This is a genomic window from Marimonas arenosa, from assembly GCF_030848945.1.
In the GTDB taxonomy this organism is placed as follows: domain Bacteria; phylum Pseudomonadota; class Alphaproteobacteria; order Rhodobacterales; family Rhodobacteraceae; genus Marimonas; species Marimonas arenosa.
This window is the reverse complement of the sequence record NZ_JANHAX010000007.1, coordinates 113,512-170,454: the sequence shown is the minus strand read 5'-3', so window position 1 is coordinate 170,454 and position 56,943 is coordinate 113,512. Positions and strand designations below refer to the sequence as shown.

Sequence of the window (56,943 nt, the reverse complement as noted above, 5' to 3'; positions counted from 1 at the left end):
CGGCGCCGATCTGACCGGGGTGATGCGGCTCGATCGGGTTGAAGGGGCAGGACGGATCCCAGCGGAAATCCATCTGCCGGGCAGCCGGATCGAATACGGTCCAGACATCGAAGGGCAGCGGGATGATCCAGCCCAGCGCCATCACGTCAGCCACCGGCAGGCAGGCGCGCACGGTGAGGCCGGGCAGGCCGTGAGCGTCGGGCATCCCCATCTCGCGCGGCAGGTCGCGATACCATTCCGGCAGGAAGCGGGCCGCGGGTTGTGGCTCTGGGATATGGCCGTGAAGCTCGGGCGGGCAGAGAAACTCGATCTGGGCCATTCGGTCTCCGGCGGTCAGGCGTTGCGGCCGGCGGCGCGGCCCGAAAAGATGCAGCCGCCCAGGAAGGTGCCCTCGAGCGCATTGTAGCCATGGTAGCCGCCCCCGCCGAAGCCTGCCACCTCACCGGCGGCATAGAGCCCGTCGAACACCGTGCCGTCGGGGCGCAGAACGCGGGATTGCAGGTCGGTATGCAAACCGCCGAGGCTTTTTCGGGTGAGGATCGACAGCCGTACGGCGATGAGCGGGCCCTTGGTGGGATCGAGCAGGCGATGTGGTTTGGCGGTGCGCACCAGCCGGTCGCCGCGATAGGCGCGAGCGCCATGGATAGCGGTGATCTGAGCGTCCTTGGAAAAGGGATTGGCGATCTGGGCGTCGCGGGCCTCGATCTGGGTCCGGATCCTGGCGGGGTCCAGAGGCGCCTTTGGCGTTAGTGCGTTCATGCCGGCGAGAAGTGTGTCTAGGTCATCGGCGACGACGAAATCCTCACCATATTGCTTGAACGCCTCGACCGCTTTCGTCGCCCCTTTCGAGAAGGTGCGTTCCTTCAGCACTTCCCACAGCTTGCCAGAAACGAAATCGGGGTTCTGCTCCGATCCCGAAAGCGCGAATTCCTTCTCGATAATCTTCTGGGTCAGGATGAACCAGCTGTGTGCGTGCCCGGTTTGCAGGATGCGTTTCAGGGTCGCGAGCGTGTCGAACCCGGGCAGACATGGGGCCTCCATCCGCTCGCCCAGCGCGTCGAACCACATCGAGCTGGGCCCCGGCAGCACGCGGATGCCGTGGTTGGGCCAGATCGGATCCCAGTTCTTCAGCCCTTCGGTGTAATGCCACATCCGGTCTTCGTTGATCGCCCCTGCACCGGCTTGTTTGGCGATTTCTGCCATCTGTCCGTCGACATAGTCCGGCACACCCGACACCATGTGTTTGGGGGCCGGACCGAGGCGCTCTTCGGGCCAGACAGAGCGGACGAGATCATGGTTGCCACCGATGCCGCCGGTGGTGAGGATCACGCTGTCGGCGGCATAGTCAAATTCACCCACCACCTCGCGGCTGGTCGACGCGCCGCGGCGGGCATGGTCGAAGGCCAGCATTTCACCGCGCACGCCGGTGACACGGCCGTCTGTGACGTCGAGCCCGGTGACGCGGTGACGGAAGGCAAACCGGAGCGTGCCGACGGATTCAGCGGCCTGGGCCAGCTCGACATAGGGCGCGACGATGCCTTCGCCTGCGCCCCACGTGATGTGGAAGCGCGGCACGGAATTGCCGTGGCCGGTGGCCAGCCCGCCGCCCCGCTCGGCCCAGCCGACCACCGGAAACCAGCGCATGCCGATCTGCTGTAGCTCCGACCGCATCGGGCCGGCGGCATAGTCGAGATAGGCTTCGGCTACCTTGCGCGGGTTCTCGTCCTCGGGCCGGTCGAACCGGGCAGAACCCAACCAGTCGGCGCGGGCCAGGTCGAGGCTGTCGCGGACACCCATGCGGCGCTGTTCCGGCGTGTCGATCATGAAGAGGCCACCGAGGCTCCAGAAGGCCTGACCGCCGAGCGACTGCTCACCCTCCTGGTCGATCAGCAGGACAGACTTGCCGCGGTTCGTGGCCTCGTTCGCAGCCACCAGCCCCGCCAGTCCGCCACCCACGATGATGATATCCTGGCTCATGCCGCGTCCTCCCCTTCGGGCCACGCTAAGGGAGAGCGGGTGCGACTGTCCAGCGGGGCGGGCCCGGCGTTCGGGGAAAAGCGCCCTGCCCCGAATAGCCTCGGGCGCGGCCCGCCTATCGCCCGACCGCAGCCGGACCATACCCTCGGGCGCGTATCGGGCGACCATGCCGCTTCTTCCGCGCCATCACCTCGACCGAAAGAACCGTTGGCAGATGGCGGGCGATTTCATCCCGGGTTTCGCCCTCGTCGAAGCTGGCGAAAATCGATCCGGTATTGGTCCCGGAATAGACGCCCGCCGGACCGGACCGGTCGACCGCCATGGCCTGACGGAGCACCGTGAAGTAGCAGTTCTCGGCTGGCAGGCCCGTTTGGCGGGATGACCAGCTTGCGCCGCCATCGGTGGATTTCCACACCGCGGCCGCAGCGCCGGGCGGATAGCGTCCGGCCTTGTCGCCGTTGCGTGGCATGACCCAGAGTGTGTCAGGGTCGCGCGGATGTACGCCGATGGCGAAGCCGTAGGCCGACGGCAGGCCCGGCGTGATGGCGTCCCAATGGCGGCCACCATCGGGGCTGCGCCAGGTGCCGTGGTGGTTCTACTGGTAGATGAGATCGCCGCCAGCGCCTTGCATGTTATGCACGCAACGGCCGATGTCGCCGCCGCAGGGAGCGGCAGGATGGTCAGGATGGCTCTGCTCTCCGGCATTCGACAAACGGTTGCGCCGTTCCCAGCTCGCGCCGCCGTCCTCTGACGCAAAAGCCCCGGCGGCGGAGATGCCGAGCCAGAGTCTGTCGCCGTTGCCAAGGAAGGTGTGCAGCGTCAATCCCGCGGCGCCCGGGTTCCACGTGTAGGGTTCGGAGAAATCCGCCAGTGCCGCGTTCTTCTCCCACGTTGCGCCGCCATCGCGGCTGAGAAACAGACCGGCCGGTTTCGCGCCGGCATAGAGCCCTTGCGGCGCGGGATGAAGCGACCAGATCGCCTGCAGCGCGTCCCCGAACGGCGGTTCGCCGGCCTGCCAACCGCTCGTCGCGGTGAAGTCAGGGGCGTTCACCGCCCATTCGTCGGCCAATCCCGAGGACAGCTTGGCCAGTTGCCAGTTGGCGCCGCCATCTTCAGACCGCCAGACGCCGGCACCGGTCCAATCGCTGCCGCCACCGGCCCAGAGCCGTCCGGTGGCCGGGTCGCCCACCACGTGATTGATCGCCCAACCCTCGCACTAGGGCCCTGACATATCCCAGTCATCCCGGGTCTGCGCTACGGTCATCACGTATGCGCCCTTGGTGGTACCGATAAGAACGCGGGTCGTGGTCATGGTCGGGCCCTTCCGCCCGCGACGCCAATGAGACCGAGGCGCGGCTGTCCAGCGGTGCCTGCACTTCAATACCGCGCAGCTGACGCGCCACGGCATTTTGGGTCTTGATACAAGACAGGGATTCATGACCGAGGGCGAAATCCCGCCCAGAGAGCCCACGGAAAACGGCCAGTTATGGCCGATCTTCTTTTACGGGCAAATTCGGAACCCGATTCTATTTCAGCGAATGCTACCCTTACGTCACTTTTAACCGATGTCTTTTTCAATGGAGGAAATAATGAATTCCAAATCCGATGAGTATGGTGGTTACGTTCTCCAGGTTCCAGTCGATGCCAGCGGCATCGAGGACCGGTCGGAACTCAAGGCGCTGAAGGCAGTGTTTCTCGGCAAATCCGGGGTGATTGCCGCAACTGGCGTGAAACTCGGACGCGACGGCACGGGGGTGGCCGAATTCAAACTCGACAAGCCGATGGCAGGACAGGTGATCATCGGGCCGCCCGACGCCGAGGATGACGAGATGGAGGGCCTGCAGACCCTGACGGTCGATGTCAGCACGCGGGCCTGGGCCGACAAGCCCGAGCTGACGCTGAAGCCGCTGATCGTGCATCCGTGGTATTGGCACTGGTGGCTGCGCTGGTGCCGGACCTTCGTCATCCGCGGCAAGCTGATCTGCCCGGACGGCAGCCCGGTGCCGGGGGCCGAGGTCTGCGCCTTCGATGTCGACCGGTTCTGGTGGTGGTGTTCGAAACAGCAGGTGGGCTGCGCCACCACCGACGAGAACGGCGCTTTCGCCATCACCTTCCGCTGGTGCTGCGGCTGGTGGCCGTGGTGGTGGTGGCGCCATCGGTTCTGGCAGATCGACCCGAAAGTGCTGGGGATAATCGAGAAGCTGCAACCCGACCTGCCGGATATCATTCCACGGCCGAAGCCCGACCCGGTGCCGGATTTCGCCCAGATCGAGGCCTTTACCTCCGGCGAAGCCGGACTGACCCGGCCGGCCGAGAAGATCACCGATCCGGGACGGCTCGAAGCCCTGCGCCCGACGCTGCTGGACCGGCTGCCAGCCGCGCCCGAGTTGCAGGCGCTGCGGATCTGGCCGTGGGTGCCATGGCATCCCTGGGCCGACTGCACGCCCGACATCATCTTCCGCGCCACGCAGGATTGCGGCCAGGGCAATGTCGTCGTGCTGGACGAAGACTGCGGCGATGCGCGCTGGAACGTGCCGACCACGCTGGACGTGACGCTTGTCACCAACAACCTGGCCTGCTGTGCCGCGCCGCGGCCGCCGGAATGCGAGGAAGAAGGCTGCATCGTGCTGAGCCATGTCTGCGACGACCTTGTCGCCAATATCGGCGGCAATATCGGCGCGCAGGCGACGCCTGCGGGCTATCGCAGCCCAAGCCCGGCGCTGCCGTTGTCGTGGATCCATGCCTATGACAGGCCCTATGCCGGCCGGGTGCCGATCAAGGGCGCCTGTACCGACTGGATCGATTACTACGCCTTCGAGTATTCGGGGGATAGCGGCGCCACCTGGGCACCGCTGCCACCAGGCGCGACTGGCGGGGTGCGGCGAACCTATTTCGACCCGGGCACGGTGTCGTTCCAGCACGTGATGTTCAACTTCTCGACGGTCGATGGCCAATGGGTGGTGGAATCGCTGGGGCACTGGGAGGCCGTGAACGGACCGAGGATCTGGGTTGGCGACTACATGCGGCTGATCAACTGGGAGACCGGGACGCTTATTCCCGACGGGGTCTATCACCTGCGGCTGCGGGCCTTCGCCGAAGCCGGCGGCGCGCTAACCGATCAGGGTATTCCCGATCTCTGCGGCACCCAGGACGACAACTATGTCGTGGTCGCCGTCGACAACCGGATCGTCGGTCCGGGGTCGGGGCATCCGACCTCGCCCAGCCATCCGGTGCCACCGGGCGGCGTGCACTTCGAGACCCTGGAGCCAGACACCGATTTCATCTCGATCTCGGTGGGCGGCACGGCCATCGGCCCCTGCGGCACCATTGAGCGCGAAGCGATCACCCCGGCCAATCCGCTGGTCATCGACTTCCTGGCCTCGGACCCGGACGGGCACCTGGCACTCTACACGATGCGCGCCAACTGGGGCGAGAACAACGGGCTCAACCTGCTGGCGGCGGGGACGGTGACCAACGTGGCGGCCGATTTCATCGGGCCGCGCTATGGCGGCGCGCTGACCCAGGGCGCCACTGCACCCGAGTGGACAGGCGGCCATTTCCGACTGACCATCACCAACGGCATGGCGGCCTTCCCGCAGCCTTGCGCCTACGTGTTCGATCTCAGGGCCTACAAGCGCAACATCGTCAACTGTGACGACGATTACGAGTACCGCAATCGCTCGACCATGACAGTGTCGGTGATCTGAGCGGCGGGTACGAGTCGGCGCCGGGCGGGGGCAACTCCGCCCGGCGCTTGCGCCGTGTCAGCCTTGCGCCGGCGGCGCGGCGGCGGACGCGGCCGGCTCGGTGCGCCACCGGTTCAACAGCCCGCCGCCACGGCCCGGCGCATGGCCGTGCCAGTCGGCGTTGCGGGTGGCGAACATGGTCGCGGCAATGGCGGCGAAGGCAAGCACCGAGCCGGCCAGCAGCGCGTAGTCGGCGCTGCGCAGGATGAGGTAGAGCACGCCGTAGAGAATGACCTGGAGGACAAAGAGCAGCCCGGTGCGCCGGCCCAGCCGCAGCGCGACGGCGCCGAAGGCGGTGATCAATGCTACCGTGGCCCCGGCCGCGACCAGATAGGCCGGGCCAAAGCCCATTTGCTCGGCCAGCGCCAGCAGCAGGACGAAGAATACCGCCTGGGCGAGACCGACGAGGATATACTGCACCGCGTGGGCCGGTCGGTCGGCGGCGCCTTCGAGCAGAAAGATCGTCAGGAAGGTCAGCCCGATGAACATCACCCCGTAATGCGCCGCACGATAGCTTTTCTGGTAGACATCGTTGGGCTGGTAGAACCGCACGCCGAACGCGGCGCCCTGCCGCGCCGCGGTCTCGTGATCCTCGCGCGACACCTGCGGCACGGCGCGGGCGAGATGGGGAATGGTCCATTCCGCGGTGAAGCCGGCCTCGGTCACCTGCTGCGCGTCCGGCAGGAAGGCGCCGACAAAGCTCGGGTGCGGCCAGTCGCTCCGCAGAGTGATCCGGCTTTCACGGCCCGCAGGTGTGATCGAGAGCGCGTGCGCGCCGTTCAGCGCCAGCGTGGCGGTATAGACACCAAAATCCCGCGGATCGCCGGTGCGAGCCTCGATCCCCTGAGCCTGCTGCTGCGCACCGGCCAGCGGCTCGAGCGGTAAATCACGGGTACCGGCCGAAAGCCGGGCCGTGCCGCGCAGTGCCCGGTTGGAGCTAACGCCCAAGCGTATGCGCGCCCGCTGCCAGAGCGCGGTTTCCCCGTCGACGAGCTGGGCCGCAACCGCGTCGGTGGGGAAATCGAACACCATTTCGGCCTGGGCACGATAGACCGGCACGCGAAAGATGCCGCGGTAACGTTCCTCGGTGGGCGCGTCGAGCATCACCTCGAAACGTTCGGGATAGAGGTAGACCGGCGCGCGGGTCTCGGTCTTTTCGACCTCGCGGACGACGATCCGCGGGTTGCCTTTGCCATCAAGCAGCTGTTCGCCGGTCTTCGGGTCGGTCAACTCCTGCCGCTCGCGGACCCGGACCCTGGCCTCGACCGGCACGACCAGGACCGGCCCGCTGATCACCTGATGCCCGCCCCAGTCGCGCCCGACGCTTTCCACAGTGCGGCGGCTGTGGTCGGCGCGGTCATCGATGGCTTCCGACACGAAAACGACCGGAATGACCATGAGCAGCGTGAGCAGCCCGACGATGAAAAACCTTAGACCCGGTGAACGACCCATGTGCCTGTCCCTTTCTGCGATTGCATACCGGGACCGGGATAAGCGGCGGATGTGCAGCGCCGCCGCGGGCAGTCGTGCAGGTTTTGCGCAGGGTAACGCACCGTCGTGGATCCGGCTGCAAACACAGGCCCGCTGTTTTTCGCGGCTGAGCCTGCCTGCCCCCGGCCGTCGCCGAAGGCGGCGCGGAGAGCGGGATCGTCGTAACAGCCTTCGAAGGCACGGCCGAGCCCGTCGTGCAACGCGGCCATCGCCTAGGTGGAGTTCTGTTCGCCCATGGCGGTGCGATTGAGGTGAAGCAGCCGCAACGACACCTTGCGGCAGGCCGCGCAGAATCCCTCGTTCGACGTCAAGACGAGCGCGGGCGGCGGCTATGCCATCACACCACCCGGTTGATCTGCATCCGCTTGATCTCGGCAATCGCCTTGGCCGGGTTCAGGCCCTTGGGGCAGGTCTTGGCGCAGTTCATGATGGTATGGCAGCGGTAGAGCTTGAACGGATCTTCGAGATCGTCGAGCCGCTCGCCGGTGGCCTCGTCGCGGCTGTCGATGATCCAGCGATAGGCATGCAAGAGCGCCGCCGGGCCGAGATAGCGGTCGGAGTTCCACCAGTAGCTTGGGCAGGAGGTCGAGCACGAGGCGCACATCACGCATTCGTAGAGGCCGTCGAGCTTCTTGCGGTCCTCAATCGACTGTTTCCACTCTTTTGCCGGACGGTTGGTCTTGGTCTCGAGCCACGGCATGATGCTGGCATGCTGGGCATAGAAATGGGTGAGATCCGGGATCAGGTCCTTGACCACGGGCATATGCGGCAGCGGATAGATCTTCACCGTGTCGCCTTTGATTTCGTCCATGCCGTAGATGCAGGCCAGCGTGTTGATCCCGCCGATGTTCATCGCGCAGGACCCGCAGATGCCCTCGCGGCACGACCGGCGGAAGGTCAAAGTCGGATCGATCTTGTTCTTGATGTAGATGAGGCCATCGAGAACCATCGGGCCGCAATCGTCGAGATCAACGAAATAGGTGTCGAGCCGCGGGTTCTGGCCATCATCTGGAGTCCAGCGATAAATCTGGAACTTGCGCAGGTTAGTGGCGCCCTGGGGCTTGGGCCAGGTCTTGCCGGTGATCATCCGGGAGTTCTTGGGGAGGGTCAGTTGAACCATGGTTCTATCCTCATAGTTTCAGCAGCGAGATGCCGGCCCCTGCGAAGCAGCTGACGGCCTCGGGGCGCTGGGCGATCTGGAGCACCATTTCGGTTGTTTCGGCCTGGGCGCCGGTGACGGAACTGCCCGCGATCTGCAGGATTTCCTGGGCACTGGCCGCATCGACGATGCAATCGGTCACCGGGGTGGCGTCGACGCCGGGGAAGCGTTCTGCCACCACCGTGTCAACGGCCCGCTTGGCCTGGCCGCGCGCGACATCGTCGGCGGCCTGCTGGGCCACGTCGCACCCCGGCAGCGCCAACAGCGCCAAGCCCAGCGCGAGCGCCGCGGCAAAACCGGATCTGCGGGCGCGGTCCGTCATCTCAGTTGCTCCCGAGCTTCTTGTTCATGCAGACATCCACATCGGCCTTGGCCTTGTTGTAGACCTTGTTGCTGACCCGGTCTTTCCTGGCCTGCTTGCTTTTCTTGTAGCGCAGGGTCACGCCGTCGCCGGACTTTCTGATCGATACCAGAACCGTGCCGCCATTCTCGACCTCCTGATAGCATTCGGTCATCGCCCTCGTGGCCTCCAACATGACATTGGCCGGGACCGCCGTGGCGGTCAGAGCCAGGGTCAGAGTGGACACACACACATGCTTGATCATCAGAATGTTCTCGCCTTGGGTGCGATTTTCTTGAGGGAAATCCCACCCTCTTTCTCGGTGGTGAGCGGGTCCTTGATCACGTCGCGATAGCTGAGCGTCACCTTGGGCCCGTCGACATGGGCGATGGTGTGCTTGCGCCAGTTCTTGTCGTCGCGGGTGGTGAAATCCTCGTGCGCGTGGGCGCCGCGGGATTCCTTGCGGGCCTCGGCGCTGACGATGGTGGCCATGGCGTTGGGCATCAGGTTGGTCAGTTCCAGCGTTTCCATCAGGTCGGAGTTCCACACCAGCGAGGTGTCGGTGACCTTGAGATCGTCAAGCTTGCCGGCGATCGCGGTCATCTTCTCGACCCCTTCGGCCAGCGTTTTCGAGGTCCGGAAAACGGCAGCGTCGGCCTGCATGGTTTTCTGCATTTCCAGCCGGAGCTCGGCCGTGGGCACGTTGCCCTTGGCATGGCGCAGGCCGTCGAAGCGATCAAAGGCTTTGTCGACGCTGGGCTGGTTCAAGTCGGGGTTGGCCGTGTCGGCGTCCACCACTTTGCCGGCGCGAATTGCCGCGGCGCGGCCGAAGACGACGAGGTCGATGAGCGAATTGGACCCAAGCCGGTTAGCACCATGCACACTGGCGCAGCCGGCCTCGCCCACGGCCATCAAGCCCGGCACGACGGCGTTGGGGTCCTTCTTGGTCGGGTTGATCACCTCACCCCAATAGTTCGTCGGGATGCCGCCCATGTTGTAGTGCACGGTGGGCAGGACCGGGATCGGTTCCTTGGTGACATCGACACCGGCAAAGATTTTCGCGGATTCGGAAATGCCCGGCAGGCGTTCGGCCAGCGCCTCGGCCGGCAGGTGGGAAAGGTTGAGGTGGATGTGATCGCCCTCGGCCCCCACGCCGCGACCTTCGCGGATTTCCATCGTCATCGAGCGGGAGACGTAGTCGCGCGGCGCGAGGTCCTTGTATTGCGGCGCATAGCGCTCCATGAAGCGCTCGCCCTCGGAGTTGGTCAGATACCCGCCCTCGCCGCGCGCGCCTTCGGTGATCAGGCAGCCGGAGCCATAGATGCCTGTGGGGTGGAACTGGACGAATTCCATGTCTTCCAGCGCCAGCCCTGCTCGCGCCACCATGCCGCCGCCGTCGCCGGTGCAGGTATGGGCCGAGGTGCAGGAGAAATAGGCGCGGCCATAGCCACCGGTGGCCAGCACCACCATCTTGGCGTTGAAGACGTGGAAAGTGCCGTCATCGAGCTTCCAGCAGACCACGCCCTGGCACACTCCGTCGTCGGACATGACCAGGTCGATGGCGAAATACTCGATATAGAATTCGGCGTTGTTCTTGAGGCTTTGACCGTAAAGCGTGTGCAGGATGGCGTGACCGGTGCGGTCGGCGGCGGCACAGGTGCGCTGCACCGGCGGGCCTTCGCCGAACTCGGTAGTGTGGCCGCCGAACGGGCGCTGGTAGATCTTGCCTTCCTCGGTGCGGCTGAACGGAACGCCGTAATGTTCCAGCTCGTAGACCGCCTTGGGCGCCTCGCGGGCGAGGTATTCCATCGCGTCGGTGTCGCCCAGCCAGTCCGAGCCCTTGACGGTGTCATACATGTGCCATTGCCAGTGGTCGGGGCCCATGTTCGACAGCGATGCGGCGATGCCGCCCTGGGCGGCGACGGTGTGCGAGCGCGTCGGGAACACCTTGGTCACGCAGGCCGTCCTGAGCCCCTGCTCGGCCATGCCCAGCGTGGCGCGCAGACCGGCACCTCCGGCGCCCACCACGACAACGTCATAGTCATGGGTTTCGTATTCGTAAGCAGCCATGGTGTGTCCCTCAGAGTGCGATTTTGGCGAGCGCAAATAGACCGGTGGCGGTGATGACATAGCTGAGCCCGATCACCAGCATCAGAAGACCCTTGCGCAGACTGCCCTGCCAGTAATCCTCGATCATGATCTGGGCGCCCTTCTTGAAATGCATCATCGCGACATAGATCGTGAGGCCGGCGAGGATGGCCGGGAATGGTTGCGCAAAGGTAGCAAGCACCGCCTCGTGCCCCTGCCCGAGGGCGCGGCCGAAAATGAAGATGAAGGTGGGGATCAGGAAGGCGAGCCCGACGGCAGAGACCGTCATATACCAATGGTGCTCGACCCCGGTGTGGGCAGCGCCTTTGCCCTCGGCGCGTTTACGGGCGGTCAGGTAACGCATCTGGCCCTCCTCAGACGATGATCAGCGTGATGATGGTGAGCACAACCGAACCGATCAGGCAGGCGAGCCCGAGTTTCTCGGCGGTGGGAATATCGAGCCCGTGGCCGGCGTCGAAATAGAGATGCCGAAGCCCGGTGAGGTAGTGATACCAGACCCCAAGCACCGACAGCGACAGCACCAGGTCGCCGAACCACGAGGTCAGCACCGCGTCGGCTGTGGCAAAATATTCGGGCGAGGTCGAAGCGGCGAGCAGCCACCAGACGATCAGCAAGGCCGCGACGACCAGCGCGTTGCCGGTGATGCGGGTCAGGATCGACGTCAGCATCGGCACCTGCCAGCGGTAGATCTGGATATGCGGGCTGAGCGGACGTTCCACCGGTTTCTGCGCGGGCATGGTCTTTCCCCTTTCGTCTTGGCACGCACCCTGTCAGGGCTGTTCCTTTGAACCCTAGATAACGGTTTCGGCGGCTGTGTCACGTGAGTTTCGCATTTGCAGCATGATTCCGTTGGGGATTTTCGGTCAAATTCCACGTTTGTGATCACCCACACCCGCAGCGTGATCACGTTTGACGCCAAGCGAGGGCAGACCTTTTCGAGAAACCCTGATCCGGAGCGCTTGACCGGCCTTCCGGCAGATGTGCGGTCGCACCGGGAAAGCGCTCTATCAGGCCGTTTCGAACCGGCTTTTCCCGCCTTGGAGCGGCAACGTGATCACAAACCGGATCACATCGGCATCAAAGCCCAGTAATCGAGGTCCAGCAGCACGCCGGGCAGGTATTTTCCGTCCTCGCCCTTCAATTCGCCCACCGATCCGTCCGAGGTGGCCACCAACCGCAACCGGATGGCGCCGACGCCGGGCGCGGCGGTCTCGGCCTTGTCGAGCACCTCGGACCAGGCCTTGACGGTGAGGCCCGTAAAACATGGGTTGGCATGCGCCCCACCGTTGAGGCCGACGATCATCTGCGCGTTGGCCAAGCCGTTGAAGCTGAGCGCGCGGGCCATGGAAATGACGTGGCCGCCGTAGATCAGGCGCTGACCGTCGGGGCGGAAGGTGGCATCGAAATGGACCTTGGCGGTGTTCTGCCACAGCCGCGTGGCGATCATGTGCTCGGCTTCCTCGATGGTGACGCCATCGACGTGGTCGATCACTTCGCCCACCTCGTAATCCCCCCAGCGGTGCGGCTCGCCCGCCAGTGTGAAATCGTAACCCGAGAAATCGAGACCTTCGGGGATGAGCAGATCGTCGGCAGACAGGGTGTCTTTCAGTTCTGGAATGACCGTTTCCGGAGCAGGCGCGTCGAGATTCGATTTGCGCACCATGACCCAGCGGACATAGTCCATCACCACCTCGTCGAGCTGGTTGAGGCCCCGGGTCCGGACATAGACCACGCCGGACTTGCCGTTGGAGTTCTGTTTCAGACCAATAACTTCGGAAGTCGAGCGCAGGGTGTCGCCGGGATAGACCGGTTTCAGCCAGCGCCCCTCGGCATAGCCCAGGTTGGCCACCGCGTTCAAAGAGATGTCCGGCACCGTCTTGCCGAAGACCACGTGGAAGGCGGCGAGATCGTCGATCGGGCTGCCCGGCAAGCCGCTAGCGCGGGCAAACTCATCCGAGGAATAGAGCGCGTGGCGGGCCGGATAAAGCGCATGGTAGAGCGCACGTTCGCCGCCCGAGACGGTGCGGGGAACGGCGTGATGGATCACTTCGCCAAGTTTGTAGTCTTCGAAAAATCGGCCCGGGTTGGTCTTGGCCATGTTTCTGCTCCAGGTTGGTCTTGAAGGGTCAGCCGAACGGGTATGGCCCCAGCCAGCTGTGAATCAGGGCGATGACGCCAAAGACCACGACCGCACCGGCGACGGCGGCGATCTCTTTGCCCAAAGGGGCCGGGGCAGGCTTCGGCGGGCGCGGATTGGCGCGGTTCAGGACAATGACCTCGACCACGGCCCAAGCGAGAAGCCCGCCGAACAGGACGAACGAGGGCATGTCGCCGTTTACGATCAGATGCGCGATGGCCCAGATCTTGAAGGCGGTGAGCTGCGGGTTGCGGAACCAGCCCTTGGCGCGGGTCTTCATGCCATCGGCGGCAAAGATGTAGATCGAGAACAGCACCAGCAGGTTGTTGATCCCGACCAGCATCGGCGTGCGGGACCAGTAGACCGCGCCCTCAGCCGCGCGATAGCCCAGAACCATCAGCACGATCGACAGCAGAAGCGCCAGCGCCACCGGCCCCTTGCCCTTTTCTCCCATCGGTTCGCGGACACCCGGCGCGAGACGTTTGAAGAGATGGGCGAGCGACCAGAGCAGCACGCCGAGGATCAGAAGGGTCATGGGATAGCTCCTCGGAGGAATGGTGGGTTGGCACGCACCCTACAGAGACGCGATGGCAGACGCCATGGCGAGGATTTTCTGTGCCGTCTCGACGTGCAGATTCTCGACAATCTTGCCGTCGACCACGGCCACCCCCTGCCCCGTGCGCTCGACCTCTTCGAACGCCTCGATCTGGCGACGGGCGAGGTCGATTTCCTCTTCCGACGGCGAAAACACCTCGTTGGTGACGTCGACCTGTGCCGGGTGGATCAGCGTCTTGCCGTCAAAACCGAGATCACGGCCCTGTTCACATTCGACGCGCAGGCCGTCCTCATCCTTGAACTGGTTGTAGACGCCGTCGACCGCGACCACGCCATGAGCGCGCGCAGCCAAGAGCATCAGCTGCAGCGAGGTCATCATCGGCAGGCGGTCGGCGCGAGCGCGACAGTTGAGCTCTTTCGCCAGATCGTTTGTGCCCGCGACGAAACCCTGCACTGCCGGGTGGGCCGCCACTTCCATCGCATTCCAGATGCCGTGAGTGGTCTCCATCATCGCCCAGATCGGCATGTCGCCGACAAGGTCGGCCAGCGCCTGAACATCGAGCGCGTTGTTCACTTTCGGCAGCAGGATGGCATCGGCTTCCATGTCCTTCACCGCCAGCGCATCATCGCGGCCCCAGATCGTGTCGAGCCCGTTGATGCGCACGATCTTGGCCCGGCTGCCGTAGCCGCCCTGTTTCAGCGCCGCAGCAAGGATGGCCCGAGCCTCGATCTTGGCGTCGGGGGTCACGGCATCCTCGAGATCGAAAATGATCGCGTCCACGGCCAGGCCGCGAGCCTTTTCGAGGGCGCGTTCCTTGGAGCCGGGGATGTAGAGAACCGAGCGGTACGGGCGGGTCATGCGAGTCTCCCTTGAAATATTGTTGCGCGGATAGAGCATTTTTCGCGCCTTTCGTTCAAGGGAAATCTTGCTGCATTGCAGAATGAATCGCGCCTCCAAGCCATCGCGCGTGGCGTTAACCCCACCTTCAGGCCTTGTCGTGAGGCTGGTGTCACGGGCCGGAGCATCGGCAGGGCCGCACGGGGCGGGTCGGCGGGCGGGACGCAGGCGCGCCGGTGTCGGATCAGGACAGAACCGCGACCGCCGGGAATGCCGGCGGAAAAGGTACGGCCGGAACAACGAAAGATTGATGCAATGAAAACGAAGATCATAGCTGTCCTTTTAACCAGCGCGCTGGGTCACGCAACTGCCCCCTTCGCGGTTGCCGCGCAAACCGCGGGCAGCCCCTGCGCCCCGCGCGACGTCGTGGTCAAGCGTCTGGCGGAAGGCTACGGCGAAACCCGGCAATCGGTCGGGCTCGGAGCCAACAATGCGGTCGTCGAGGTGTTTGCCTCCGAAGACAGCGGCACCTGGACGATCACGGTGACCCTGCCGAACGGCATGACTTGTCTGGTGGCTTCGGGACAGGCTTATGAGGAACTGGCCGAAACCCTTCCCGCGAAAGGCAACGATGCCTGAACCACGCGGCTGCGACACCGATTGGGGGCTCAGCCGCCACCCCGCTGAATCTGTCCGGCAAGATACAAGATAAAGGCTCGGGCGCGTATGCCTCGGATCAGGTCAGGCCGACCCAGATCAGCCGCGCCCCTGTCAGTGTCAGCAGCACATAAGTGAGCGTAAAGAAGGCACGCTCGGGCACGACGTAGTGCGCCCTGACGCCGAGCCAAGCCCCTAACAGCGCAAACGGTGCGAGGAACAGATCGGCGAGTCCTGTCTGGACGGTGAAGATTCCGAGCCAGGCATAGGGCACGAATTTCAGGATGTTGATCACCCAGAAAGTCAGCACGGTGGTGGCCTGGTATTGGGTTTTCGTGGGCCGGAGCGACAGGAGGTAGACCGCCGCGGGCGGGCCGCCGGCATGGCTGATAAAGCTAGTGAGCCCGGCGACAGCACCGGCAAACATCCCACCCGCCGGCGGGATGGGTTTTTCGGCCACCGGGATTCGGCCTATGCGGCCGAGGACCTGCCAGGCCACGAAACCGACCGAGATCCCCCCGATCAGCACCCGGAAGACATCGGCGTCGGCGACCTTGTAGAGCGCCGCCCCCAGCGCCACGCCCGGAACAGCGCCGAGGACCAGGTGGCGGGCGGCGTCCTTGTCCCATTTCCCCCAGTAGGACCGCAGAGTCGCGGCGTCGATCAGCATCAGAAGTGGCAGCATGATCCCGATCGCCATGCCGGGCTCGAGCAGCAAGGCAAGAATCGCAACCGCGGCGAAGGCCGCGCCGGAGCCGAAGCCCCCCTTCGACACGCCAGCGAAGATGACCGCCGGAATCGCGACCGCGAAAAAGCTGAGATCAAGCTCGGGCACCGGCGCGCGCTCCTTAAGTTACGGTTTCGCAACCGGTTTAGCGCTAAAGCATGGATGCCGCCAGCGGCGCGCGCAGACTTCGCTGCAACGCGGCACCCTTGCACCGGACACGCAAAAGGCCTAACCCCGTGCGCGACATTTTAACCCAAGTGGAGACAGATCCCATGGCCAGACCCAAAATCGCACTGATCGGCGCAGGCATGATCGGCGGCACCCTTGCCCATATGGCGGCGATGAAAGAACTGGGCGACATCGTCCTGTTCGACATCGCCGAGGGCATCCCCGAGGGCAAGGCGCTGGATATCGCCGAGTCGGGCCCTTCGGAAGGTTTCGATGCGTCGCTGAAGGGCACCCAGGACTATGCCGATATCGCCGGTGCCGATGTCTGCATCGTAACCGCCGGCGTGCCGCGCAAGCCGGGGATGAGCCGCGACGACCTGCTGGGAATCAACCTCAAGGTCATGAAGGCGGTGGGCGAAGGCATCAAGGCGCATGCCCCGAACGCGTTCGTGATCTGCATCACCAACCCGCTTGACGCGATGGTCTGGGCGCTGCGCGAGTTTTCGGGCCTGCCGCACAACATGGTCTGCGGCATGGCCGGCGTTCTCGACTCGGCCCGCTTCCGCCACTTCCTGGCCGAGGAATTCGGCGTGTCGATGCGTGACGTCACCGCCTTCGTGCTGGGTGGCCATGGCGACACGATGGTGCCGTTGGCGCGCTATTCCACCGTCGGCGGCATTCCCCTGCCCGACCTGGTCGGGATGGGCTGGACCAGCCAGGAGAAACTCGACGCGATCGTGCAGCGCACGCGCGACGGCGGCGCCGAGATCGTCGGCCTGCTGAAAACCGGCAGCGCCTATTACGCGCCCGCCACCTCGGCCATTGAAATGGCGGTGGCCTATCTGAAAGACCAGAAGCGCGTGCTGCCCTGCGCCGCCCATGTTGACGGCGCCTACGGGCTCGATGGGCTTTACGTCGGCGTGCCGACGGTGATCGGTGCCGGCGGGGTCGAACGGGTGATCGACATCAAGCTCGACAAGGACGAGCAGGCGATGTTCGACAAATCGGTCAGTGCCGTGAAAGGCCTGGTCAAGGCCTGCAAGGAGATCGACGGCGCACTGGCCTGAGCGGCCGAAAATCCGTGAGTCTCTGAGGGCGTCTGGCTTGGGCGCCCTTTTTTCTTGGGTTTGGACCGGAGCGGCTTCCGCCGCGGGTCGGGAATACCTTACCCTGCGTGCCTTGAAACCGCCCGAAACGGCCTGCACACTTGGACCCGTGCGGGCGGGAAAACCCGTTTCGGGAACAACGAGTGACAAGGGGTATCGGATGTTCGGGAACAAAGTCATCGCGGCCTGCCTGGCCGCCGTTCTGGCCGGGGGCGTCGCAGCGCAGAACAATCCGCAAGGCAATGGCACGCCGAGGCTGGAGGCGCGGATCGCGGCGCTGAGCGCCGCCGCAGAGGCCAACCCCTTCGAACTGGGCATGCTGACGACCCTGCGCGCCGTCGAGAAAGTGGTGCAGGCGCGTTACGAATACGGGATCGACAACCGAACGCTGGGCCTGCCGCTCTTGCGTCTGCCGATGGGCGCGCCGCGGGTCACCCCGGCCAGAGAGGCGACCCCCGAGACCTTCCGCGAGGTGGTCGAGACTTTTGTGGCCGACATGTCGGCGGCGCGGCGGCTGGTCAAACAGGCCGAGGCCGCGGGCGCGGAGCCGTTCGAGCTGACCGTGACCGAGCTGTGGTTCGACATGAACCTCAACGGCATGCAGGACGATGGCGAAGGCGTCGAAGAGGTACTGGCGCCAGTCATTTTCGGCCGCCAGGGAATGCGCGACTGGAAGGCCTCGGGGCACTATGGCCAGGCGATCACGGTGCGTTTCGACGCCGCCGACCAGGCCTGGCTCGCGGCCTATACCCACATGCTATCGGGTCTGGGCCACGCGGCGATGGCCTTCGACCCGACGCCGATATTCGAGAACGTCGCCGAAGGTCGCCGGAAGATGTCCGAGGCGCCGGATATCCCCAACATCTACGACCCGGAGGAGATCGCCGCCGAGATCGCCGCACTCGAGGCCGAGCAGGACCGGCTGGAAGCGGTGCAGAAAGAAGCGCAGGACAAGACCAGGAAACGCGACAAGGAGCTGCGCGACCAGATCAACGACATCAACGCCCAGCTCAGAACCCGCGACGTCAAGAACGACCAGGCCAAGCGCGACGAACTGGAAGCCCGCCGCGCCGAGCTGAAGGCCGAGCAGCAGAAACTCTGGGCCGACCGCCGCGTGCATTCGCAGAACCTGCGCACGATCCGCAACGAAATCTCAAGCGCCAAGGCCAAGCTGCCGTTGAATGACGTGACGCAGGATCTGCAGGCCCGGGTCGACAAGCTGAATGCCGATTACCGCGCGGCCACGAAGACGTTTCGCGAGGCGGAACAGCACGTGCAGGGCATCACGGACCGGCAGATCGCGCTGCGCGAGGCGCTTGAGGTCGAACAGAGCACCGATTCCAGGGCCGCAATCCAGACCGAGTTGGCGAAGTTGAAACAGGCGCTGAAAGAGGCGGTCAGCGAAAAGAACACGGCGCAACAGAGCATGCGGGATATCGGCAAGCAGAAAAGCAAGGCCGAGATGGAACTGCGACTGCGCACCGGGACCCGCAGCACGCCGCAAGATTTCCGCCCGATCATCGACGCGCTCTACATCCTGATCACCGCGCTCGAACAGCAGCCCGAGCCGGCGCATGTGCAGGCGGCGCTGGACAATTGGCGCAGCATGATCTCCGAGAACCGCCGATTCTGGACGCTTCTGGACCAGGAAACCGACAACACCCGCGAATGGATCCCCAACGCGCGGCAGGACGCGGCGTTGCCGCTGACGATCGAGCCGCGGGTGGCCGAGGCCTGGCAGAAGATCCTGGACGATGCCGAGGATGTGCTGGAGGGACGGCTGTTGATCCCGCATCCGCTGCTGCCGCTGGGCCATGGCGTCAGCCTGACACATTACGAGAACAACCCCACCCCGCTCGATCTGCTGGGGCTGATCCAAGGCGCCGCGCTCTACGAACATGTCGCCAGGGGCCCGCGCATCACCGCGCAGAGCTGGCGGCAGTTCCAGCGCCTGACCAATGGTCGCGCCGCGGGGTTCGCGCTGTTCTTCAACTAGGCCCGGTCACATGAGACCGGCCAGCAGCCGCTCGTCGTCAGCATAGAAGTCGCGGATCAGTAGTTCGGTCTCGGCACTCATGCCGACATCGACATGGCTGAGGTTCCGCTTCCAGTCCCGCGGCATTGGCGTCGCGTCGCCGCTGATCTCGTCGATCCAGTCGAACACCGGTTCGAGCCCGTCTTCGAGGCGAAACAGAGTCGTGTCCTCGCACACGAACTCGGCTTGCGGCCGCAGGTGGTTGTCGAGCAGATAGGGATCGTCCAGCGCGCGCCGCAGCACCCGCGGCGCCCATATGTCGAAGGGTGCGATGTCGCGCTCGCGCGCTGCGGCGCGCCGGGTACGATGGCGGTATTCGCTTTGCAGCCGCGCCACCGGGTCGCGGATCACGGCGAAGGCATGATCCCAGAAATCGGAACCGAACATCGCGGTATAGACCTCGGCCTGCATATGCTGGGGCGAGCATTTCAGCCACTCGCCGGAACGGTTGTGGTGCAGCGCCAGCCGCCCCTTGGAGCGCAGGTAGGTCTCGACGCTGGTGCCGCCCGTCTTGGGAATGTGGGCGAAGAACACAAGCTTGTTGCCAAGTCTGGCCAGCGGCATCAGCCCTCCCTCCGTTCTCACGCCGGAGGCTTGCACGACCGGCCGGCAGCTGTCCAGCCCCGCCCCCCGCGTGCCGACATGATTCTTTTACACGCGTGTTTTTGCATGTGTTTTCCGATTGTGATCACACCGTTTCACGCCGTGATCACAAATGCGGAAAATTCGGCCGAAATCCCTGTCTGCGGTGGATAATGCTTAGCATTGCCGCAACCTTATGTCAGTAGCCATGCAACTGCAGCAATCCCGAGGTGGCCCGATGAACATCCACGAATACCAGGCGAAGGCCCTGCTTCGCTCCTATGGCGCTCCGGTTTCGGACGGGCGCGTCGTCACCCGCGCGGAAGAGGCCAAGACCGCCGCCGGCGCGCTGGACGGGCCGCTCTGGGTGGTGAAGGCGCAGATCCACGCCGGCGGCCGCGGCAAGGGCACCTTCAAAGAGAACGACGCCGGCGACAAGGGCGGCGTGCGGCTGGCAAAATCGGTGGAAGAGGCCGCCGAGGAAGCCAAACGCATGCTGGGCCGTACACTGGTGACGAAACAGACCGGCCCCAACGGCAAACAGGTCAACCGCATCTATATCGAGGACGGCTCGGGCATCGAGCGCGAACTTTACCTCGCCCTGCTGGTCGACCGTCAGACCAGCCGCATCTCTTACGTCGCCTCGACCGAAGGCGGCATGGATATCGAGGAAGTGGCGGAAAAGACGCCGGAGAAGATCCTTTCCTTCTCGGTCGACCCGGCCACCGGTTACCAGCCGTTCCATGGCCGCCGCATCGCCTTCAACCTCGGGCTGACCGGCGCGCAGGTGAAGCAATGCGTCGCGCTGATGGGCACGCTTTACAAGATGTTCGTCGAGAAAGACATGGAGATGCTCGAGATCAACCCGCTGATCGTGACCGACGCGGGCGATCTGAAATGCCTCGACGCCAAGATGGGCTTCGACGGCAACGCCATCTATCGCCATGCCGACATCGCCGAGCTGCGTGACGTGACCGAGGAAGACCCCAAGGAACTGGAGGCCAGCAAATACGACCTCAACTACATCGCTTTAGACGGCGAGATCGGCTGCATGGTCAACGGCGCCGGTCTGGCGATGGCGACGATGGACATCATCAAGCTTTATGGCAGCGAGCCGGCCAATTTCCTCGACGTCGGCGGCGGCGCCACCAAGGAAAAGGTCACCGAGGCGTTCAAGATCATCACCTCGGACCCGCAGGTCAAAGGCATACTCGTGAACATCTTCGGCGGCATCATGCGCTGTGACGTGATCGCCGAGGGCGTGGTGGCTGCCGTGAAAGAGGTCGGTCTGAAGGTGCCGCTGGTGGTCCGGCTGGAGGGGACCAACGTGGAAGAGGGCAAGAAGATCATCAACGAAAGCGACGTGGACGTGATCGCGGCGGATGACCTCAAGGACGGTGCCGAGAAGATCGTGAAGGCGGTAAAGGGGTAAGGCTCGTGTTTCGCGGATTTCTTCTCACATGTGGACTTGTCGGCGGGCTTGCAGCTTTACCGCTGAAAGCGCACGAGGTAGATCACGCGAAACAACAATCTTCGCTACTCCGATTCTTTTCGAAAACTTGCCTGAAAACCTTCCCGACTTACTCAGGAATTGAAAAGCCGATCAAGGCAATGGGCCTCAAGCACAATGCCAGAGACGACACATGGAGTGGGGGCGGCTTCTTCATAAACCCGACAGTCGATGCGGCAAACGACACTTACTGCTTCGCAGTGCTTAACCTTACCAACCCAAAAGGTATTGCGCAGGAACTCGCCAATACACTGAGCCGTTCCGGGGCGACGAACATCAAAGTGGTCGTCAAGGGACGCAAAACTTATGTCGATTTCTCTCTGAAAGGCGTGGCGGCAAAAGTGATTGTCAAACCTCTTGGCGCAATCCCGACGGACAGGCTTCCGCGACACCACCGAAATGACCCGACCACGGGTATCACACTTCTTAAGAAAAACTAACAGGAGCGCGCCAAATGGCAGTCCTCATCGACGAAAACACCAAGGTCATCTGTCAGGGCTTCACCGGCAGCCAAGGCACCTTCCATTCCGAACAGGCCATCGCCTATGGCACCAAGATGGTCGGCGGCGTGACACCGGGCAAAGGCGGCATGGAGCATATGAACCTGCCGGTCTTCAACTCGGTGCACGAAGCCAAGGCCAAGACCGACGCCAATGCCACGGTGATCTATGTCCCCCCGCCTTTCGCAGCGGATTCGATCCTCGAGGCGATCGACGCCGAGATGGAAGTGATCGTGGCGATCACCGAGGGCATCCCGGTGCTGGACATGATGAAGGTCAAGCGCGCCTTGCAGGACAGCGCATCGGTGCTGATCGGGCCGAACTGCCCCGGGGTGATCACGCCGGATGCCTGCAAGATCGGCATCATGCCGGGCCATATTCACAAGCGCGGCTCCTGCGGCGTGGTCTCGCGCTCGGGCACGCTGACCTATGAGGCGGTGAAGCAGACCACCGATGTGGGCTTGGGCCAGAGCACTTGCGTCGGCATCGGCGGCGACCCGATCAAGGGCACCGAGCATATCGACGTGCTGGAATGGTTCCTGGCCGATGACGAGACCCAGTCGATCATCATGATCGGCGAGATCGGCGGTAGCGCCGAGGAAGAAGCGGCACAGTTCCTGAAAGACGAGGCCAAGAAGGGCCGCAAGAAGCCGGTGGCGGGCTTCATCGCCGGGCGCACCGCCCCTCCGGGCCGCCGCATGGGCCACGCCGGCGCAATTGTCGCCGGTGGCAAGGGCGGCGCCGAGGACAAGATCGAAGCCATGCGCAGCGCCGGCATCGTGGTGGCCGAAAGCCCCGCCGGTCTGGGCGAGGCGATGCTGGAAGCGATCGGCTGAGATCAGGACACCAACAAAAAGGGAGAGAGAACATGGATTTTCAGACAGCAGTCAAAACCTGCCTGACCGAGAAATACGCCACGTTTTCGGGCCGCGCCAGCCGCTCGGAATACTGGTGGTTCGTGCTGGCGGCGGTGATCATGGGTCTGGTGATCTCTCTCCTCGGGTCGTGGCTGCTGAGCACGATCTTCAGCCTGGCGCTGTTCGTGCCGGCAGCGGCTGCGGGTTCACGGCGGTTGCAGGATACCGGCCGCCCGGGTTGGTACATCTTCATCCCGATGGGGCTGGGGCTTATCGGACAGCTGTTCTTCGGCGGCCGCGTCGAGATCGATCCCACCACTGGCATGCCGCTGGACATGCCCGGCATGGGCCAGATGATGTTCATGGGGCTTTTCGGGATCGTGCAACTGGTGATTGTCGTCGTGTTCATCTGGTGGCTCACGCGGCCATCGGACGAAGGTGAAAACGAATTTGGCCCGCCGCCCGCGGCGTGAGAAAAGGCGACCTACTGCAAGTGAAATACCGTCGTCCGATATCAACGCATCGCACCGTCTTCGCCAGCGCCATGGCGAAAGGCCGGTCACATGCTCTGAGGGCTGCCCCCGGCCGCGGGTGGGGGAGAAGCCCCCGCCCGGGGGGGCGGTCGGGGGCTGCCCGGCCCAGAGGCCGGGCGGGAGGTGCGATTGGAGCTGCCGTTCTTATTGCCTTGTCCACCGGCGTATCCCACGCACAATCCCTGAAAGACGTTGCCAAAACCTGCTTGTCAGTTCCAACTTCAATGGACCAGTTGCGCTCTGGTTTGGAGCGACTAGGATTTCATGCAGTGAATGCGCCGCAAGACCTCGACGCAGCAGCGCAATTGTTTGCCTTGCCGCTTGTCGGAGAAAATGCGCCTGTCAATTCCCAGCCATACGACTGGAAGGCTGGGCTGCGCGCCAACACGGTGCAACTCGCACGCACCTTGAAGCGTGGTCAAACGAGAATGCATGAGCACGAGTTCTTTTCGATCGACGGCACTGGAGGCGTTCCAGCCTTGCTTGTTACGCAAATACGCGTGCCGGGCGTGAAATCCGAACACCAATGCAAACTGGCAACCAAACATATTCAGTTGTCAGAACAATCGCGACAGGAAATCATCTCCAACGCGATTTACGTGAATAACCACGATGACGGATTTGTGGGCGTATTGATGGCATCGAAAATTGGTAACGACGATTCTAACTATGTTTCGATGACATTTTTCACCACTGAACTCCTTGAGAAAATGGCAGCCGTGGGGGCAACCGTCGATTTGCCACGCGTCACTTTGCTTGCCGTATCAACCAAATTCGAAACGAATATCTCCAAACCTCGTGAGGTTGTCCAATGACCGAACAATCCCCCAACGACGTCTTCAAGGCCTCGTCCTTCATGCAGGGGCACAACGCGCAATACCTCGAACAGATGTATGCGCGTTACGCCAACGACCCGAATGCGGTCGACGAGGCCTGGGCGGCGTTCTTCGCCCAGATGGGCGATGCCGAAACCGACGTGAAGGCCGAGGCCCATGGCCCGTCCTGGGCGCGGCGCGACTGGCCGCCGGTGCCGCAGGACGATCTGACCAGCGCGCTGACCGGCGACTGGCCGGCGCCGCCGCCGGAAGAGGCCAAGGCGGTCGAAAAGAAGATCCGCGAAAAAGCGGTCGAAACCGGGGCCAAGCCCAGCGAGGACGCGATCCGGCAGGCGGTGCTTGATTCGATCCGGGCGCTGATGATCATCCGCGCCTATCGTATCCGTGGCCACCTGGTGGCCGATCTCGACCCGCTGGGGATGAGCAACAAGACCCCGCATCCCGAGCTGGAACCGTCAGCCTATGGTTTCTCCGACGCTGACATGGACCGGCCGATCTTCATCGACAAGGTTCTGGGGCTCGACTTCGCCACGATGCGGCAAATCCTCGACATCGTGAAACGCACCTATTGCGGCACCTTCGCGCTGCAATACATGCACATTTCCGATCCCGAGCAGGCCGGCTGGCTGAAAGAGCGGATCGAGGGTTATGGCAAGGAAATCGCTTTCACCCGCGAGGGCCGGAAAGCGATCCTGAACAAGCTCGTCGAGGCTGAGGGCTTCGAGAAGTTCCTGCATGTGAAATACATGGGCACCAAACGCTTCGGCCTGGATGGCGGCGAGGCGCTGATCCCGGCGATGGAGCAGATCATCAAGCGCGGCGGCAACCTCGGTGCCAAGGAGATCGTGATCGGGATGCCGCATCGCGGCCGGCTCAACATCCTGGCTAATGTGATGGCCAAGCCCTATCGCGCCATCTTCAACGAATTCCAGGGCGGCAGCTTCAAACCCGAGGACGTGGACGGCTCGGGCGACGTGAAATACCACCTCGGCGCCTCAAGCGACCGCGAGTTCGACGGCAATTCCGTGCACCTGTCGCTGACCGCCAACCCGAGCCACCTCGAGGCGGTCAATCCGGTGGTGATCGGCAAGGTGCGGGCCAAGCAAGACCAGTTTAAGGATACCGACCGGACCACGGTTATCCCCGTGCTGCTGCACGGTGACGCGGCATTTGCCGGCCAGGGCGTCGTCGCCGAATGCTTTGGCCTCAGCGGGCTCAAAGGTCACCGCACCGGCGGCACGATCCACATCATTGTCAACAACCAGATCGGCTTTACCACTGCGCCGCATTTCTCGCGGTCGTCGCCCTATCCCACCGATATTGCGCTGATGGTTGAGGCGCCGATCTTCCACGTCAACGGCGACGACCCCGAAGCGGTGGTGCATGCCGCCAAAGTGGCCACCGAGTTCCGTCAGAAGTTCCACAAGGACGTGGTCATCGACATCTTCTGCTACAGGCGGTTCGGCCACAACGAAGGTGACGAGCCGATGTTCACCAACCCGTTGATGTACAACCGCATCAAGAAGCACAAGACGACGCTCAGTCTTTACACCGAGCGGCTGGTGCAGGACGGGCTGATCCCGGAAGGCGAGATCGAGGACATGAAGGCCGCCTTCCAGGCGTATCTCAACGATGAGTTCGAAGCCGGCAAGGACTACAAGCCCAACAAGGCCGACTGGCTGGACGGCCGCTGGAGCCATCTCGACCGCGAGGCTGGCGATTATCAGCGCGGAGAAACCGCCATCAAACCGGACACGCTGAAACAGGTCGGCGAGGCGCTCACGCGCCTGCCCGAGGGCTTCCCGGTGCACCGCACCGTGGCCCGGCTGCTCGACACCAAGAAGGAAATGTTCGACACCGGCACCGGCTTCGACTGGGCCACCGGCGAGGCACTGGCCTTCGGGTCGCTTCTGACCGAGGGTTACCCGGTGCGCCTGGCAGGTCAGGACTCGACCCGAGGCACCTTCTCGCAACGCCATTCCGGCATCATCAACCAGGACACGGAAGAACGGTACTATCCGCTCAACCACATCCGCGAGGGCCAGGCCCAGTACGAAGTCATCGACTCGATGCTGAGCGAATATGCCGTGCTCGGGTTCGAGTATGGCTATAGCCTCGCCGAGCCAAACGCCCTGACGCTGTGGGAGGCACAGTTCGGCGATTTCGCCAACGGCGCCCAGATCATGTTCGACCAGTTCATCTCGTCCGGCGAGGCGAAATGGCTGCGGATGTCGGGCCTTGTCGTGCTGCTGCCGCACGGGTTCGAGGGCCAGGGGCCGGAACACAGCTCGGCCCGGCTGGAGCGCTTCCTGCAGATGTGCGGCGGTGACAACTGGATCGTGGCCAACTGCACCACGCCGGCCAACTACTTCCACATCCTGCGTCGCCAGCTGCACCGCAGCTTCCGCAAGCCGCTGATCCTGATGACGCCGAAATCGCTGCTGCGCCACAAGCTGTGCGTCTCGGAGGCCTCGGACTTCACAACCGGGTCGAGTTTCCACCGGGTGCTATGGGACGATGCCCAGAAGGGCAATTCGGACACAACGCTCAAGGCTGACAAGGACATCAAGCGCGTGGTGATGTGTTCGGGCAAGGTCTATTTCGACCTCTTGGAAGAGCGCGATGCCCGCGGACTTGATGATGTCTACCTGCTTCGGATCGAGCAATTCTATCCCTTCCCGGCGATGAGTCTGGTGAAGGAACTGGAACGTTTCAAGCAGGCCGAGATGGTCTGGTGCCAGGAAGAACCCAAGAACCAGGGCGCCTGGAACTTCATCGAACCCAATATCGAATGGGTGCTGCAACGCATCAAGGCCAAGCACACAAGGCCGCTCTATGCCGGCCGCCCGGCCTCGGCCTCGCCCGCAACCGGCCTGGCCAAGCAGCACGCCGCACAACAGCAGGCGCTCGTCAACGACGCGCTGACCCTCAAGTAAGGAACACGATCCATGGCAACCGAAGTCCGCGTGCCCACTCTGGGCGAAAGCGTTACCGAAGCGACGGTGGCGACCTGGTTCAAGAAGCCGGGCGATGCCGTGGCCGTCGACGAGATGCTCTGCGAGCTGGAAACCGACAAGGTGACCGTCGAGGTGCCCTCGCCCGCTGCCGGCACCCTGGGCGAGGTGGTCGCCGCCGAGGGCGAAACGGTGGGGGTAAACGCTCTGCTGGCCACCATTGCCGAGGGCGTTGAAGCCGCTGCAGCGGCGCCCAAGGGCAACGGCGCCGACAAGGCCGAGGCACAGGCCGAAACGCCCGCCGACGCCGGCGGAAACACCATCGACGTGATGGTCCCGACGCTGGGCGAAAGTGTCACCGAGGCAACCGTGTCGACCTGGTTCAAGGCGGTCGGCGACACGGTCGCGCAGGACGAGATGCTGTGCGAACTCGAAACCGACAAGGTTTCTGTCGAGGTGCCCGCCCCGGCGGCAGGCGTGCTGTCCGAGATCGTGGCGGCTGAAGGCGCCACCGTAGATGCGTCGGCCAAGCTGGCCGTGATCAGCGCCGGCGCCGCGGGCGGGGGGGCGAGCCCGGCGCCGGCCGCGCCCTCGACCACAGTCGGCGGTGGCAAGGACGTCAAGAATGCCCCCTCGGCCGAAAAGATGATGGCCGAGAAGGGCATCGACCCCGGCTCCGTACAGGGCTCGGGTCGCGACGGCCGGGTCATGAAGGAAGACGTGGCCAAGGCCGCTTCCGCCCCCGCCGCCGCGCCCGCCGCCGCCCCGGCCCCGGCTCGGGCAGCCCCTCCCGCAGAGCCGGCCGCCGTGCCGCGCGCACCCGTCGCGGCCGAGGACGCCGCCCGCGAAGAGCGGGTGAAGATGACCCGCCTGCGCCAGACCATCGCCCGCCGCCTCAAGGACGCGCAGAACACCGCCGCGATCCTGACCACCTATAACGAGGTCGACATGAGCGCGGTGATGGCGATCCGCAACGAATACAAGGCCGAGTTCGAGAAGAAGCACGGCGTCCGCCTGGGCTTCATGTCGTTCTTCACCAAGGCCTGCGTGCACGCGCTGCACGAGGTGCCGGAAGTGAATGCCGAGATCGACGGCACCGACATCGTCTACAAGAACTTCGTCCACATGGGCGTCGCCGCGGGCACGCCGCAGGGCCTTGTCGTGCCGGTGATCCGCGACGTGCACGAGAAAAGCTTTGCCGCGATCGAGAAGGAGATCGGCGAGAAGGGCAAACGCGCCCGCGACGGCAAGCTGACCATGGCCGAGATGCAGGGCGGCACCTTCACCCTGTCGAACGGCGGCGTCTATGGCTCGCTGATGTCCTCGCCGATCCTCAACCCGCCGCAATCGGGCATCCTTGGCATGCACAAGATCCAGGACCGGCCGATGGTGGTCAACGGCGAGATCGTGATCCGCCCGATGATGTACCTGGCGCTGAGCTATGACCACCGGATCGTCGACGGCAAGGGCGCGGTGACGTTCCTGGTTCGGGTCAAGGAAGCGCTGGAAGACCCCCGTCGGCTGTTGATGGATTTGTGAGGGGTGGCGGGGTGAAACCCCGCCCTACGACGAAAGGTTTCAACGTGAGAAGGCGGCGGACACGCTCGGAAATTCGTGACGAATACGTCAAGCTTTTGGATGTGTGGGTACATGTTCGCGCCTTTGAAATCGAACGCGATAGGGCTTTTGGCGACTTTGACACCGAAAGCCTTCTTCCGTCGCGTGAGTTGCTGTTGGAACAATTCGATGCTCGAAAGGCGCCAGCCAGTCAACTGGTAACTGCCATGCGTTCCACGCTTAACGAGATGGCCACCGGTTTTGCTGGAGCAATCGTTCACAATGAGGACACGGCGCGCGAATTTCTCGCCTTTTACAAGGACTCCAGCGGCCGCGACTTTTTCGTAGATATGGGCGATCCAATGGCGCGGTTGAAGTCTATCCTGAAACGCGGGCACATATTGGATGACGATGAGTTCTATTCGGTGAAAACGGTGGTGGACGACAACTTAGACCTACTAACCACGGAAGATTTGGCACTCGCATCCGATATGCTGGGTGATTACGAATTTCGGAGCTAATTCATGGCCTACCGCGACCCAGAAACCCTGACCTGCCGCAAATGCGGCACAACCGGCGAGGTTATCTGGATCGTCGGCATCGGTCCGGCTTCGCGCAGGGGCGAAGGGCCGACTTACCAAAGCCTCGACGACGCCGGTCCCTTCCGCGCCGAGGCAACAGAGACCCATCCCTTCTGGGCGGGGCGGCTTTTTTGCCCCGACTGCGGGGAAATCGTGAAACGGGTGCCGGAAAGCACCATCCGCCGCGGACGCGGCAGCCGTAAGGAGTAAGACCATGGCAAGTTACGACGTGATCATCATCGGCGCCGGCCCGGGCGGCTATGTCTGCGCCATCCGCTGTGCCCAGCTGGGGCTGAAAACCGCCGTGGTCGAAGGCCGCGAGACGCTGGGCGGGACCTGCCTGAACGTCGGCTGCATCCCGTCGAAGGCTCTGTTGCACGCCACCCATCTCAAGCACGAGGCCGAGCACAACTTTGCCGGCATGGGGCTCAAGGGCAAAAGCCCCAGCGTCGACTGGAAACAGATGCTGGCCTACAAGGATGACGTGATCGGCCAGAACACCGGCGGTATCGAGTTCCTGTTCAAGAAGAACAAGATCGACTGGATCAAGGGCTGGGCCAGCATCCCCGCCGCCGGCAAGGTGCAGGTCGGCGACGACACCCACGAGGCCAGGAACACCGTGATCGCCAGCGGGTCGGAACCGGCCAGCATTCCGGGCGTCGAAATCGACGAGGACCGGATCGTCAGTTCGACCGGCGCACTGACGCTGCCCAAGGTGCCGAAGAAGATGATCGTGATCGGCGCCGGAGTGATCGGGCTGGAGCTGGGCTCGGTCTATCAACGGCTGGGCGCTGAGGTCACGGTGGTCGAATACATGGACGCGGTCTGCCCCGGCATGGATGCCGATGTGCAGCGCACCTTCAAGCGCATCCTTGAAAAACAGGGGCTGAACATCATCACCGGCGCCGCGGTGAAATTGGCCGAGGCGCTGAAGACCAAAGCCAAGGTGACCTATGCCCCGAAGAAGGGCGGTGACGACGTGACGCTCGAGGCCGATGTCGTGCTGGTGGCCACCGGGCGCAAGCCTTATGCCGAGGGGCTGGGGCTGGACGCGCTGGGCGTGCAGATGACCGAGCGCGGCCAGATCGCGGTGGACAGCCACTGGAAAACATCGGTCGACGGCGTCTATGCCATCGGCGACGTCACGCCGGGCCCGATGCTGGCGCACAAGGCCGAGGATGAAGGCATGGCCGTGGCCGAGGTGCTCGCGGGAAAGCATGGCCATGTTAACTACGGGGTGATCCCGGGGGTGGTTTACACCACGCCCGAAGTGGCCACCGTCGGCCAGACCGAGGCCGAGCTGAAAGAGGCCGGGCTCAAGCCCAAGGTCGGCAAGTTCATGTTCATGGGCAACGCCCGCGCCAAGGCGGTGCATCAGGGCGAAGGCTTCGTCAAGATCATCGCCCACCCCGAGACCGATCGGATCCTCGGTGCAGCGATCATCGGCCCGGCGGCGGGCGACATGATCCACGAGCTCTGCGTGGCGATGGAGTTCGGCGCCAGCGCCGAGGACGTGGCGCTGACCTGCCACGCGCATCCGACCTATTCCGAAGCCGTGCGCGAGGCGGCGCTGGCCTGCGGCGACGGTCCGATCCACAGCTGATCGCCCCCTGACGCGGCAGCGTGGGTGCGCATGTTCCGCCGGCCGGTCGGCGGCGTTCCGGTCCTGTGATCGAGATCAAAGACAATACATGCCTGCGCACCTAGGCAAGCCACATGCGCGTCTCAGATCCCTCCGTGCCGACAGTCGCCCTGCCCGCCCTGCTGCGGATCGTCGGGCTGACTGCCGCGACTTTCGGGCTTTGCGGGGTCGCGCTTGCCACGCTGATCTATGTCCAGGGTCACGAATTTTCGCTTTTCACCACCTATCTCAGTGACATCGGCAACACGCCGACATGGCCGATGGTGACGTTCAACACCATGATGCTGATGGTTGCGCCGATCCGCTATGGCTTTCTGGTGCTTCTGGTGATGAGCTTCATGGCGATGGGCGGTGGCAGGGCGATCAACGTTGCGCTTTTGCTGATCGGCGTGCCGGTGGTGATCGGCAGCGCCGGAATGTCGGCCTTTCCCGCCTCGCGCGATCTGGCGCTGCACGAAGGCTCGGCCATGATCTATTTCTTCGGCACGGTCGTGTTGCAGGGCCTGGTCGGGTTGCAAGAAATCCGCCTGCGCCTGCCCCGGGCGCTTGCGATCTCAAGCCTGGCGGTGGTGGTGATTTACCTGGTCTTTGCCGTGCTTCTGGCGCTGGTCGGACAGGTCGACGGCGTCACCCGCTCAACCCCGGTGATCTGGGAGTGGATGGCGTTCGCCGCGCTCATGGTCTGGCTGATCCTGCACAGCCTCATGCTGGGGCGGCGCTGACGCCGGTCCGCCGACCGGAAACACGGGCGGCCGGTTCAGCCCTGCGCTGGCCCCACCTCCGGAAGCTCGCCCGCGTAGCCCGCTTCCCGCATCAGCGCGTTTGACGCGGTTTCGATCTCGTTTTCCAGCCGCCCCATGAACTCGGCCTGGGCAGCGCCCGGCGCGATGCGCGGCAGGAACGCGACCACCGCGCGCCCCGGATGGCGCAGCATGGTACCCTTGCGCCAAAACAAACCGGCATTGGTGGCGGCCGGGGCGCAGGATTGATCGAGCTGGTCGTAGAGCACGAACGAGCCCACCTTGTAGGGGCGATAATCACCTGGCTTCACGCGTGTTCCCTGCGGATAGATCACAAGTTGGCCCGGCGCTACCCGGCCCGATTTCACATCCGCCATCATCTTCTTGATCGCCGTGCCGCGCTTGCCGCGCGCCACCGGCACGCAGCCCAGCCGCCAGGCGTATAACCCGATGATCGGGGTCCACAGAAGCTCGCGCTTCATGATGAAGCGCGGCTGCGGAACGACCTGGAAGATGATGATGATGTCGAGGAATGACTGGTGCTTGGCCACGACCAGGCATTCTTCGGTGGGCACCTCGCCGCGCACCTCCCAGGTGATGCCGACAAACGCCCAGCAGGTGAAGCGCACCCACCAGGTATAAGCCTTGCAGGCAACCAGCGCTCCCTGCGGCGACAGCGCGGCCCAGGGCAGGAACACGAGGCCCAGAAACAGCATCATCAGCGCGTTCACCACCACGAACAGTATCGACATCCCCCAGCGCCAGGCCATCCGCATCAGCGCAACCCCTTCAGCGTGGTTTGCGCGGCGGCGCGGGTGGCAACGAAGGCAACCACCGCGGCCAGCGGCGGAATGACCAGCGGCCACAACCAGTGCACGCCGGCGAAACCCAGCCCGGTCAGGAATCCGCCGGCCTCCTGCGCCGAAGGCAGCAGCGCCACGGCAACCAGACCTGCCGTGGTACCGATAAAGGCGCCTGTCAGGGCGCGCAGGGTGAACCGGCGCACGAAGGCTCGTGCGATATAGATGTCCCGCGCCCCCACCAGCCGCAACACCTGGATCACCTGGGCGTTGGCCGCCAGCGCTGCATTCGCCGCCAGCGTGATCATCGCCGCCATCGCCGCGAAGATGAGCCCGATCGACAGCCAGCCCAGCGTCTTGAGCCGCGAGGCCGCCCCGACCAACGGGCGACGCCAGCGGGTGTGGTCATCCAGTACCGCGCCCGGCACCTCAGCCGCCAGCCGGTGGCGCAGACCCTGCGGATCATAACCGTTGTCGTCCTCGATGATCTCGATCAGCTGCGGGATCGGCAGCGTATCGACCGGCATGTCGGGCCCGAACCAGGGTTCGAGCAGCGCCCGCTGCTCCTCGGCGGTCAGCCCCCGGGCCGAGGCCACCCCGGCAGTGGTGTCAAGCACCCTGAGCGCCGCCGCGGTCTGGGCTGCGATCTGGTCGGACGGGGCCGAGATCCGCAGCGTCGCCGACCGCGACAGCTCGTCGCTCCAGCGCGCCGCCAGCCGGCCGGAGGCGAGCGACAAGGCCAGCGCGAAAACCGCGAGAAAGGCCATCACCCCGGCCGAAAAAAGCGTCAGCTTTGCCGTAAAGCCCGACGGAGGCACCACCCGGTCGGCCTGCGGATCGCCGACAACGAGGTGGAGGAGCTGAGCCGGGTCGAATTTCACAGGTCCGCTCCCGCCAGGTGCAGTTGTCGGTTCGAGATGCGCAGCACTCGTGCCTGAACATGAGATTTCGCCGCCCGGATCAGCCCCAGGTCGTGGGTGGCAATCATGATCGTCTTGCCCATCCGGTTGAGTTCGATCAGCAGCGTCAGCAGCCGCTGCGACATTTCCCAATCGACATTGCCGGTGGGCTCGTCGGCCAGGATCACGTCGGGCGACATGATCACGGCGCGGGCCAGTGCCGCGCGCTGGCGTTCGCCGCCCGACAGCTCGGGTGGCAGCGCGTCGGCGCGTTCGGTCAGACCGACCCAGGTCAGGAGTTCCTTGAGATTGGCCCCCTCGTCGATCGAGCTGCGGCCCGAAACGGTCAGGGGCAGCGCCACGTTGTCGGCAACCGGCAGGTGATCGAGAAACTGCACGTCCTGGTGCACTACACCGACCCGGCGCCGGGCCAGCGCGATGTCGTCGCGACTCATGCCCCGGACGTCGGCGCCGAACAGCCGGGCGTGGCCCGAGGTCGGTACCAGCGCCCCGTAACAGAGCTTGAGAAAAGTCGTCTTGCCAGCGCCCGAGGGTCCGGTGAGGAAATGGAACGACCCCGGCTGCAGCGCGAGCGTGATGCTGCTCAGAAGCTCGCCCCCGCCATAGCTGTAGGCCACGTTTTCCAGCTCGATCACGGCCCGCCTCCCTGGCCTTGTGCGCCCGACTTCGACCCTGTCATGCCTCAGAGGCAGAAAAGTTGCAATCCGGTGCGGCTGAGGCCGCGCAGATTCTTTGACCTTTTCCTGAACGGCGTTACAACATATGGTATAGGACAAAAGTAAAAGCCGCCGGATTGGCAGTGAGGGCGGTGATTGGGGGCAAGATGCGGTTGATCTGTCCGAATTGCGGGGCACAGTACGAAGTTCCGGATGACGTGATCCCGGACTCCGGGCGGGATGTGCAATGCTCTAATTGCGGTGACACCTGGTTCCAGAAGCACCCGAGCCAGGACCGGGAGCTTGCCGAAGACCTAGAGCAACCGTTGGACGAAGCCCATTGGGAAACCGAGGCCGCCACGGAGCCGGAATCCGAGCCTGAGCCTGAACCGGAAGCGGAGCCAGAACCGGAACCCGAGCCTGAACCGGAAGCGGAACCTGAGCCGGAGCCTGAACCGGAGCCAGAACCGGAACCGGAACCGGAGCCTTTACCGGAACCCGAGCCCGAACCCGAACCCGAAACGGTGAGCGCCGACTGGGATGGTTTCGAAGACCCCAGGGACGAAAACGCCCCGGCGCCGCAGGCCCGCGACCTCGACCCCGAGGTACGCGAGGTTCTGCGCGAGGAGGCCGAGAAGGAAATGCACGCCCGCGCCGCCGAGGCCGAGGGGCTCGAGATGCAGACTGATCTCGGGCTCGAGGATCCCGGCGACGAGACCAGCCGCCGCGAGCGCGAAGCCCGGCTGCGCATGGCGCGAATGCGCGGGCTCGACGAGGAAGAGGTTTTGGGAGACGAGGCCGATCTCGCCGCCCACGCCTCGCGACGCGATCTTCTGCCCGATATCGACGAGATCAATTCCACCCTGCGCAAGGATTCCGAGCGTGCCGCAGCGGCCGATGGCGGTGCGGATGTCGCGGCAGCGCCAGCGCCGGCCCGGGCCAAGGGCTTCTCCAGCGGTTTCCGCAGCATCCTGCTTCTGGCGGTGGCGGCGATCCTCCTCTACGTGTTCGCCGACAACATCGCCGAGATGGTGCCCGCTGCGGCCGGGGTGCTGGAAAGCTATGTTGGCTGGGTCGATGCCGGACGGGCCTGGCTCGACCAGCAGGTATTGAAGTTGACCGGCTACCTCGACGGGCTGAGTTCGGAATAGACGACGGGGCCCGGGCAGGACGCGACAGCCGGTCCGTCCTCACTCTTTGTTTACACGCGTGCTAGATCGTGGCCCGAGTGGCCGCGTTCGCTCCTTGCCCCAGGCGTCGTGGTGAAGCTGGGCTGCCCCGCAAAAAACGATGCGAAATACTCTGTCCCTCAGAACCGGTCGAGCAGCCGTTCGAGATAGTTGCGCTCCGGCTCCGGCCGGGTCTGTTCGCCCGACCGGCGGCGAATTTCATCGAGCAGGTCGCGGGCACGGCGATAGACGTCTTCGCCCTGTAACATGTTGTCATCCACCCCCGGTGCGCCGCGCATGTTGCGGCCCAGAGGGTCGGCGCGGCGGCCGCCGGCGAGATTGTCGGGACTCTCGCCCTGACCCGGCTGACGTTGCCCCTGTTCGGCCAGCGCCTCGCCGAGATTGCGCATGCCTTCGCGCAGGTTCTCCATCGCCTCGGCCTGTTTGTCGATGGCATCGGCCAGATCATCGCGCCGCAGCGCGTCCTCGGCACCGTCCATGGCCCGACCGGCACGGTCCAGCGCGTCGCGGGCAGCATCGCCGCCCTCGGTGCCTGCCCCCGGCAGCGCCCGGCGCTGCTGGTCGAGTTGCTGACGCAGCGCGCTTTGTCGGTCGGCCAAAGACTGGCCGAGATCCTGCGCCGTGCCGTCACCACCCTGCCCGGGCTGGCCGTCGCGCTGGCCTTGACCCTGGCCTTGACCGGGTTGTTGGCCATCGCCCTGACCTTGGCCCTGGCCCTGGCCTTCATGGCTCTGGCCGCGTCCCAGCCCGCCCGAGCGGCCTTCGTTGCCCTGCGACTGACCAGCGTCACTGTTGGGGTTGAACTGTTCCTGGAGATCGCGGAACGCCTGGTCCGAGAGTCCCTGCTGTTCCCGCAGTGTCTCGCCCAGACCTTCCAAAGCCTGCTGCCCCGGCGATTGCCCCTGCCCGCCCTGGCCTTCGGTGATTCGCATGTTTTCCATCATCTGCTGGAATTCCTCGAGCGCCTGCTGCGCTTCAGCCATGCGTCCCTGCTCCATCAGTTCCTGGATGCGGTCCATCATCCGCTGGATGTCATCCATGTTCATGGTCATCGCATTCTCGTCGCGCTGACCCTGGTCGGGTTGGTCGGATTGGTTGCCGCGGTTCTGTTGCGCGAATTCGCGGGACAGCTGGTCCATATAATCGCGTGTCGCCTCGCGCAGTTCGTCCATCAGCCGGGCGATCTCGGCGTCCGATGCGCCGTTCTTCATCGCCTCGCTGAGACGCTCCTGCGCCTGGCGCATCCGCTCCAGCGCGTCAGCCAGTGTGCCTTCCTCCAATTGCAGTGCCAGCTCCCACAGCGCCTCGGCGATTTCAGCCTGCTGGGCGTCGGTCATGCCATAAGCGGCCATCGACTCGATCCGACGCAGGATCACGCGCAGCCGCAGATAGGTTGTTTCATGCTTGAAAACCCCGTCGGGCCGGTGCGACACCGCCCGCAGGATCTGGGCGATACGGCCGGCGTTGGCGCGGTTCCACAAGAGATCGCGGCGTTGCTCGATCACCGCTGCCGCGAGCGGGTCAAAGAAATGCCGGGCGGCGAGCTCGGTTTCGATCACCGGGCTGATGCCTTCGTTTGCGGCCGCATCGATGGCTGACAGGGTGATCTTCACCGGCAGGTTGGCCCAGGGATGCTCGCTGAAATCCTCGATCAGCACGTCCTCGAACTCCTGCCGGTCGCGGGCGACCGGCATCGGCAGTGGCAACTCGATCGCAGCGCGCGGTTCGGGGTCGGGACCAAGCCCGTGGCGGCGATCTATCCGCGCCAGGTCGAGTTCGATCCGGGCGCGCCCCTCCAGAACCTCGTAATCGTCGCGGGCCGCGAACGGCATGGTGAAGGCGCCCACGGCGCTGGCCTCGGCCGGTCCGGTCGCCTCGATCTCGGGCGCGGCATCGGGGATCATCGCGATTTCCCAGCGCCGCCCGCCCTCGCCCTCGATGGCCAGATGCCCCGAGCGCGTCACGGTAATGTCGGGCGGCTGCGCGGCGGAATCTGCGTTCGCCCGTTCGGGCGCTGTCGGTGCCTCCGAAACGGATTGGCTGATATCAAAGGCCGCAGTGTCGCCGTAGAGACGCAGAGTGATGCGGCTGCCTTTCGGGGCGTCCAGCGCCCCCTCGGGCTGGTCGCCCAGATAGAGCACCGGCAGGCCGGTATAGGCGGGCGGTTCGAGCCAGCCCTCCCAGGCCGGGCCAGCGGCCGCCTGGGCCGCGCCCGCACCGGGGGCGAGCTCGGCCACCGTGCCGACCCGCCACAACGAGCCGAAAAGCAGGGCCACGACAAAGGCCAGCAGCGCCATATAGCGCAATCCGAAGCGGTCGCGCGACGACACCCGCAGGTCTGGAGGCACAGCGCGGGCGGATTCGCTGCGGGCGCGCATCCGCGCTTGGTGCGCCGCCCACACGGCGCGCGAGGCATCATCCTCGGCGCCGATCGCCTGGGCATCGAGCATCGCCTGGATCGGTCGGCCCGGCATGGTCGCATCGAGCCGCGCCAGCACCTCGGTTCGGCGCGGCCAGCGGAACCGCAACGCGCCGCGAACCAGGAACGCGAACCCGAGGATCAGCGCAATCCCGCCGATCCCCCAGGAGATTTCGACGGCGACACGCTCGTGCGCCCCGAGCATCAGCGCCGCCAGCACCACGAAGGCGAGCGACCAGAGCGGCCAGAAGGCATGCGTGACCCGTTCCGCAACAAGCCCCGCCCGCGTCAGGCCGAGCGGCCAACGCAGGCGTTTCAGAGCGTCTTTTCGGGATCGCGGGTCGATCGGCCGGGCTCCTTGCGTCGGGGCCCCGGCACCCACCACGGGGCTAGAGCCACGATGGGATATTATCGCGTTCGATCATCTCTTCCAAGCTGGGACGCGGCCGGATGACGGCGAATTGATCGCCCCGCACCAACACTTCGGGGATCAGCGGGCGGGAATTGTATTCGCTGGCCATCACCGCCCCGTAGGCGCCGGCGCTGCGGAACGCCACCAGATCGCCTTGTTGCATCGCGGTCATCTCGCGGCTGCGGGCGAAGGTGTCGCCGGTCTCGCAGACCGGGCCGACGATGTCATAGGTCGCGGGTTCGCCGCCCGGCACCGGCTCGGCCACCGGTACGATGTCGTGATGCGCGTCATACATCGCCGGCCGCACCAGATCGTTCATCGCGGCGTCGAGGATCAGGAAATTCCGGCCCTCGCCTTCTTTCACGTAGATCACCGAGCTGACCATGATCCCGGCATTGCCCGCCACCAGCCGCCCGGGCTCGATCTCGATCTCGCAGCCGAGATGGCCTAGAGTTTCCTTGATCATCGCGCCATAGTCGCTGGGCAGCGGCGGCACCTCGTTCGAACGGGTATAGGGTATCCCCAGCCCCCCGCCGAGATCGAGCCGGCGGATGTCATGGCCGTCGGCCCGCAACTCCTGCGCCAGCACCGCAACCTTTTCATAGGCCTGGCGGAAGGGTGCGAGCTGGGTCAGCTGCGAGCCGATATGTACGTCGATCCCCACCACCTCGAGCCCCGGCAGGGCGGCGGCCTCGGCGTAGACCTTGCGGGCCTTCGAGATCGGGATGCCGAACTTGTTCTCGCTCTTGCCGGTGGCGATCTTGGCGTGGGTCTGGGCATCGACGTCGGGGTTGACGCGGATGGTTACGGGGGCGACCACGCCCAACTCCAGTGCGACGGCGTTCAACGCTTCCATCTCGGGTTCGGATTCGAGGTTGAACTGGCGGATACCGCCCATAAGCGCTATCCGCATCTCGTCGCGGGTCTTACCGACGCCGGAGAACACGATGCGCTCGCCCGGCACCCCGGCAGCGCGGGCGCGGGCGTACTCGCCGCCCGAGACCACGTCCATGCCGGCTCCGAGATCGCCCAGCAGCTTAAGGATGGCCACGTTCGAGGCCGCCTTGATGGCATAGCAGACCAGGTGGTCGGTGCCGTCGAGCGCCTCATCGAACAACCTGTAATGCCGTTCCAGCGTGGCCGCGGAATAGCAGTAGAACGGCGTACCGACTGCCGCCGCAATGTCACGGACGGGCACGTCTTCGGCATGAAGTTCGCCGTTGCGGTAAAGAAAATGGTCCATCGCGCACTCTCCTGGCTGCGCGAGCCATAGCCGAGACAGCGCGGGCTGAAAACACCTGAAATCGAAACCCTGCGGCCCGGTGCGGCGCCGCACCGGGCGCAGTTGCGTCCACGGCCTCAGAAAATGAAATCGTTGGCGTCGAGATCGCCGATGTTGACGTTTTGCAGCGTGATGGTGTTGCCGCCGCCGGCATCGATCACCACGTCGGCGCCGACCTGGCTCATGTGGCCGCCGGAAAGATCGGCAAAGCTGATGATCGACGCCACGCCGGAAAGGTCGATCTTCTCGGCGTCGTTGGTGGCGGCGAAATCGGTGATCACGTCGTTGCCGAAACCGCCGCCGGCGTCGGAAAACACGAACCGGTCGGCGTTGAGCCCGCCGCTCAGGGTGTCGTCGCCGCTGTAGCCGGTCAGGGTGTCGAAACCGCTGCCGCCGCTCAGCGAGTCGTCGGCATGGCCGCCGTGGAGGATATCGTCGCCGGGGCCGCCGTAGAGCGTGTCCTGGCCGCGCTGGCCCAGCAGGCTGTCGTCGCCCTGGCCGCCGAGGATCTCGTCGAAGCCGTTGCCGCCGAGCCCGGTATCGTTGCCGTCGAAGCCGGAGAGGTAGTCGTCCTCGTTGTCGCCGCGCAGCGAGTCGTTGCCCTCGCCGCCATAGAGCGAGTCGAGCCCGGCGCCGCCATTGAGGCTGTCGTCGCCTTCGAAGCCTTCGAGCACGTTGTCGCCGACATTGCCGGTCAGCACGTTGGCCAGGCCGTTGCCGCGGCCGTTGATATCGTCGGCGCCGAGCAGGGTCAGGTTCTCGAGATTGTCGCCGAGGATGTAGCGGACTGTCGCGCGCACCTCGTCGGTGCCTTCGCCGGGGTTCTCGACAATGAGTGTCGCGGCATCGTCGACGATGAAGGTGTCGTTGCCCGCGCCACCGGAGACATCGCCATTCAGCGTGCCGTTGCGGCCGTCATAGGTGTCGTCACCGCCGCCAAGCAGAACGTCACCTTCCAAGACGCCGGAATTGACCACCGTGTCGTTGCCTGCCCCGCCCTGGATCGAATATTGCGCCCCCTGAATTACCCCGGTGTTGGAAACCTGGCTGATTTCGGCTGCTCCTAGAAAACTCAGGTCGACGCCGCCAAATCCACCGATGATCGTCCCACTGTTGATGACTTCCGGATTGTTTCCAACAAAAAAGACACCGCGGTCCAAAGCGATGATCGAACCGGTATTCAGAACGGTTCCGTTGTCGCCGTTAATCACGACGCCGTTGTCCTCCACCTGTATTGAACCGGTGTTTTCGACCGTTCCGCCGGCTCCATCAATTTGTATGCCGTCGTCTGTCAAGGCCATGATTGTGCCAGCGTTGCTGACGAACGCGTTTTGCGCCAGGCGTATCCCATCCGTATCGCCAATCACCGAACCGCTCTGCGTGATGGTCACGTGATTGTTTGCCGCTGCCCCGCTCGAGTAAACACCAATCGACGTTGCACTGGCCACCAGACCGTTCACGACAAGCGTGCTGTTGGTGAATGTCGCAAAGTCGAAGGCCGCGACGGTGTTCAGAACCTGCGCATTGACGCCCACGACATAAAGCGAGTCGCTGGCCGTCGCGACTGCGCCCGTCGTAGTGTTCAGATTGAAGACTGGCATGGTTTTTCTCCTAGCTTGTTCTCAGGTTTCGAAGATTAGCAGGCATGGTGGAGTGACAAGATTGAAATCTCCTGCATCGCTGGCTGCAACGACGCCTGCTTACGGCAGCACTTCGATAGCATTGCTGACGCCGTATCCGAGTCAATCCCGTCGCCTTCGGTGTCGATGACACCTACGATTGCGAGGTGCCCGCCGCGAAGGGTGACACAGCCCAGAACACCGGCATTTTCGACAGAATGGAGTAGCTGGGCAGAAACCACAAGTCGCCGGCGGCATTGGCATCCACCCCCGTCGCTATGCTGTCGATATGTCGAACGGTCCCGTTTTTCCCTTTCTTGAACATTGCCTCCGGATGGCTGCCGGATACCCGGGTTCGATTCCACAGGACCACCAGCGCGAAAACCACCCTTTGTTTTCGCGATCTGAACGAACAACAAATTGTCCAATTGAAGAATACCACACGATCCACGGCGGCCGCGAGTCTTGAGATCAGAGCAACACAGCGTGATCGACAAGGTGCATCGTAGCCGTCGATTGCGGTGGGATCGGGTCACCATCGGCGCCGCAGCCGGCAAGCCCGAGCGCCAGCAACCCGAGTATCGCGATCCGTTTCATGCCATCCGCTCCCGCCAGCGGGCGATCTGGGCGCGCACCTGATCCGGGGCCGTGCCGCCATAAGACATACGCGAGGCCACCGAGTTCTGCACGCCGAGCACCGAAAAGACATCGTCGGTGATCGCGCCATGCACGCCTTTCATATCGTCAAGCGTCAGATCGGGCAAATCGCATCCACGGGATTCAGCCAACGCGACAAGGCTGCCGGTGACGTGATGGGCGTCGCGGAACGGCATGCCCAGCGCCCGCACCAGCCAGTCGGCCAGGTCGGTGGCGGTGGAAAAGCCGCTGCCCGCCGCCGCCGCGAGGTTGTCGCGGTTGGCGGTCATGTCTTTCACCATGCCCTCCATCGCCGCCAGGGCCAGCATCAAGTTGTCGGCGGCGTCGAAGACCTGCTCCTTGTCTTCCTGCATGTCCTTTGAATAGGCCAAGGGCAGGCCTTTCATCACCGTCATCAGTGCGACGTTGGCGCCGAAGATGCGGCCGATCTTGGCGCGGATCAGCTCGGCCGCGTCGGGGTTCTTCTTCTGCGGCATGATCGACGAGCCGGTCGAGAACCGGTCGCTGAGTGTGACAAAGCGGAACTGGGCCGAGGACCAGATCACCAGTTCCTCGGCAAAGCGCGACAGGTGCATGGCGCATATCGAGGCGGTCGACAGGAATTCCAAAGCGAAATCGCGGTCGCTGACCGCGTCGAGCGAATTCGCCGCGGGCCGGTCGAAACCCAGTTCGCGCGCCGTCATCTCGCGGTCGATCGGGAACGAGGTCCCGGCCAGCGCCGCCGCGCCGAGCGGGCATTCGTTCATCCGTGCCCGCGCGTCCGAAAAGCGCGACCGGTCGCGGCCCAGCATCTCCACGTAAGCCATCATGTGATGGCCCCAGGTCACCGGCTGGGCGGTTTGCAGATGGGTGAAGCCCGGCATGACCCAGTCGGCGCCGGCCTCCGCCTGATCCAAAAGCGCGGCGATCAGCGCCTCGATGCCTTCGATGGCCGCATCGATCTGGTCGCGCACCCAGAGTTTGAAGTCGGTCGCCACCTGGTCGTTCCGGCTACGCCCTGTGTGCAGACGCCCGGCGGGTTCGCCAATGAGAGCCTTCAGCCGGGCCTCGACATTCATATGGATGTCCTCGAGCGCGGTGGAAAACTCGAACCTCCCGGCCTCGATCTCTGACAAGACCGTGAGCAGCCCTTTCCTCATCGCGCTTGCATCGCTATCACTCACGATGCCCGTGGCAGCCAGCATGGCGGCATGGGCCCTCGAGCCGGCAATGTCCTGTGCCGCCATCCGCTGATCGAAGCCGATCGAGGCGTTAATCGCCTCCATGATCGCGTCCGGTCCGGCAGCGAAGCGGCCGCCCCACATTGCATTCGAGGATTTGTCGGTCATGTCGTCTGGCCCGTGAGAAGGATTTGGAATGTCGCGTCCCGCGTTGCTCTATACCGCCCTCGCCGCAATCGCAATTGCCGCCTTGGCTTTCGTGGCCCTGCGCGACCCGGCCCAGCCGATCCCCGAGACGGCATTGAACCACGCCAAGCTGGAAGGGCTGCGCGACGGCACGATGAAGAAGCTCGCCTTCCACGCCAGCGCGAAAACCGCGGGCACAGCGGCCTATGACACCGCAGCCGGCGGCAAGGCGGTCCTGGCGGACCACCAGGGCCGTTACGTACTGGTGAATTTCTGGGCAACCTGGTGCGCCCCCTGCCGCAAGGAAATGCCGGCGCTGGCCGAATTGCAGGCCGAATTCGGCGGTGACGATTTCGAAGTGCTGACCATCGCCACCGGCCGCAACAACCCGGCCCAGATGAAAAAATTCTTCGATGAGATCGGCGTCGACAACCTGCCGCTGCACCGCGACCCGACGCAATCGCTGGCGCGCGAGATGGGGATCCTCGGCCTGCCGGTTACAGTAATCCTCGATCCCCGGGGCCGCGAGATCGCCCGCATGGTGGGCGACGCCGAATGGGCTTCCGACAGCGGCAAGGCGATCATCCGGACACTGATCGAGGGGTGACGCGACGCGACCTTTGACAGGGCGCTTGCTCGCCGGGCTAAATACCGGGCGAGGAGGATCCAGCACATGCCGCTCAGCATTCTCGGGCCGATGGTGGTGATCGGAATCGCCGGAATCGCGATCCTGCTGCACCTGCTGGGGCTGAGCCGCACCGTGACACTCGCCGATAACACTGCGGCCCGCGCCGCCTGGGACGAAGAGTTCGGCAACGAGGATCCGGCCCGGGCCGTGACACTGGCCCACGACGGTCATGCCGCGCTGATCGAGACCGCGATGGGCCGTCCCGGCATCGTCTTCGCGATGGGCGCCGACACCGCCGCGCGGTATCTCGATGGCGCACGGGTGACCCCGATTGCCGACGGCCTGCGCATCGACCTGCCCGATTTCACTGCCCCGCATATCAAGCTCCACCTCGACGCGGGCGAAGCCGCCCGCTGGCCGGACCTGATCGGAGACAACGCATGACGGACCAGATCACCTATCCCGATGTCGTCAACTATGCCGTGCCGCTGTTCATTGCCGCGATCCTGGTGGAACTCGTCTGGATTTTCGTCAAGCGCCGGGGCGGGCGCTACGAGACCCGTGACGCGCTGACCTCGCTGCTGATGGGGGCGGGCAATGTCGCCTCGGGCGTCCTGCTGGGCTTTGTCGCCTGGGGGGTCTACGTCTGGCTCTGGGACTACCGTCTGTTCGATCTCGGCACCGGCTGGATCGTTGTACTGGCCTGTTTCATCCTCGATGACTTGCGCTACTACTGGTATCACCGCATCGCCCATCGCGCGCGCTGGGTCTGGGCCGAACACGTGAACCACCATTCCAGCCAGCATTACAACCTGACCACCGCGCTGCGGCAAAGCTGGACCGGGACGTTCACCGGCATGTGGCTGCTGCGGGCACCGCTGGTGCTTGTTGGGTTCCACCCGGCGATGGTGCTGTTCGTCGGCGGGCTGAACCTGATCTACCAGTTCTGGATCCATACCGAGGCGATCGGCAGGATGCCGCGCTGGTTCGAGGCGGTGATGAACACGCCGTCGCACCACCGCGTGCATCACGGCCGCAACGCCCGCTATCTCGACGCCAATTACGCCGGCGTTCTGATCGTCTGGGACCGGATGTTTGGCACTTTCGTGCCCGAGCTCGACAGCGAGAAACCTGATTATGGCCTCGTCCACAACCTTGGCACCTTCAACCCGCTGCGGGTGGCGTTTCACGAATGGCTGGCGATGTTCCGCGACATGGCGCGGCCGGGGCTCACGCTCAGACAGCGGCTGGCTTATGCGGTGGCGCCGCCGGGCTGGAGCCATGACGGCTCGCGCGCCATGACCGGAGAGATCAAGGCCCGCCACCTCGCCCGCCACCCCGAGGACACCGGCACGCCGGGCTTTGACCGGAACTGACCCCGCCCTTCATCTTGCCCGAAATACTCCCGCCGGAGGCACCCGACCGCGCCGTCGCCGCGACGATCCGCCGTAAGTGCCCGCCATCAGTGCCCGCCGAGTATGCCGGTGCGTACCTCGTAATCCACTGCCAGCGCGTAGTCCGGATCATCGTCGCTGTCGACGATCAGGTGACCGGCCTTGGCCAGCAGCTTGTGGCAGTCGCGGCTGAGGTGGCGCAGTTGCAGTCGCTTGCTGGCCGCCTCGTATTTACCGGCCACCGCCTCGATCGCCTGCAGCGCTGATTGATCGACCACCCGGCTGTCAGCGAAATCGACCACCACCTCGTCGGGGTCGTTTTCGACATCGAACAACTCGGTGAACCCATCTGACGATCCGAAGAACAGCGGCCCCTGCAGCCGGTAAACCTTGGTACCGTTCTGCTGTTCGTAGATATCGGCATGGATGCGGCGGGCGTTGTTCCAGGCATAGGACAGCGCCGAGACGATCACGCCGACGACGACCGCGATGGCAAGGTCGTAAGCCACCGTCACCACCGTCACCAGCAGGGTGACGAAGGCATCGTTCAAAGGCACCCGGGCGAGGATCTTGATCGAATGCCAGGCGAAGGTGCCGATCACCACCATGAACATCACGCCGACCAGCGCCGCCAGCGGGATCTGTTCGATCAGCGGCGAGGCCACCAGGATGAATAGCAGCAGGAACAGCGCCGCTGCGACGCCCGCGATGCGGGTGCGGCCACCGGATTTGACGTTGATCATCGACTGGCCGATCATCGCGCAGCCGCCCATGCCACCGAAGAAACCGGTCACCACGTTGGACGCGCCCTGGGCCAGGCATTCCTGGCTGGCGCCACCGCGCTTGCCGGTCATCTCGCCCACCAGGTTCAGCGTCAGCAGGCTCTCGATCAACCCGATGGCGGACAGGATTATCGCGTATGGCAGGATGATCTCGAAGGTTTCCCATGTCAGGGGCACCGACGGGATATGGAATTGTGGCAGGCCGCCCTTGATCGAAGCGAGGTCACCGACCCGCGGCACGTCGAGCCCCAAGGCGATCACCACGCCCGCGACCACGGCGATGCCCGCCAGCGGCGCCGGCACCAGCTTGGTCAGTTTCGGCATCACCCAGATCACGCCCATGGTCAGTGCAACCAGCCCCAGCATCATCACCAGCGGCAAGCCCGACAACCACTCGCCGCCGCCCATGCCATGGCCGGTGTTCTCCATACTGCCCGGCACCTTGAACTGGGTCAGCTGTGCCAGGAAGATCACGATGGCCAGCCCGTTGACGAAGCCCAGCATCACCGGGTGCGGCACCAGCCGGATGAACTTCCCCCAATGCATCGCCCCCGCGATCAACTGCAGGATCCCCATCAGCACCACCGTGGCGAACAGGTATTCGACGCCGTGATCGGCGACCAGAGCCACCATCACCACCGCCAGCGCGCCCGTCGCCCCCGAGATCATCCCCGGCCTCCCGCCGAACAGCGCCGTGATCAACCCCACCATAAAGGCCGCGTAAAGCCCCACCAGCGGGTGAACGCCCGCCACGAAAGCAAAGGCCACAGCTTCCGGCACCAGCGCCAGCGCCACCGTCAACCCCGACAAGAGCTCGATCCTAACCCGCGACAGGCTCCAGCCCTCTTCGGGCCGCAGTTGCAGATCGGGCATTTCGAGTTTGGCAAAGGCAGAGAGAAAGCTCGATTTCACGGCGCCGTCCTTTTGTTGTCGCGGTGTTGTCCTGCGAGAGGGCTCGCTTAGCCGAGCCAGACGCGATTGGCCACCGCGCTTGTCCGGATTGCTGCCTTGCGTCGCAGGCATGGCTCGCGCCGAGATCGGACACATCTCGATCTGCGCAACCGCCACCCGCCTTGCCTTTCGCCGCGACCGCGGCGAAGAATGCCTGAAACACGAAGCGGAGGCATTCATGCTGGACACCATGATCGCCGTGATCGGCGGCTCGGGCATCTATGATATCGACGGGTTGGACGGGGCCGAATGGGTGAAGGTCGACACGCCCTGGGGTGAACCTTCGGATGAGATCCTGACCGGGTCTCTGGCGGGTGTGAAAATGGCCTTCCTGCCGCGTCACGGGCGCGGCCACATGCATACGCCGTCTTCCGTGCCTTACCGCGCCAATATCGACGCATTGAAACGGCTCGGTGTCACCGACGTCATCAGCGTCAGCGCCTGCGGCTCGTTCCGCGAGGCAATGGCGCCCGGCGATTTCGTGGTGGTGGACCAGTTCATCGACCGCACCTTCGCCCGCGAGAAAAGCTTCTTCGGCCCCGGGCTGGTGGCGCATGTCAGCGTCGCCCACCCGACCTGCCCGCGGCTGTCGGCGGCCTGTCTCGAGGCCGGGCGCGCGGCCGGCATCGCCATGCACGACGGCGGCACCTATCTCGCGATGGAAGGGCCGCAGTTCTCGACACTGGCGGAATCGAAGCTCTATCGCGAAAACTGGGGCGCCGACGTGATCGGCATGACCAATATGCCCGAGGCCAAGCTCGCACGCGAAGCCGAGCTTTGTTATGCCTCGATCGCGATGGTCACCGACTATGACAGCTGGCACCCCGAACATGGTGAGGTCGATGTCAGCGACATCATCGCCACCTTGATGGGCAATGCCGACAAGGGCCGCGAGATGGTCCGCCGCCTGCCCGCGCTGCTCGGGTCCGAGCGCGCGCCCTGCCCGCATGGCTGCGACCGGGCGCTGGAATACGCCATCCTGACCGCGCCCGAGGCGCGCGACGCGCAGATGGTGGCGAAACTCGATGCGGTGGCAGGACGGGTGTTGGGATAGAGTCCGCAAGCGGAGGGAGCGACGTGACGGGACAAACCTTGACGGTGCATGCCGCGCTGGCACGAGGGCTGGCGGCGCAGGGCGTGACGACACTCTTTGGCCTCTTGGGTGATTCCAACCTGTTTATGGCCGATGCCTTCGTGCGGGCCGAGGGCGGTCGGCTGGTGCCCGCGACGGTCGAGGACAACGCGGTGCTGATGGCGCTGGGCCACGCGGCGATGACGGGCGATGTGGGCGCGGCGACGGTGACGCAAGGTCCGGCGGTGTCGAACGCCGTCACCGCGCTGATCGAGGGGGTGAAGGGGCGCATTCCGCTGGTGCTACTGGCCGGCGACACCCCGGTATCCGACCCCTACCACCCGCAGCGCGTGGCGCAGGAAGCGCTGGTCGCCGCCACCGGCGCGGGCTTCGTGCGGCTGCGCGGCCCGACGACCGTTTTTGACGATCTGGCCACCGCCTTTCGCCAAGCCTGGACCGGGCGGCGGCCGGTGGTGCTGAACATGCCGACAGACATGATGTGGGAACCCGCGGCCGGCGCGCCCGTGGTGGCCGAGCGCGGCGCGCGCAGCGGTCCGCCGGCGATGGGCAAGGCGCTGGAGGATGCGGTGGGGATCATCGCCGCGGCCCGCGCGCCGGTGATCCTGGCCGGGCGCGGCGCCATCGGCGCGCGCGAAGCGCTGGAGCGGCTGGGCGCGCGGATCGGCGCGCCGCTTTCCACCACGCTCAAGGCCAAGGGGCTGTTTGGCGGTGCGGTGCACGATCTGGGCGTGTTCGGCACGCTTTCGACGCCGAACGGGGGCGAGGCGATCGCCAGAGCCGACTGCGTGATCGCCTTCGGTGCGGCGCTGGGGCGCTATACCACGGTACGGGGCGATTACCTGAAAGGCGCGCGGCTGATCCAGATCGACGACGACCCCGGCGCCCTGGGCCTGCACCAGCCGGCCGATGCCGCACTTCTGGGCGATGCCGCCGCGGTGGCCGAGACCCTGCTGCACTGGCTCGACGAGGCCGAGATCGAGTCGTCCCGGTTCACCGAGGCGCTGGACCCGCAGGCCTTCCTGCCCGCCGGCGCGCTGCCTCCGGCGAAACCCGGCGCCACCGCGCCGGGCACCATTGACATCGAGGTGGCGATGGACGCCATCGACCGCGCCTTGCCCGCCGACCGCGTGTTCGTCAGCGACGGCGGGCGCTTTCTCAACTCCGCCTGGAGCCGGATCGGCGTGTCGGATGCGCGCAACATGCTGCTGAGCGTCAATGTCGGGGCCATCGGCCAGGGGCTGGGCCAGGCCATCGGCGCGGCGCTGGCCCGGCCCGATCAGACCGTGCTCCTGGTGATCGGCGATGGCGGGCTGATGCTGGGCAACCCGGCCGAGCTGAGCTCGGCGGTGCGCGAGGCGCTGGATCTGGTGATCGTGATCTGCAACGATCAGGCTTACGGCGCGGAATACGTGCAGTTCGAAGACCGGCAGATGGACCCGGGCCTGTCGCAGTTCAAGTGGCCCTCTTTCGCCGAGATCGGCCGTGCAATGGGCGCCGAGGCGCACCGGGTGACGGGCATCTACGAACTGGAGGCGGCGCTGGCCGCCCTGCCCGGCCGCACCGGTCCGGTGGTGATCGAGCTGATGCTCGATCCGGCAGTGGTGCCGCGGCTGCAGCTGTGACGCGGCTTGCGCGCCGCCCCGCCACCCGATCACCGATTTTTGCTATGAATTAGGGCGTATCGGGCCTTGCCGGAATTGGTGCGGTTCTGGCCTGGGGCGGGCGTTGCCAATTGCAGAGCGGAGCCGGGCCAGCGGCGGACCGTGGGCTGCCGCTAGGCGTTGTGAACGGCGCGCTTTATCGTGACATATCCGGATGACCTCAGAGGCTTGCTCTGGCCTCACCAAAGCGGCAGACCGCCGGGACGGTCCGCCGCTGGCCCGGCGGCCTGCGGCCTTGTTCCGGGCCAAGGTGCGACGATTGAACGGCCGCTTCAGGCCAGAACCGGAAGCTGGCCCAACAAAGCCGGATTGGCACCAGGGCAAGATCGGTGGTCGGGTCAAACACGGGGCGGCGGGAGCAACAGGTCGTTGCCGATGACCCCGGGTCGAGACATCTTGTCCCCGCCGGCGCGGGGTGCATAGTGGGCCGGTCCGGAACAAGGAGCCGCCCGCCATGCCAATCGAGCTTTGGCTTGCCTTCGTCGCCGCCTCGACGGCGCTGCTGATCATTCCCGGCCCGACCATCCTGCTGGTGCTCAGCTATGCGCTGAGCCAGGGGCGGCGGGTGGCGGTGGCCTCGGCCACCGGGGTGGCGCTGGGCGATTTCGTCGCGATGAGCGCGTCGCTGGCGGGGCTCGGGGCGCTGGTGTCGGCCTCGGCAAGCGCGTTCACGGTGCTGAAATGGATCGGCGCGGCCTATCTGGTCTGGCTCGGTGTGAAGCTGTTGCGCTCGGCGCCGAAAGGCGGGCTGGCGTTGCCCGACGCGCCCGAGGGGATCGAGGCCGGGCGGATCTTCTGGCACGCGGCGGCAGTCACGGCGCTGAACCCGAAATCCATCGCCTTCTTCATCGCCTTCGTGCCGCAATTCGTGACCGCCGGGCAGCCGCTGCTGCCGCAATTCGCGGTGCTGATCGCCACCTTCGTCGGTCTGGCGGCGCTGAACGCGCTGGCCTATGCGCTGTTGGCCGACCGGCTACGGCGCACGATCCGGCAGCCGGGGGTGATCGCTTGGATGACACGCACCGGGGGCGCAGCATTGATCGGCATGGGGGTGATGACGGCCAGCCTGCAGCGCGCGTCCTGATGGGCGGGCCTTGCGCGGGCGCGTCGTATCGGCCAAACCAAGACGAGCCGGTCAGGAGACGCCTATGCCCAACCACAAAACCGTCAAGGAATACATCCGCACCATCGTTGACTTCCCGCATGAGGGAATCATGTTCCGCGATGTCACCACGCTGTTTTCAGATCCGCGAGGCTTCCGCATGGCGATTGACCAGATGCTGCACCCATTTGCGGGCATGCAGATTGACAAGGTCGTGGGGCTCGAAGCGCGCGGGTTCATCCTGGGCGGGGCGATCGCACACCAGCTGACCGTAGGGTTTGTGCCGGTGCGCAAGAAAGGTAAGTTGCCCGGCCCGGTAATTTCCGAAGATTACACGCTGGAATACGGCGAGGCGGTGGTCGAGATCCACGACGATGCCATCGAAGCGGGCGAAAAGATTTTGGTGGTCGACGACCTGCTGGCGACCGGCGGCACCGCTGCAGCGGGCATTCGGCTGATCGAGCGTCTGGGCGGCGAGATCGTGGGCACCTCGTTCATCGTCGACCTGCCGGACCTGGGCGGGCGCGAGAAACTGGAAAAGATGGGGATCGAGGTCGAAGCACTCTGCGCCTTCGAAGGGTCGTAAAGAAAACCGCATTCGTTGGCAGTGACAAGCCGGGGGCGATTGGGATCGGCCCTGCTTGCCGCGACTTGAAAGGCTCAGAGTCGCCCTGCCCCGGCAATCGCCGAGCGGCGTTCGCCACCGGCTGCGGTCAAGCAGGAATTGCTCCTCGTATTGGCCGCGCGGCGCCATCGGCGCGAAATCACCTGGAGGCCGCGCGTTCGCCAGGCCGCGGACTGGCGTCCCGCCGTTTCAGCATGGCGCTTTATCCTCGCCAAGTGCTTCGAACTTCAGAGTTCCGCCTGACCCTTCCAATCGCCAGGCCAAGGGACGGCGTGGCGATCGCGCGGCAGCCTGCGGCTGCTGTTCGCGCGGGGGGGCGACGACATGAACGGCTGCTCAAGGCCAACACCGGAAGCCGCCCCACCTGAACACGATCCGTTCTGAACCGCTTTCCCGCGCGCATTAGATGCTGCGAGACAACCGGTTTCGACCGCGGTCTGCTACGGGTTTTCGACCGGCCTTGCCGCCTCGTCTACATCAGGCGCCGGCCGCGGCCCCGCCCACGGTCAACCCACCGATCAACGTCGTGGGCTGGCCCACCCCCACCGGCACCCATTGCCCGGCCTTGCCACAATTGCCCATGCCAGGATCGAGGGCCATGTCGTTGCCCAGGCCGCGTATATTGTTCAGGGCCGTGGCCCCGTCACCGATCAGCGTCGCGCCCTTGACCGGTGCGCCGACCTTGCCGTTCTTCACCCGGTAGGCCTCGGTGCAGGAGAACACGAACTTGCCGTTGGTGATATCGACCTGCCCGCCGCCGAATCCCACGGCCCAGATACCGTCCTGCATCGACGCAACCAGATCACCCGGATCGGCGTCGCCGCCCATCATGTAGGTATTGGTCATCCGCGGCATCGGCGCATGGGAATAACTTTCGCGCCGCCCGTTGCCGGTCGGTTCCACCCCCATCAGCCGGGCGTTCTGACGGTCCTGCATGAAACCTACAAGAATGCCGTCCTCGATCAGCGTGGTCTTCGAACTGGGCGTGCCCTCGTCGTCGAAGCTGATCGAACCGCGGCGATCAGGCAGGGTGCCGTCATCTACCACAGTCACCCCCCGCGCCGCGATCCGCTGCCCCATCAGACCGGCAAAGGCCGAACTGCCCTTGCGGTTGAAATCGCCTTCCAACCCGTGGCCGATGGCCTCGTGCAGCAGGATCCCGGGCCAGCCCGGGCCCAGCACCACGTCCATCACCCCGGCCGGCGCCGGCTCGGCCTCGAGGTTAACCGTCGCGATCCTCAGCGCCTCGCGCGCCTTTTGCTGCCAGTCGGCCGGGTCGAGCAACCCCGAAAGACCGACGCGCCCACCCCCGCCGGCACTGCCAGATTCGCGGCGGCCGTTCTGCTCGACGATGACCGAGACATTGACCCGCGTCATCGGCCGAACGTCGCGCAGGTGCTGACCATCGGGCCGCAGGATCTCGACCTCCTGGCAGGAGGCGGCGATTGTCGCCGACACTTGCACCACCCGCGTGTCAAGCTCCCGCAGGTAGGCGTCGATCTCGCGCAGAGTCTCGATCTTGACCGGAAACGGCGCGTCCGAGATCGGATCGGTATCGGCATAGAGCCGACGATTGGTGGGCGCCGGCCCGTCGGCAAGCCGGCCACCGCCCTCGCCCACCGCCAGCCGGGCGGTGTCCACCGCCCGGATCAGGGCGGAGTCGGATATTTCGGTGGAATGGGCATAGCCCGCCACCTCGCCACGCACCGCGCGCAGCCCGAATCCCTCGGACGCATCATAGCTGGCCGTTTTCACCCGCCCGTCATCGAACACCAGCGCCTCGCCGCGGCGGCGTTCGAGGAACAGCTCGCCATCGTCGGCCCCGTCCGTTGCACGACGCAACAAATCAAGGGATTTCTCCAGATCCAGCGTCTGCTCGAAAGGGCGGAAAGATGTGTCTGACATTTGTGTTTCTTCCTGTCTTCCATGCTCCGCCGATTTGATCTATGTCAAAAAAAGCGTCCGTTTGCCGCAAGCGGAATCCTTGTTTCTCAAAGGAGAATATGGTTTCTGTCGGCGGCAAAACAACGGGGTTCTCGCGCCTGCCGCAAAACCCGGACCGAACGACACGATGAACTCGATAAACCGATCAGGGTGACATATGCGACTAATCACTTCCTTCCTGACCCTTCTGGCCTCTCTGGCCGCCGCACCGGCCTTTGCCCAGAACGCGCTGGAAACCATCGGCAAACCGGTTGATGGCCTGATGGGCTTCCAACCCGCCGCGACCGAACTGGCCCGCGACCTGCAATTCCTGGACGGCTTGATCAACTACATCATCTTTGCGATCACCGCTTTGGTGCTGCTGCTCATTTTCATCGTGATCGTGCGGTACAACCGCCGCGCCAATCCGAATCCGGCGAGCTTCACCCACCACACCCCGATTGAAATTCTGTGGACCGTCGGTCCGATTGTGATCCTGGTGTTCATCGGTGCCTTCTCGCTGCCGGTGCTGTTCAAGCAGCAGGAAATCCCCGAGGGTGAGGTCAACATCAAGGTGACCGGCCACCAGTGGTACTGGACCTACACCTATACCGATACCGAGAACGATTTCGAATTCGACAGCTACATGATCGGCCAGCCCGCCAGTCTCGACGAGGGGATCCGCCCCGCGGACGCAGACGTCACGCCCTACGTGCTGGACGACGCGATGCGCGCCAAGCTGGTCGACGCGGGCTTCAACGAAGACGAATTCCTGCTGGCCACCGACACGTCGGTCGTGGTGCCGGTCGACAAGGTCGTCGTGATGACCGTGACCGCCGACGACGTGATCCACTCGTGGACCATCCCCGCCTTCGGCGTGAAGCAGGACGCCGTGCCCGGCCGCCTGGCGCAACTGTGGTTCAAGGCCGAGAAGGAAGGCATCTATTTCGGCCAGTGTTCCGAGCTGTGCGGCAAGGACCACGCCTATATGCCGATCACCGTCAAGGTCGTGAGCCAGGAAGCCTACGACAAGTGGCTCGCAGCGGTGACCGAAGCCGACGAATACGTCGATGTGGCGCAACTGAACTGATCGACAGCCGACAAGGGTCCCGCCCCGGCGGGACCTGCTGCAACAGGGCCAAAGCATGACCGATACGAGCTTCGAGACACAGGTTCAGCAGGGCGACGCCGGCTTCGGCGATTTCTTCGCCCTGCTCAAGCCACGGGTCATGTCGCTGGTCGTGTTCACGGCCTTTGTCGGCCTTCTGGCCGCACCGCAGCCGGTGCATCCGTTCATCGGGTTTGTCGCGATCCTGTTCATCGCGCTCGGCGGCGGCGCCTCGGGCGCGCTCAACATGTGGTGGGACGCCGATATCGACCGCATCATGAAACGCACCCGCGGCCGCCCGATCCCGGCCGGCCGCGTGACCGAGGGCGAGGCGCTGGGCTTCGGCGCCTTCCTGTCGGTGTTGTCGGTGGTGATGCTTTGGCTGGCGACCAACTGGGTGGCGGCGGCAATTCTGGCCTTCACCATCTTCTTCTATGTGGCGATTTACACCATGTGGCTAAAACGCTCGACGCCGCAGAACATCGTGATTGGCGGTGCGGCCGGGGCCTTCCCGCCGATGATCGGCTGGGCCGTCGCCACTGGCGGCATTTCAACCGAGTCGATCTTGATGTTCACCCTGATCTTCATGTGGACCCCGCCGCATTTCTGGGCCCTGGCGCTGTTCATGAAATCCGACTACCACGAGGCCAAGGTGCCAATGCTGACCGTGACTCACGGTCGCAAGGCGACCCGCGCCCACATCCTGATCTACACCCTGCTTCTGGCGCCGATCGCACTCGGCCTCTCGGTCACCTCGATCGGCGGACCGGTTTATCTCGCCGTCGCGGTGGTACTCAACCTCTTGTTCCTGAAAGGCGCAGTCGACATCTGGCGCCGCGACGAGGCGCAGGCCGAGGCTGACGGTTACCGCACCGAGAAGAAGGTCTTCGGCCTGTCGCTGATGTACCTGTTTGGCCATTTCGGCGCCATCCTGGTGGAATCGACTCTGCGGGTCTACGGCCTGGGAGGCTGGTGAGCATGGCGCTTAAGGTCGAACACGAACTGCATCACCGCCGGCTGGGCCGCAATGTCGGTCTCGCGCTGGTGCTTCTGGCCTTCGTCGCCCTGGTGTTCGGGCTGACCCTGGTCAAGACCAAGCGCGGCGACTTCAACACCCAGCCCCCGGCGGCCAGCGCTGAGGAGGGCAACTGATGGCGATGGACCCCAAGACCAAAACCGTGGTGCAGACGGTCAGCGTGGTGGTTTTCATGGGCGCGATGGCCTGGGCGTCGGTGCCGCTGTACGACTGGTTCTGCCGCGTCACTGGCTTCGGCGGTGTCACCCAGACGGCCGAAACCGGCAGCGATGTCATCCTCGACAAGACGATCAAGGTCCGCTTCGACGCCTCCAAGGCCAAAGGCTTCGGATGGGAATTCCAGCCCAAGCAGAAGGAAATGGAACTGCGCATCGGCGAAACCGGGCTTGCCTTCTACGAGGCTTACAACCCCACCGACAAGCCGATTGCCGGCCAGGCCAGCTATAACGTCACGCCTTACGAGGCCGGCGCCTTCTTCACCAAAGTGGACTGCTTCTGCTTCACCGAGCAGGTGCTGCAGCCCGGCGAACGCATCGACATGCCGGTAAGCTTCTACGTCGACCCCGAACTGGTCGAAGACCGGGATGCGAAGTTCATCCACACCATCACGTTGAGCTACACGTTCTACGAAATCGACATGCCCGAGGCGGAAACCGCCATACGCGGCGACGAGCAAACCAAGAACATCAACCAAGCCTCCAACGAGGGATAATATGGCGCACGAAAAAAACCACGACTATCACATTCTCGAGCCCTCCGCCTGGCCGCTGTTGGGCGCTCTGGCGGGCTTCACCCTGCTGTTCGGGGCCGTGCTCTACTTCCACGACGTGACCCCCTGGGTCATGGTCGCCGGCTTCCTGTTCACTTTCTACGTGATGTGGGGCTGGTGGTCCGACGTCGTCAAGGAAAGCAATGTCGGCGATCACACCCCGGTCGTACAGATCGGCCTGCGCTACGGCATGGTGCTGTTCATCATCTCCGAGGTGATGTTCTTCTCGGCCTGGTTCTGGACCTTCTTCAAACACGCGCTCTACCCGATGGGCCCGGAAAGCCCGCTGGTCGATGGCCAGTGGCCGCCGGCGGGGATCGAGACCTTCGATCCCTGGCACCTGCCGCTGATCAACACGCTGATCCTGCTGTGCTCGGGCATGGCCGCCACCTGGGCCCACCATGCCATTGCGCATGAGAACAACCGCGAAGACATGAAATGGGGCCTGATCATCGCCGTCGTTCTGGGCGTGTTCTTCACCATCCTGCAGGCCTATGAGTACAGCCACGCCGGCTTCGGCTTCGCCGGAAACATCTACGGCGCGTCGTTCTTCATGGCCACGGGCTTCCATGGCTTCCACGTGATCATCGGCACCATTTTCCTGCTGGTCTGCCTGCTGCGGCTCCAAGCCGGGCACTTCACGCAGGAAAGCCACGTCGGCTTCGAGGCCGCCGCGTGGTACTGGCATTTCGTCGACGTGGTCTGGCTGTTCCTCTTCGCCTCGATCTACATCTGGGGCGCCTGAGCGACCTGAAACCGCGAGACCGTCGGACACGCCCTGCGCAATGCGCGGGGCGTTTTCTTTTGCCACGGCAAAGGCGCAATGCCCGCGGCGCCATACCGCCGGTCCCGGTGTCAGCTTTTCTTTCTTGGTTGAAATACTCATGGCGCGGCCGGTGCCATCGCCGCAAACCCGGGGCATAGGTGCCGCCCGCCCCGGTGCGACAAAGCGGCGGGCCGGACAGGGGTACGGCAAGAAGGCGGACCACCACAGGTCTTGCCCCACCCCCCGTTTCCCGCCTAAACCCGACGCTGCATCCTTTGACGAGAGCCTGCCCCGTGCGCCGCAACCTGTCCTTCTTGATCTTCTCCCTCGTCGTGCTGGCCGTGCTGGTCTCGCTCGGCAACTGGCAGGTTCGGCGTCTGAACGAGAAGCGTGCCTATCTCGACGAAATCGAGGCGATGATCGACGCCGCGCCGGTGTTCCTGCCTGCAAACCCCGACCCGGACGTC

General features: G+C 64.6%; 56 protein-coding genes (2 of these 56 cut by a window edge). 29 read left to right on the top strand and 27 right to left on the bottom strand.

What is annotated here, in order from left to right; translation table 11 throughout:
• The 4 genes from NO357_RS19475 to NO357_RS19460 all read right to left on the bottom strand — a co-directional run.
• Positions 1-319, bottom strand: partial view of a hypothetical protein gene (locus NO357_RS19475; RefSeq protein ID WP_306737413.1) — the 5' portion only. Its footprint begins 398 nt before the window's first position; only the first 319 of its 717 coding nucleotides appear in the window; its start codon is at positions 317-319; its stop codon lies off the left edge, out of view.
• Positions 320-333: 14 nt separating this feature from the next.
• A complete protein-coding gene (locus NO357_RS19470) occupies positions 334-1,977 on the bottom strand; it encodes an FAD-binding dehydrogenase (RefSeq protein WP_306737412.1) in 1,644 nt (547 codons plus the stop codon).
• A gap of 115 nt (positions 1,978-2,092) precedes the next feature.
• A complete protein-coding gene (locus NO357_RS19465) occupies positions 2,093-2,446 on the bottom strand; it encodes a WD40/YVTN/BNR-like repeat-containing protein (protein WP_306737411.1) in 354 nt (117 codons plus the stop codon).
• A gap of 126 nt (positions 2,447-2,572) precedes the next feature.
• A complete protein-coding gene (locus NO357_RS19460) occupies positions 2,573-3,169 on the bottom strand; it encodes a WD40/YVTN/BNR-like repeat-containing protein (protein WP_306737410.1) in 597 nt (198 codons plus the stop codon).
• A 397-nt stretch (positions 3,170-3,566) separates the two neighbouring features.
• On the opposite strand from NO357_RS19460, the gene NO357_RS19455 reads away from it, so the two are divergent.
• Positions 3,567-5,684 (top strand): carboxypeptidase-like regulatory domain-containing protein, encoded by a 2,118-nt coding sequence (locus tag NO357_RS19455; RefSeq protein ID WP_306737409.1) that lies wholly within the window; start codon positions 3,567-3,569, stop codon positions 5,682-5,684.
• Between the two features lie 57 nt (positions 5,685-5,741).
• Here NO357_RS19455 and creD read toward each other — a convergent pair whose 3' ends face one another.
• The 10 genes from creD to NO357_RS19405 all read right to left on the bottom strand — a co-directional run bounded on the left by creD (position 5,742) and on the right by NO357_RS19405 (position 14,373).
• Positions 5,742-7,175, bottom strand: a complete 1,434-nt coding sequence (creD, locus tag NO357_RS19450; protein WP_306737408.1) for a cell envelope integrity protein CreD — start codon at positions 7,173-7,175, stop codon at positions 5,742-5,744.
• 376 nt (positions 7,176-7,551) lie between these two features.
• A complete protein-coding gene (locus tag NO357_RS19445; protein ID WP_306737407.1) occupies positions 7,552-8,334 on the bottom strand; it encodes a succinate dehydrogenase iron-sulfur subunit in 783 nt (260 codons plus the stop codon).
• 10 nt (positions 8,335-8,344) lie between these two features.
• Positions 8,345-8,695 carry a succinate dehydrogenase gene (locus NO357_RS19440; protein ID WP_306737406.1) on the bottom strand — a complete coding sequence of 117 codons (351 nt, stop codon included), beginning with the start codon at positions 8,693-8,695 and terminating at the stop codon, positions 8,345-8,347.
• 1 nt (position 8,696) lies between these two features.
• The gene (locus NO357_RS19435; protein WP_306737405.1) at positions 8,697-8,960 is read right to left on the bottom strand and encodes a hypothetical protein; all 264 of its coding nucleotides are present in this window, start codon (positions 8,958-8,960) and stop codon (positions 8,697-8,699) included.
• A gap of 17 nt (positions 8,961-8,977) precedes the next feature.
• On the bottom strand, positions 8,978-10,783 hold the full coding sequence (gene sdhA / locus NO357_RS19430) for a succinate dehydrogenase flavoprotein subunit (protein WP_306737404.1): 1,806 nt from the start codon (positions 10,781-10,783) through the stop codon (positions 8,978-8,980).
• Positions 10,784-10,793: 10 nt separating this feature from the next.
• Positions 10,794-11,165, bottom strand: coding sequence for a succinate dehydrogenase, hydrophobic membrane anchor protein (gene sdhD / locus NO357_RS19425; protein ID WP_306737403.1), 372 nt, complete (start codon positions 11,163-11,165; stop codon positions 10,794-10,796).
• Between the two features lie 10 nt (positions 11,166-11,175).
• Positions 11,176-11,559: a succinate dehydrogenase, cytochrome b556 subunit gene (gene sdhC, locus NO357_RS19420; RefSeq protein WP_306737402.1), complete on the bottom strand. Its 384-nt coding sequence runs from the start codon at positions 11,557-11,559 to the stop codon at positions 11,176-11,178.
• Positions 11,560-11,888: 329 nt separating this feature from the next.
• Entirely contained in the window at positions 11,889-12,920 is a 1,032-nt protein-coding gene (locus tag NO357_RS19415) for a MaoC family dehydratase (protein ID WP_306737401.1), read from the bottom strand.
• 28 nt (positions 12,921-12,948) lie between these two features.
• Positions 12,949-13,494, bottom strand: coding sequence for an NnrU family protein (locus NO357_RS19410; protein WP_306737400.1), 546 nt, complete (start codon positions 13,492-13,494; stop codon positions 12,949-12,951).
• A gap of 39 nt (positions 13,495-13,533) precedes the next feature.
• Positions 13,534-14,373 carry an HpcH/HpaI aldolase/citrate lyase family protein gene (locus tag NO357_RS19405; protein WP_306737399.1) on the bottom strand — a complete coding sequence of 280 codons (840 nt, stop codon included), beginning with the start codon at positions 14,371-14,373 and terminating at the stop codon, positions 13,534-13,536.
• A 294-nt stretch (positions 14,374-14,667) separates the two neighbouring features.
• Between NO357_RS19405 and NO357_RS19400 the strand changes: the two genes are divergently transcribed.
• Entirely contained in the window at positions 14,668-14,991 is a 324-nt protein-coding gene (locus NO357_RS19400; protein ID WP_306737398.1) for a hypothetical protein, read from the top strand.
• A gap of 97 nt (positions 14,992-15,088) precedes the next feature.
• Here the strand turns inward: NO357_RS19400 and NO357_RS19395 are convergent, their stop codons facing one another.
• Positions 15,089-15,844 (bottom strand): sulfite exporter TauE/SafE family protein, encoded by a 756-nt coding sequence (locus NO357_RS19395; RefSeq protein ID WP_306737397.1) that lies wholly within the window; start codon positions 15,842-15,844, stop codon positions 15,089-15,091.
• 164 nt (positions 15,845-16,008) lie between these two features.
• On the opposite strand from NO357_RS19395, the gene mdh reads away from it, so the two are divergent.
• Together mdh and NO357_RS19385 are read left to right on the top strand one after the other, a co-directional pair.
• Positions 16,009-16,971 (top strand): malate dehydrogenase, encoded by a 963-nt coding sequence (gene mdh, locus NO357_RS19390; RefSeq protein ID WP_306737396.1) that lies wholly within the window; start codon positions 16,009-16,011, stop codon positions 16,969-16,971.
• Between the two features lie 199 nt (positions 16,972-17,170).
• Positions 17,171-19,006 (top strand): hypothetical protein, encoded by a 1,836-nt coding sequence (locus NO357_RS19385; RefSeq protein WP_306737395.1) that lies wholly within the window; start codon positions 17,171-17,173, stop codon positions 19,004-19,006.
• A 6-nt stretch (positions 19,007-19,012) separates the two neighbouring features.
• Here the strand turns inward: NO357_RS19385 and NO357_RS19380 are convergent, their stop codons facing one another.
• A complete protein-coding gene (locus tag NO357_RS19380) occupies positions 19,013-19,609 on the bottom strand; it encodes a sulfotransferase family 2 domain-containing protein (RefSeq protein ID WP_306737394.1) in 597 nt (198 codons plus the stop codon).
• A gap of 256 nt (positions 19,610-19,865) precedes the next feature.
• On the opposite strand from NO357_RS19380, the gene sucC reads away from it, so the two are divergent.
• The 11 genes from sucC (at position 19,866) to NO357_RS19325 (ending at position 31,319) form a co-directional block, all read left to right on the top strand.
• Complete coding sequence (sucC, locus tag NO357_RS19375; RefSeq protein ID WP_306737393.1) at positions 19,866-21,059, top strand: ADP-forming succinate--CoA ligase subunit beta; 1,194 nt, start codon at positions 19,866-19,868, stop codon at positions 21,057-21,059.
• 5 nt (positions 21,060-21,064) lie between these two features.
• Entirely contained in the window at positions 21,065-21,577 is a 513-nt protein-coding gene (locus NO357_RS19370; RefSeq protein ID WP_306737392.1) for a hypothetical protein, read from the top strand.
• A 14-nt stretch (positions 21,578-21,591) separates the two neighbouring features.
• The gene (sucD, locus tag NO357_RS19365) at positions 21,592-22,473 is read left to right on the top strand and encodes a succinate--CoA ligase subunit alpha (RefSeq protein ID WP_306737391.1); all 882 of its coding nucleotides are present in this window, start codon (positions 21,592-21,594) and stop codon (positions 22,471-22,473) included.
• A gap of 32 nt (positions 22,474-22,505) precedes the next feature.
• Positions 22,506-22,967 (top strand): DUF805 domain-containing protein, encoded by a 462-nt coding sequence (locus NO357_RS19360; RefSeq protein WP_306737390.1) that lies wholly within the window; start codon positions 22,506-22,508, stop codon positions 22,965-22,967.
• 284 nt (positions 22,968-23,251) lie between these two features.
• A complete protein-coding gene (locus NO357_RS19355) occupies positions 23,252-23,842 on the top strand; it encodes a hypothetical protein (RefSeq protein ID WP_306737389.1) in 591 nt (196 codons plus the stop codon).
• Positions 23,839-26,799: a 2-oxoglutarate dehydrogenase E1 component gene (locus NO357_RS19350; RefSeq protein WP_306737388.1), complete on the top strand. Its 2,961-nt coding sequence runs from the start codon at positions 23,839-23,841 to the stop codon at positions 26,797-26,799. The genes NO357_RS19355 and NO357_RS19350 overlap by 4 nt, the downstream gene beginning before the upstream one ends.
• A 12-nt stretch (positions 26,800-26,811) precedes the next feature.
• Positions 26,812-28,356: a 2-oxoglutarate dehydrogenase complex dihydrolipoyllysine-residue succinyltransferase gene (gene odhB / locus NO357_RS19345; RefSeq protein WP_306737387.1), complete on the top strand. Its 1,545-nt coding sequence runs from the start codon at positions 26,812-26,814 to the stop codon at positions 28,354-28,356.
• Between the two features lie 11 nt (positions 28,357-28,367).
• Positions 28,368-28,895 carry a hypothetical protein gene (locus NO357_RS19340; protein ID WP_306737386.1) on the top strand — a complete coding sequence of 176 codons (528 nt, stop codon included), beginning with the start codon at positions 28,368-28,370 and terminating at the stop codon, positions 28,893-28,895.
• Between the two features lie 3 nt (positions 28,896-28,898).
• A complete protein-coding gene (locus NO357_RS19335) occupies positions 28,899-29,165 on the top strand; it encodes a hypothetical protein (protein WP_306737385.1) in 267 nt (88 codons plus the stop codon).
• 4 nt (positions 29,166-29,169) lie between these two features.
• Positions 29,170-30,558 (top strand): dihydrolipoyl dehydrogenase, encoded by a 1,389-nt coding sequence (gene lpdA / locus NO357_RS19330; RefSeq protein ID WP_306737384.1) that lies wholly within the window; start codon positions 29,170-29,172, stop codon positions 30,556-30,558.
• A gap of 113 nt (positions 30,559-30,671) precedes the next feature.
• On the top strand, positions 30,672-31,319 hold the full coding sequence (locus tag NO357_RS19325) for a hypothetical protein (protein WP_306737383.1): 648 nt from the start codon (positions 30,672-30,674) through the stop codon (positions 31,317-31,319).
• 35 nt (positions 31,320-31,354) lie between these two features.
• Here the strand turns inward: NO357_RS19325 and NO357_RS19320 are convergent, their stop codons facing one another.
• Genes NO357_RS19320 through NO357_RS19310 form a run of 3 tightly spaced genes read right to left on the bottom strand, consistent with a single transcriptional unit; the run spans position 31,355 to position 33,692 of the window.
• Entirely contained in the window at positions 31,355-32,113 is a 759-nt protein-coding gene (locus NO357_RS19320; protein ID WP_306737382.1) for a lysophospholipid acyltransferase family protein, read from the bottom strand.
• Positions 32,113-33,018, bottom strand: coding sequence for a cell division protein FtsX (locus NO357_RS19315; RefSeq protein ID WP_306737381.1), 906 nt, complete (start codon positions 33,016-33,018; stop codon positions 32,113-32,115). Before NO357_RS19315 ends, NO357_RS19320 begins: the two co-directional genes overlap by 1 nt.
• On the bottom strand, positions 33,015-33,692 hold the full coding sequence (locus NO357_RS19310) for a cell division ATP-binding protein FtsE (RefSeq protein WP_306737380.1): 678 nt from the start codon (positions 33,690-33,692) through the stop codon (positions 33,015-33,017). The genes NO357_RS19315 and NO357_RS19310 overlap by 4 nt, the downstream gene beginning before the upstream one ends.
• A gap of 188 nt (positions 33,693-33,880) precedes the next feature.
• Here NO357_RS19310 and NO357_RS19305 point away from each other — a divergent pair, with 188 nt between their 5' ends.
• Entirely contained in the window at positions 33,881-34,864 is a 984-nt protein-coding gene (locus NO357_RS19305) for a zinc-ribbon domain-containing protein (RefSeq protein WP_306737379.1), read from the top strand.
• A 158-nt stretch (positions 34,865-35,022) separates the two neighbouring features.
• Here NO357_RS19305 and NO357_RS19300 read toward each other — a convergent pair whose 3' ends face one another.
• The 6 genes from NO357_RS19300 to argH form a co-directional block, all read right to left on the bottom strand.
• Positions 35,023-37,707, bottom strand: a complete 2,685-nt coding sequence (locus NO357_RS19300; protein WP_376744405.1) for a TIGR02302 family protein — start codon at positions 37,705-37,707, stop codon at positions 35,023-35,025.
• 4 nt (positions 37,708-37,711) lie between these two features.
• On the bottom strand, positions 37,712-38,977 hold the full coding sequence (gene lysA / locus NO357_RS19295; protein ID WP_306737378.1) for a diaminopimelate decarboxylase: 1,266 nt from the start codon (positions 38,975-38,977) through the stop codon (positions 37,712-37,714).
• A gap of 116 nt (positions 38,978-39,093) precedes the next feature.
• Positions 39,094-40,617: a calcium-binding protein gene (locus tag NO357_RS19290; RefSeq protein WP_306737377.1), complete on the bottom strand. Its 1,524-nt coding sequence runs from the start codon at positions 40,615-40,617 to the stop codon at positions 39,094-39,096.
• A 172-nt stretch (positions 40,618-40,789) separates the two neighbouring features.
• Positions 40,790-40,960: a hypothetical protein gene (locus tag NO357_RS19285; RefSeq protein ID WP_306737376.1), complete on the bottom strand. Its 171-nt coding sequence runs from the start codon at positions 40,958-40,960 to the stop codon at positions 40,790-40,792.
• Positions 40,961-41,106: 146 nt separating this feature from the next.
• The gene (locus NO357_RS19280) at positions 41,107-41,232 is read right to left on the bottom strand and encodes a hypothetical protein (protein WP_306737375.1); all 126 of its coding nucleotides are present in this window, start codon (positions 41,230-41,232) and stop codon (positions 41,107-41,109) included.
• A complete protein-coding gene (gene argH / locus NO357_RS19275; protein ID WP_306737374.1) occupies positions 41,229-42,620 on the bottom strand; it encodes an argininosuccinate lyase in 1,392 nt (463 codons plus the stop codon). The genes NO357_RS19280 and argH overlap by 4 nt, the downstream gene beginning before the upstream one ends.
• A 28-nt stretch (positions 42,621-42,648) precedes the next feature.
• Here argH and NO357_RS19270 point away from each other — a divergent pair, with 28 nt between their 5' ends.
• The 3 genes from NO357_RS19270 to NO357_RS19260 all read left to right on the top strand — a co-directional run bounded on the left by NO357_RS19270 (position 42,649) and on the right by NO357_RS19260 (position 44,642).
• Positions 42,649-43,245, top strand: a complete 597-nt coding sequence (locus NO357_RS19270) for a TlpA disulfide reductase family protein (protein WP_306737373.1) — start codon at positions 42,649-42,651, stop codon at positions 43,243-43,245.
• Positions 43,246-43,311: 66 nt separating this feature from the next.
• The gene (locus tag NO357_RS19265; RefSeq protein ID WP_306737372.1) at positions 43,312-43,710 is read left to right on the top strand and encodes a hypothetical protein; all 399 of its coding nucleotides are present in this window, start codon (positions 43,312-43,314) and stop codon (positions 43,708-43,710) included.
• A complete protein-coding gene (locus NO357_RS19260; protein WP_306737371.1) occupies positions 43,707-44,642 on the top strand; it encodes a sterol desaturase family protein in 936 nt (311 codons plus the stop codon). Before NO357_RS19265 ends, NO357_RS19260 begins: the two co-directional genes overlap by 4 nt.
• 86 nt (positions 44,643-44,728) lie before the next feature.
• Here NO357_RS19260 and NO357_RS19255 read toward each other — a convergent pair whose 3' ends face one another.
• Positions 44,729-46,315 (bottom strand): SulP family inorganic anion transporter, encoded by a 1,587-nt coding sequence (locus tag NO357_RS19255; RefSeq protein ID WP_376744407.1) that lies wholly within the window; start codon positions 46,313-46,315, stop codon positions 44,729-44,731.
• Between the two features lie 256 nt (positions 46,316-46,571).
• Between NO357_RS19255 and NO357_RS19250 the strand changes: the two genes are divergently transcribed.
• The 4 genes from NO357_RS19250 (at position 46,572) to NO357_RS19235 (ending at position 50,835) form a co-directional block, all read left to right on the top strand.
• A complete protein-coding gene (locus NO357_RS19250) occupies positions 46,572-47,447 on the top strand; it encodes an S-methyl-5'-thioadenosine phosphorylase (protein WP_306737506.1) in 876 nt (291 codons plus the stop codon).
• A 23-nt stretch (positions 47,448-47,470) separates the two neighbouring features.
• Positions 47,471-49,108 (top strand): thiamine pyrophosphate-binding protein, encoded by a 1,638-nt coding sequence (locus NO357_RS19245; RefSeq protein ID WP_306737369.1) that lies wholly within the window; start codon positions 47,471-47,473, stop codon positions 49,106-49,108.
• Between the two features lie 493 nt (positions 49,109-49,601).
• On the top strand, positions 49,602-50,231 hold the full coding sequence (locus tag NO357_RS19240; protein ID WP_306737368.1) for a LysE family translocator: 630 nt from the start codon (positions 49,602-49,604) through the stop codon (positions 50,229-50,231).
• A 64-nt stretch (positions 50,232-50,295) separates the two neighbouring features.
• A complete protein-coding gene (locus NO357_RS19235) occupies positions 50,296-50,835 on the top strand; it encodes an adenine phosphoribosyltransferase (RefSeq protein ID WP_306737367.1) in 540 nt (179 codons plus the stop codon).
• A gap of 516 nt (positions 50,836-51,351) precedes the next feature.
• Here NO357_RS19235 and NO357_RS19230 read toward each other — a convergent pair.
• Positions 51,352-52,779, bottom strand: coding sequence for a TldD/PmbA family protein (locus NO357_RS19230; protein ID WP_306737366.1), 1,428 nt, complete (start codon positions 52,777-52,779; stop codon positions 51,352-51,354).
• A gap of 196 nt (positions 52,780-52,975) precedes the next feature.
• Between NO357_RS19230 and coxB the strand changes: the two genes are divergently transcribed.
• The 6 genes from coxB to NO357_RS19200 form a co-directional block, all read left to right on the top strand.
• Positions 52,976-53,887: a cytochrome c oxidase subunit II gene (coxB, locus tag NO357_RS19225; RefSeq protein WP_306737365.1), complete on the top strand. Its 912-nt coding sequence runs from the start codon at positions 52,976-52,978 to the stop codon at positions 53,885-53,887.
• Positions 53,888-53,942: 55 nt separating this feature from the next.
• Positions 53,943-54,881 (top strand): heme o synthase, encoded by a 939-nt coding sequence (cyoE, locus tag NO357_RS19220; RefSeq protein WP_306737364.1) that lies wholly within the window; start codon positions 53,943-53,945, stop codon positions 54,879-54,881.
• A gap of 2 nt (positions 54,882-54,883) precedes the next feature.
• On the top strand, positions 54,884-55,057 hold the full coding sequence (locus NO357_RS19215) for a cytochrome c oxidase system small membrane protein (RefSeq protein ID WP_512699424.1): 174 nt from the start codon (positions 54,884-54,886) through the stop codon (positions 55,055-55,057).
• Positions 55,057-55,653 (top strand): cytochrome c oxidase assembly protein, encoded by a 597-nt coding sequence (locus NO357_RS19210; protein ID WP_306737363.1) that lies wholly within the window; start codon positions 55,057-55,059, stop codon positions 55,651-55,653. Before NO357_RS19215 ends, NO357_RS19210 begins: the two co-directional genes overlap by 1 nt.
• 1 nt (position 55,654) lies before the next feature.
• A complete protein-coding gene (locus NO357_RS19205) occupies positions 55,655-56,455 on the top strand; it encodes a cytochrome c oxidase subunit 3 (protein WP_306737362.1) in 801 nt (266 codons plus the stop codon).
• 314 nt (positions 56,456-56,769) lie between these two features.
• Positions 56,770-56,943, top strand: the 5' portion of a protein-coding gene (locus NO357_RS19200; RefSeq protein WP_306737361.1) for an SURF1 family protein. It continues 498 nt past the right edge of the window; 174 of the gene's 672 nt are visible here — the first part of the coding sequence; the start codon lies at positions 56,770-56,772; its stop codon lies off the right edge, out of view.

Bases quoted from the DNA above. Each gene is read 5' to 3' on its own strand.
- NO357_RS19470 (WP_306737412.1), bottom strand. From the start codon at position 1,977: ATGAGCCAGGATATCATCATCGTGGGTGGCGGACTGGCGGGGCTGGTG.
- NO357_RS19465 (WP_306737411.1), bottom strand. From the start codon at position 2,446: ATGCCACGCAACGGCGACAAGGCCGGACGCTATCCGCCCGGCGCTGCG.
- NO357_RS19455 (WP_306737409.1), top strand. From the start codon at position 3,567: ATGAATTCCAAATCCGATGAGTATGGTGGTTACGTTCTCCAGGTTCCA.
- creD (WP_306737408.1), bottom strand. From the start codon at position 7,175: ATGGGTCGTTCACCGGGTCTAAGGTTTTTCATCGTCGGGCTGCTCACG.
- NO357_RS19445 (WP_306737407.1), bottom strand. From the start codon at position 8,334: ATGGTTCAACTGACCCTCCCCAAGAACTCCCGGATGATCACCGGCAAG.
- NO357_RS19440 (WP_306737406.1), bottom strand. From the start codon at position 8,695: ATGACGGACCGCGCCCGCAGATCCGGTTTTGCCGCGGCGCTCGCGCTG.
- sdhA (WP_306737404.1), bottom strand. From the start codon at position 10,783: ATGGCTGCTTACGAATACGAAACCCATGACTATGACGTTGTCGTGGTG.
- sdhD (WP_306737403.1), bottom strand. From the start codon at position 11,165: ATGCGTTACCTGACCGCCCGTAAACGCGCCGAGGGCAAAGGCGCTGCC.
- sdhC (WP_306737402.1), bottom strand. From the start codon at position 11,559: ATGCCCGCGCAGAAACCGGTGGAACGTCCGCTCAGCCCGCATATCCAG.
- NO357_RS19415 (WP_306737401.1), bottom strand. From the start codon at position 12,920: ATGGCCAAGACCAACCCGGGCCGATTTTTCGAAGACTACAAACTTGGC.
- NO357_RS19410 (WP_306737400.1), bottom strand. From the start codon at position 13,494: ATGACCCTTCTGATCCTCGGCGTGCTGCTCTGGTCGCTCGCCCATCTC.
- NO357_RS19405 (WP_306737399.1), bottom strand. From the start codon at position 14,373: ATGACCCGCCCGTACCGCTCGGTTCTCTACATCCCCGGCTCCAAGGAA.
- NO357_RS19400 (WP_306737398.1), top strand. From the start codon at position 14,668: ATGAAAACGAAGATCATAGCTGTCCTTTTAACCAGCGCGCTGGGTCAC.
- mdh (WP_306737396.1), top strand. From the start codon at position 16,009: ATGGCCAGACCCAAAATCGCACTGATCGGCGCAGGCATGATCGGCGGC.
- NO357_RS19385 (WP_306737395.1), top strand. From the start codon at position 17,171: ATGTTCGGGAACAAAGTCATCGCGGCCTGCCTGGCCGCCGTTCTGGCC.
- NO357_RS19380 (WP_306737394.1), bottom strand. From the start codon at position 19,609: ATGCCGCTGGCCAGACTTGGCAACAAGCTTGTGTTCTTCGCCCACATT.
- sucC (WP_306737393.1), top strand. From the start codon at position 19,866: ATGAACATCCACGAATACCAGGCGAAGGCCCTGCTTCGCTCCTATGGC.
- sucD (WP_306737391.1), top strand. From the start codon at position 21,592: ATGGCAGTCCTCATCGACGAAAACACCAAGGTCATCTGTCAGGGCTTC.
- NO357_RS19360 (WP_306737390.1), top strand. From the start codon at position 22,506: ATGGATTTTCAGACAGCAGTCAAAACCTGCCTGACCGAGAAATACGCC.
- NO357_RS19355 (WP_306737389.1), top strand. From the start codon at position 23,252: ATGGACCAGTTGCGCTCTGGTTTGGAGCGACTAGGATTTCATGCAGTG.
- NO357_RS19350 (WP_306737388.1), top strand. From the start codon at position 23,839: ATGACCGAACAATCCCCCAACGACGTCTTCAAGGCCTCGTCCTTCATG.
- odhB (WP_306737387.1), top strand. From the start codon at position 26,812: ATGGCAACCGAAGTCCGCGTGCCCACTCTGGGCGAAAGCGTTACCGAA.
- NO357_RS19335 (WP_306737385.1), top strand. From the start codon at position 28,899: ATGGCCTACCGCGACCCAGAAACCCTGACCTGCCGCAAATGCGGCACA.
- lpdA (WP_306737384.1), top strand. From the start codon at position 29,170: ATGGCAAGTTACGACGTGATCATCATCGGCGCCGGCCCGGGCGGCTAT.
- NO357_RS19325 (WP_306737383.1), top strand. From the start codon at position 30,672: ATGCGCGTCTCAGATCCCTCCGTGCCGACAGTCGCCCTGCCCGCCCTG.
- NO357_RS19320 (WP_306737382.1), bottom strand. From the start codon at position 32,113: ATGCGGATGGCCTGGCGCTGGGGGATGTCGATACTGTTCGTGGTGGTG.
- NO357_RS19305 (WP_306737379.1), top strand. From the start codon at position 33,881: ATGCGGTTGATCTGTCCGAATTGCGGGGCACAGTACGAAGTTCCGGAT.
- lysA (WP_306737378.1), bottom strand. From the start codon at position 38,977: ATGGACCATTTTCTTTACCGCAACGGCGAACTTCATGCCGAAGACGTG.
- NO357_RS19290 (WP_306737377.1), bottom strand. From the start codon at position 40,617: ATGCCAGTCTTCAATCTGAACACTACGACGGGCGCAGTCGCGACGGCC.
- NO357_RS19285 (WP_306737376.1), bottom strand. From the start codon at position 40,960: ATGTTCAAGAAAGGGAAAAACGGGACCGTTCGACATATCGACAGCATA.
- NO357_RS19280 (WP_306737375.1), bottom strand. From the start codon at position 41,232: ATGAAACGGATCGCGATACTCGGGTTGCTGGCGCTCGGGCTTGCCGGC.
- argH (WP_306737374.1), bottom strand. From the start codon at position 42,620: ATGACCGACAAATCCTCGAATGCAATGTGGGGCGGCCGCTTCGCTGCC.
- NO357_RS19270 (WP_306737373.1), top strand. From the start codon at position 42,649: ATGTCGCGTCCCGCGTTGCTCTATACCGCCCTCGCCGCAATCGCAATT.
- NO357_RS19265 (WP_306737372.1), top strand. From the start codon at position 43,312: ATGCCGCTCAGCATTCTCGGGCCGATGGTGGTGATCGGAATCGCCGGA.
- NO357_RS19260 (WP_306737371.1), top strand. From the start codon at position 43,707: ATGACGGACCAGATCACCTATCCCGATGTCGTCAACTATGCCGTGCCG.
- NO357_RS19255 (WP_376744407.1), bottom strand. From the start codon at position 46,315: ATGCCCGATCTGCAACTGCGGCCCGAAGAGGGCTGGAGCCTGTCGCGG.
- NO357_RS19250 (WP_306737506.1), top strand. From the start codon at position 46,572: ATGCTGGACACCATGATCGCCGTGATCGGCGGCTCGGGCATCTATGAT.
- NO357_RS19240 (WP_306737368.1), top strand. From the start codon at position 49,602: ATGCCAATCGAGCTTTGGCTTGCCTTCGTCGCCGCCTCGACGGCGCTG.
- NO357_RS19235 (WP_306737367.1), top strand. From the start codon at position 50,296: ATGCCCAACCACAAAACCGTCAAGGAATACATCCGCACCATCGTTGAC.
- NO357_RS19230 (WP_306737366.1), bottom strand. From the start codon at position 52,779: ATGTCAGACACATCTTTCCGCCCTTTCGAGCAGACGCTGGATCTGGAG.
- coxB (WP_306737365.1), top strand. From the start codon at position 52,976: ATGCGACTAATCACTTCCTTCCTGACCCTTCTGGCCTCTCTGGCCGCC.
- cyoE (WP_306737364.1), top strand. From the start codon at position 53,943: ATGACCGATACGAGCTTCGAGACACAGGTTCAGCAGGGCGACGCCGGC.
- NO357_RS19215 (WP_512699424.1), top strand. From the start codon at position 54,884: ATGGCGCTTAAGGTCGAACACGAACTGCATCACCGCCGGCTGGGCCGC.
- NO357_RS19210 (WP_306737363.1), top strand. From the start codon at position 55,057: ATGGCGATGGACCCCAAGACCAAAACCGTGGTGCAGACGGTCAGCGTG.
- NO357_RS19205 (WP_306737362.1), top strand. From the start codon at position 55,655: ATGGCGCACGAAAAAAACCACGACTATCACATTCTCGAGCCCTCCGCC.